Source organism: Rhodanobacter sp. GW835-FHT13D09 (genome assembly GCF_058793995.1).
This window is the reverse complement of sequence record NZ_JBXAGL010000002.1, coordinates 437,080-491,375: the sequence shown is the minus strand read 5'-3', so window position 1 is coordinate 491,375 and position 54,296 is coordinate 437,080. Positions and strand designations below refer to the sequence as shown.

58 protein-coding genes (2 of these 58 only partly in view) are annotated in these 54,296 nt (G+C 65.9%); 32 read left to right on the top strand and 26 right to left on the bottom strand.

Annotated elements, in window-relative coordinates:
* Together AC1Q5A_RS05050 and sufT are read right to left on the bottom strand one after the other, a co-directional pair.
* Positions 1–147 carry the 5' portion of a PPC domain-containing protein gene (locus AC1Q5A_RS05050; protein WP_492698953.1) on the bottom strand. Its footprint begins 39 nt before the window's first position, so 147 of the gene's 186 nt are visible here — the first part of the coding sequence; its start codon is at positions 145–147; the stop codon falls past the left edge of the window.
* 181 nt (positions 148–328) lie between these two features.
* On the bottom strand, positions 329–886 hold the full coding sequence (sufT, locus tag AC1Q5A_RS05045) for a putative Fe-S cluster assembly protein SufT (protein WP_492698951.1): 558 nt from the start codon (positions 884–886) through the stop codon (positions 329–331).
* Between the two features lie 220 nt (positions 887–1,106).
* On the opposite strand from sufT, the gene AC1Q5A_RS05040 reads away from it, so the two are divergent.
* Positions 1,107–1,538: a hypothetical protein gene (locus AC1Q5A_RS05040; protein ID WP_492698949.1), complete on the top strand. Its 432-nt coding sequence runs from the start codon at positions 1,107–1,109 to the stop codon at positions 1,536–1,538.
* 162 nt (positions 1,539–1,700) lie between these two features.
* Here AC1Q5A_RS05040 and AC1Q5A_RS05035 read toward each other — a convergent pair whose 3' ends face one another.
* Positions 1,701–3,158, bottom strand: coding sequence for an NAD(P)(+) transhydrogenase (Re/Si-specific) subunit beta (locus AC1Q5A_RS05035; protein WP_492698947.1), 1,458 nt, complete (start codon positions 3,156–3,158; stop codon positions 1,701–1,703).
* Entirely contained in the window at positions 3,158–3,463 is a 306-nt protein-coding gene (locus AC1Q5A_RS05030; RefSeq protein WP_492698945.1) for an NAD(P) transhydrogenase subunit alpha part 2, read from the bottom strand. Before AC1Q5A_RS05030 ends, AC1Q5A_RS05035 begins: the two co-directional genes overlap by 1 nt.
* Positions 3,464–3,613: 150 nt before the next feature.
* On the opposite strand from AC1Q5A_RS05030, the gene AC1Q5A_RS05025 reads away from it, so the two are divergent.
* Genes AC1Q5A_RS05025 through AC1Q5A_RS05015 form a run of 3 tightly spaced genes read left to right on the top strand, consistent with a single transcriptional unit; the run spans position 3,614 to position 5,163 of the window.
* Positions 3,614–4,198, top strand: coding sequence for an RNA polymerase sigma factor (locus AC1Q5A_RS05025; protein ID WP_492699065.1), 585 nt, complete (start codon positions 3,614–3,616; stop codon positions 4,196–4,198).
* Positions 4,195–4,599, top strand: a complete 405-nt coding sequence (locus tag AC1Q5A_RS05020; protein ID WP_492698943.1) for a hypothetical protein — start codon at positions 4,195–4,197, stop codon at positions 4,597–4,599. The genes AC1Q5A_RS05025 and AC1Q5A_RS05020 overlap by 4 nt, the downstream gene beginning before the upstream one ends.
* A gap of 3 nt (positions 4,600–4,602) precedes the next feature.
* Positions 4,603–5,163 carry a DUF3106 domain-containing protein gene (locus AC1Q5A_RS05015; RefSeq protein WP_492698941.1) on the top strand — a complete coding sequence of 187 codons (561 nt, stop codon included), beginning with the start codon at positions 4,603–4,605 and terminating at the stop codon, positions 5,161–5,163.
* 102 nt (positions 5,164–5,265) lie between these two features.
* Here AC1Q5A_RS05015 and AC1Q5A_RS05010 read toward each other — a convergent pair whose 3' ends face one another.
* Entirely contained in the window at positions 5,266–6,366 is a 1,101-nt protein-coding gene (locus AC1Q5A_RS05010; RefSeq protein WP_492698939.1) for an NAD(P) transhydrogenase subunit alpha, read from the bottom strand.
* Positions 6,367–6,499: 133 nt separating this feature from the next.
* On the opposite strand from AC1Q5A_RS05010, the gene cdd reads away from it, so the two are divergent.
* From cdd to AC1Q5A_RS04995, 3 genes are read left to right on the top strand one after another with little or no spacing between them, the layout of a single operon-like run.
* Entirely contained in the window at positions 6,500–6,916 is a 417-nt protein-coding gene (cdd, locus tag AC1Q5A_RS05005; protein WP_492698937.1) for a cytidine deaminase, read from the top strand.
* 60 nt (positions 6,917–6,976) lie between these two features.
* Positions 6,977–7,546 (top strand): nitroreductase family protein, encoded by a 570-nt coding sequence (locus tag AC1Q5A_RS05000; protein ID WP_492698935.1) that lies wholly within the window; start codon positions 6,977–6,979, stop codon positions 7,544–7,546.
* Complete coding sequence (locus AC1Q5A_RS04995; protein WP_492698933.1) at positions 7,543–8,448, top strand: 5'-3' exonuclease; 906 nt, start codon at positions 7,543–7,545, stop codon at positions 8,446–8,448. The genes AC1Q5A_RS05000 and AC1Q5A_RS04995 overlap by 4 nt, the downstream gene beginning before the upstream one ends.
* A 279-nt stretch (positions 8,449–8,727) precedes the next feature.
* Here AC1Q5A_RS04995 and AC1Q5A_RS04990 read toward each other — a convergent pair whose 3' ends face one another.
* The gene (locus AC1Q5A_RS04990; RefSeq protein ID WP_492698931.1) at positions 8,728–10,857 is read right to left on the bottom strand and encodes a dipeptidyl-peptidase 5; all 2,130 of its coding nucleotides are present in this window, start codon (positions 10,855–10,857) and stop codon (positions 8,728–8,730) included.
* A gap of 225 nt (positions 10,858–11,082) precedes the next feature.
* Between AC1Q5A_RS04990 and mntA the strand changes: the two genes are divergently transcribed.
* The 9 genes from mntA to AC1Q5A_RS04945 all read left to right on the top strand — a co-directional run bounded on the left by mntA (position 11,083) and on the right by AC1Q5A_RS04945 (position 20,759).
* Positions 11,083–11,466, top strand: coding sequence for a type VII toxin-antitoxin system MntA family adenylyltransferase antitoxin (gene mntA / locus AC1Q5A_RS04985; RefSeq protein WP_492698928.1), 384 nt, complete (start codon positions 11,083–11,085; stop codon positions 11,464–11,466).
* The gene (hepT, locus tag AC1Q5A_RS04980) at positions 11,454–11,867 is read left to right on the top strand and encodes a type VII toxin-antitoxin system HepT family RNase toxin (RefSeq protein ID WP_492698926.1); all 414 of its coding nucleotides are present in this window, start codon (positions 11,454–11,456) and stop codon (positions 11,865–11,867) included. Before mntA ends, hepT begins: the two co-directional genes overlap by 13 nt.
* A gap of 198 nt (positions 11,868–12,065) precedes the next feature.
* Positions 12,066–12,362, top strand: coding sequence for a HigA family addiction module antitoxin (locus AC1Q5A_RS04975; RefSeq protein WP_492698924.1), 297 nt, complete (start codon positions 12,066–12,068; stop codon positions 12,360–12,362).
* A gap of 350 nt (positions 12,363–12,712) precedes the next feature.
* Positions 12,713–14,107 carry a glycosyltransferase family 39 protein gene (locus AC1Q5A_RS04970; RefSeq protein ID WP_492698921.1) on the top strand — a complete coding sequence of 465 codons (1,395 nt, stop codon included), beginning with the start codon at positions 12,713–12,715 and terminating at the stop codon, positions 14,105–14,107.
* Positions 14,108–14,222: 115 nt separating this feature from the next.
* Positions 14,223–14,663 carry a pilin gene (locus AC1Q5A_RS04965; RefSeq protein WP_492698919.1) on the top strand — a complete coding sequence of 147 codons (441 nt, stop codon included), beginning with the start codon at positions 14,223–14,225 and terminating at the stop codon, positions 14,661–14,663.
* Between the two features lie 339 nt (positions 14,664–15,002).
* The gene (locus AC1Q5A_RS04960; RefSeq protein ID WP_492698917.1) at positions 15,003–15,443 is read left to right on the top strand and encodes a pilin; all 441 of its coding nucleotides are present in this window, start codon (positions 15,003–15,005) and stop codon (positions 15,441–15,443) included.
* A gap of 65 nt (positions 15,444–15,508) precedes the next feature.
* Positions 15,509–17,527: a tetratricopeptide repeat protein gene (locus tag AC1Q5A_RS04955; RefSeq protein ID WP_492698915.1), complete on the top strand. Its 2,019-nt coding sequence runs from the start codon at positions 15,509–15,511 to the stop codon at positions 17,525–17,527.
* The gene (locus tag AC1Q5A_RS04950; protein ID WP_492698913.1) at positions 17,527–19,512 is read left to right on the top strand and encodes a hypothetical protein; all 1,986 of its coding nucleotides are present in this window, start codon (positions 17,527–17,529) and stop codon (positions 19,510–19,512) included. The genes AC1Q5A_RS04955 and AC1Q5A_RS04950 overlap by 1 nt, the downstream gene beginning before the upstream one ends.
* Before the next feature lie 38 nt (positions 19,513–19,550).
* A complete protein-coding gene (locus AC1Q5A_RS04945) occupies positions 19,551–20,759 on the top strand; it encodes a lipopolysaccharide biosynthesis protein (RefSeq protein ID WP_492699063.1) in 1,209 nt (402 codons plus the stop codon).
* On the opposite strand, the gene AC1Q5A_RS04940 is transcribed toward AC1Q5A_RS04945, so the two are convergent.
* From AC1Q5A_RS04940 to AC1Q5A_RS04915, 6 genes are all read right to left on the bottom strand, one after another.
* The gene (locus tag AC1Q5A_RS04940) at positions 20,756–21,607 is read right to left on the bottom strand and encodes a glycosyltransferase family 2 protein (RefSeq protein WP_492698911.1); all 852 of its coding nucleotides are present in this window, start codon (positions 21,605–21,607) and stop codon (positions 20,756–20,758) included. The genes AC1Q5A_RS04945 and AC1Q5A_RS04940 overlap by 4 nt on opposite strands.
* Positions 21,607–22,608: a class I SAM-dependent methyltransferase gene (locus AC1Q5A_RS04935; protein ID WP_492698909.1), complete on the bottom strand. Its 1,002-nt coding sequence runs from the start codon at positions 22,606–22,608 to the stop codon at positions 21,607–21,609. The genes AC1Q5A_RS04940 and AC1Q5A_RS04935 overlap by 1 nt, the downstream gene beginning before the upstream one ends.
* A 239-nt stretch (positions 22,609–22,847) precedes the next feature.
* Positions 22,848–23,834, bottom strand: a complete 987-nt coding sequence (locus AC1Q5A_RS04930; protein WP_492698907.1) for a glycosyltransferase family 2 protein — start codon at positions 23,832–23,834, stop codon at positions 22,848–22,850.
* The gene (locus tag AC1Q5A_RS04925) at positions 23,831–24,646 is read right to left on the bottom strand and encodes a class I SAM-dependent methyltransferase (protein ID WP_492698905.1); all 816 of its coding nucleotides are present in this window, start codon (positions 24,644–24,646) and stop codon (positions 23,831–23,833) included. Before AC1Q5A_RS04925 ends, AC1Q5A_RS04930 begins: the two co-directional genes overlap by 4 nt.
* Positions 24,639–25,799 carry a glycosyltransferase family 4 protein gene (locus AC1Q5A_RS04920; protein ID WP_492698903.1) on the bottom strand — a complete coding sequence of 387 codons (1,161 nt, stop codon included), beginning with the start codon at positions 25,797–25,799 and terminating at the stop codon, positions 24,639–24,641. The genes AC1Q5A_RS04925 and AC1Q5A_RS04920 overlap by 8 nt, the downstream gene beginning before the upstream one ends.
* On the bottom strand, positions 25,792–26,646 hold the full coding sequence (locus tag AC1Q5A_RS04915; RefSeq protein WP_492698901.1) for a glycosyltransferase family 2 protein: 855 nt from the start codon (positions 26,644–26,646) through the stop codon (positions 25,792–25,794). The genes AC1Q5A_RS04920 and AC1Q5A_RS04915 overlap by 8 nt, the downstream gene beginning before the upstream one ends.
* A gap of 330 nt (positions 26,647–26,976) precedes the next feature.
* On the opposite strand from AC1Q5A_RS04915, the gene AC1Q5A_RS04910 reads away from it, so the two are divergent.
* Together AC1Q5A_RS04910 and AC1Q5A_RS04905 are read left to right on the top strand one after the other, a co-directional pair.
* Positions 26,977–27,267: a nucleotidyltransferase family protein gene (locus AC1Q5A_RS04910; RefSeq protein WP_492698899.1), complete on the top strand. Its 291-nt coding sequence runs from the start codon at positions 26,977–26,979 to the stop codon at positions 27,265–27,267.
* A 38-nt stretch (positions 27,268–27,305) separates the two neighbouring features.
* Positions 27,306–27,632 carry a HepT-like ribonuclease domain-containing protein gene (locus AC1Q5A_RS04905; RefSeq protein WP_492698897.1) on the top strand — a complete coding sequence of 109 codons (327 nt, stop codon included), beginning with the start codon at positions 27,306–27,308 and terminating at the stop codon, positions 27,630–27,632.
* A gap of 58 nt (positions 27,633–27,690) precedes the next feature.
* Here AC1Q5A_RS04905 and AC1Q5A_RS04900 read toward each other — a convergent pair whose 3' ends face one another.
* On the bottom strand, positions 27,691–28,086 hold the full coding sequence (locus AC1Q5A_RS04900; protein WP_492698895.1) for a type II toxin-antitoxin system VapC family toxin: 396 nt from the start codon (positions 28,084–28,086) through the stop codon (positions 27,691–27,693).
* Positions 28,083–28,325, bottom strand: a complete 243-nt coding sequence (locus AC1Q5A_RS04895; RefSeq protein ID WP_492698893.1) for an AbrB/MazE/SpoVT family DNA-binding domain-containing protein — start codon at positions 28,323–28,325, stop codon at positions 28,083–28,085. The genes AC1Q5A_RS04900 and AC1Q5A_RS04895 overlap by 4 nt, the downstream gene beginning before the upstream one ends.
* 539 nt (positions 28,326–28,864) lie before the next feature.
* Between AC1Q5A_RS04895 and pilB the strand changes: the two genes are divergently transcribed.
* The 6 genes from pilB to AC1Q5A_RS04865 all read left to right on the top strand — a co-directional run bounded on the left by pilB (position 28,865) and on the right by AC1Q5A_RS04865 (position 34,801).
* Entirely contained in the window at positions 28,865–30,598 is a 1,734-nt protein-coding gene (gene pilB, locus AC1Q5A_RS04890) for a type IV-A pilus assembly ATPase PilB (protein ID WP_492698891.1), read from the top strand.
* A gap of 143 nt (positions 30,599–30,741) precedes the next feature.
* Entirely contained in the window at positions 30,742–32,016 is a 1,275-nt protein-coding gene (locus tag AC1Q5A_RS04885; RefSeq protein WP_492698889.1) for a type II secretion system F family protein, read from the top strand.
* Positions 32,017–32,074: 58 nt separating this feature from the next.
* Positions 32,075–32,467 carry an endonuclease domain-containing protein gene (locus AC1Q5A_RS04880; RefSeq protein ID WP_492698887.1) on the top strand — a complete coding sequence of 131 codons (393 nt, stop codon included), beginning with the start codon at positions 32,075–32,077 and terminating at the stop codon, positions 32,465–32,467.
* Between the two features lie 10 nt (positions 32,468–32,477).
* Complete coding sequence (locus tag AC1Q5A_RS04875; protein ID WP_492698885.1) at positions 32,478–33,335, top strand: prepilin peptidase; 858 nt, start codon at positions 32,478–32,480, stop codon at positions 33,333–33,335.
* Entirely contained in the window at positions 33,332–33,958 is a 627-nt protein-coding gene (gene coaE / locus AC1Q5A_RS04870; protein WP_492698884.1) for a dephospho-CoA kinase, read from the top strand. The genes AC1Q5A_RS04875 and coaE overlap by 4 nt, the downstream gene beginning before the upstream one ends.
* 315 nt (positions 33,959–34,273) lie before the next feature.
* Complete coding sequence (locus AC1Q5A_RS04865) at positions 34,274–34,801, top strand: REP-associated tyrosine transposase (RefSeq protein WP_492698882.1); 528 nt, start codon at positions 34,274–34,276, stop codon at positions 34,799–34,801.
* Between the two features lie 95 nt (positions 34,802–34,896).
* On the opposite strand, the gene AC1Q5A_RS04860 is transcribed toward AC1Q5A_RS04865, so the two are convergent.
* The 8 genes from AC1Q5A_RS04860 to AC1Q5A_RS04825 all read right to left on the bottom strand — a co-directional run bounded on the left by AC1Q5A_RS04860 (position 34,897) and on the right by AC1Q5A_RS04825 (position 40,803).
* Positions 34,897–35,826, bottom strand: coding sequence for a Nudix family hydrolase (locus AC1Q5A_RS04860; RefSeq protein ID WP_492698880.1), 930 nt, complete (start codon positions 35,824–35,826; stop codon positions 34,897–34,899).
* Between the two features lie 29 nt (positions 35,827–35,855).
* Positions 35,856–36,344 carry a dihydrofolate reductase gene (locus AC1Q5A_RS04855; protein WP_114344526.1) on the bottom strand — a complete coding sequence of 163 codons (489 nt, stop codon included), beginning with the start codon at positions 36,342–36,344 and terminating at the stop codon, positions 35,856–35,858.
* Positions 36,345–36,466: 122 nt separating this feature from the next.
* Positions 36,467–37,261 (bottom strand): thymidylate synthase, encoded by a 795-nt coding sequence (locus AC1Q5A_RS04850; protein ID WP_492698878.1) that lies wholly within the window; start codon positions 37,259–37,261, stop codon positions 36,467–36,469.
* 114 nt (positions 37,262–37,375) lie between these two features.
* A complete protein-coding gene (gene lgt / locus AC1Q5A_RS04845) occupies positions 37,376–38,191 on the bottom strand; it encodes a prolipoprotein diacylglyceryl transferase (protein WP_492698876.1) in 816 nt (271 codons plus the stop codon).
* Positions 38,192–38,351: 160 nt separating this feature from the next.
* On the bottom strand, positions 38,352–38,855 hold the full coding sequence (locus tag AC1Q5A_RS04840; RefSeq protein WP_492698875.1) for a TPM domain-containing protein: 504 nt from the start codon (positions 38,853–38,855) through the stop codon (positions 38,352–38,354).
* Positions 38,855–39,721, bottom strand: a complete 867-nt coding sequence (locus AC1Q5A_RS04835) for a TPM domain-containing protein (RefSeq protein ID WP_492698873.1) — start codon at positions 39,719–39,721, stop codon at positions 38,855–38,857. Before AC1Q5A_RS04835 ends, AC1Q5A_RS04840 begins: the two co-directional genes overlap by 1 nt.
* Positions 39,722–39,723: 2 nt before the next feature.
* Positions 39,724–40,344, bottom strand: coding sequence for a LemA family protein (locus AC1Q5A_RS04830; RefSeq protein WP_492698871.1), 621 nt, complete (start codon positions 40,342–40,344; stop codon positions 39,724–39,726).
* An 84-nt stretch (positions 40,345–40,428) separates the two neighbouring features.
* On the bottom strand, positions 40,429–40,803 hold the full coding sequence (locus AC1Q5A_RS04825) for a diacylglycerol kinase (RefSeq protein ID WP_492698869.1): 375 nt from the start codon (positions 40,801–40,803) through the stop codon (positions 40,429–40,431).
* 271 nt (positions 40,804–41,074) lie between these two features.
* Here AC1Q5A_RS04825 and AC1Q5A_RS04820 point away from each other — a divergent pair, with 271 nt between their 5' ends.
* The 6 genes from AC1Q5A_RS04820 (at position 41,075) to AC1Q5A_RS04795 (ending at position 48,744) form a co-directional block, all read left to right on the top strand.
* A complete protein-coding gene (locus tag AC1Q5A_RS04820) occupies positions 41,075–42,625 on the top strand; it encodes a peptide MFS transporter (protein ID WP_492698867.1) in 1,551 nt (516 codons plus the stop codon).
* Positions 42,626–42,673: 48 nt separating this feature from the next.
* Positions 42,674–43,942, top strand: a complete 1,269-nt coding sequence (locus AC1Q5A_RS04815) for an ATP-binding protein (protein WP_492698864.1) — start codon at positions 42,674–42,676, stop codon at positions 43,940–43,942.
* 58 nt (positions 43,943–44,000) lie between these two features.
* Entirely contained in the window at positions 44,001–44,585 is a 585-nt protein-coding gene (locus AC1Q5A_RS04810; protein ID WP_492698862.1) for a response regulator transcription factor, read from the top strand.
* A 210-nt stretch (positions 44,586–44,795) separates the two neighbouring features.
* Positions 44,796–47,054, top strand: a complete 2,259-nt coding sequence (locus AC1Q5A_RS04805) for a TonB-dependent receptor (RefSeq protein WP_492698860.1) — start codon at positions 44,796–44,798, stop codon at positions 47,052–47,054.
* 68 nt (positions 47,055–47,122) lie between these two features.
* Positions 47,123–48,289, top strand: coding sequence for a sialidase family protein (locus AC1Q5A_RS04800; protein WP_492698858.1), 1,167 nt, complete (start codon positions 47,123–47,125; stop codon positions 48,287–48,289).
* Positions 48,286–48,744 carry a hypothetical protein gene (locus AC1Q5A_RS04795; protein ID WP_492698855.1) on the top strand — a complete coding sequence of 153 codons (459 nt, stop codon included), beginning with the start codon at positions 48,286–48,288 and terminating at the stop codon, positions 48,742–48,744. Before AC1Q5A_RS04800 ends, AC1Q5A_RS04795 begins: the two co-directional genes overlap by 4 nt.
* 109 nt (positions 48,745–48,853) lie before the next feature.
* Here the strand turns inward: AC1Q5A_RS04795 and AC1Q5A_RS04790 are convergent, their stop codons facing one another.
* A complete protein-coding gene (locus tag AC1Q5A_RS04790) occupies positions 48,854–49,849 on the bottom strand; it encodes an isoaspartyl peptidase/L-asparaginase family protein (protein WP_492698854.1) in 996 nt (331 codons plus the stop codon).
* A 222-nt stretch (positions 49,850–50,071) separates the two neighbouring features.
* On the opposite strand from AC1Q5A_RS04790, the gene AC1Q5A_RS04785 reads away from it, so the two are divergent.
* Positions 50,072–51,433, top strand: coding sequence for a 3-oxoacid CoA-transferase (locus AC1Q5A_RS04785; RefSeq protein WP_492698852.1), 1,362 nt, complete (start codon positions 50,072–50,074; stop codon positions 51,431–51,433).
* A 64-nt stretch (positions 51,434–51,497) separates the two neighbouring features.
* Here the strand turns inward: AC1Q5A_RS04785 and AC1Q5A_RS04780 are convergent, their stop codons facing one another.
* The 3 genes from AC1Q5A_RS04780 to AC1Q5A_RS04770 form a co-directional block, all read right to left on the bottom strand.
* Positions 51,498–52,520: a sensor histidine kinase gene (locus AC1Q5A_RS04780; RefSeq protein WP_492698850.1), complete on the bottom strand. Its 1,023-nt coding sequence runs from the start codon at positions 52,518–52,520 to the stop codon at positions 51,498–51,500.
* A gap of 24 nt (positions 52,521–52,544) precedes the next feature.
* Entirely contained in the window at positions 52,545–53,276 is a 732-nt protein-coding gene (locus tag AC1Q5A_RS04775) for a response regulator transcription factor (protein WP_492698848.1), read from the bottom strand.
* Between the two features lie 107 nt (positions 53,277–53,383).
* Positions 53,384–53,995, bottom strand: coding sequence for an arylesterase (locus AC1Q5A_RS04770; RefSeq protein ID WP_492698846.1), 612 nt, complete (start codon positions 53,993–53,995; stop codon positions 53,384–53,386).
* Here AC1Q5A_RS04770 and AC1Q5A_RS04765 point away from each other — a divergent pair.
* On the top strand, positions 53,994–54,296 hold the 5' portion of the coding sequence (locus AC1Q5A_RS04765) for an ABC transporter ATP-binding protein (RefSeq protein ID WP_492698845.1). 396 nt of this gene lie beyond the right edge of the window; the window shows 303 of its 699 coding nt (coding positions 1–303); the start codon lies at positions 53,994–53,996; the stop codon falls past the right edge of the window. The two genes, AC1Q5A_RS04770 and AC1Q5A_RS04765, sit on opposite strands and share 2 nt — an antisense overlap.

Here is a 54,296-nt window from a genome sequence, read left to right as displayed (position 1 = left end):
ATAGCCGCGCAGCTTGATGTAGTACGTACCCGACGCCGCGCTGAACTTGCAGCTCTCGTTGTTGCCGGCCAGGTACGGGCGGCAGTCGTGGCTGGTGGTGGTCGGCGTCAGATCCTTCCTGACGTACAGGTCGGCTACCGGTACCACCGGAGATGCCGACGGTCAGGGTGCTGCCTGACGGCACCGTGACCGTGCAGCTCAGCTCCTGCCCGCTCGATCCGGCCAGCCCGGTGACCGGCACGCGCACAGCGGGACGGTGTGCCTGGAAACGCACGCTCTTGCGCTACGGGGAAATTGCCGGGACGGCAGGCTTGCCTGCGACCACGGTTCAGAGCATGCCGGTTTCGAGCTTCGCCGCGTCGGACATCATCGAATGGCTCCACGGCGGATCGAATACCAGGTCCACGTCCGCCTCGGCCACCGTGGGGATCATTTCCAGCTTGGTGCGCGCGTCGTCGACCAGGATGTCGCCCATGCCGCAGCCGGGAGCGGTCAGGGTGAGCTTCACGTAGACGCGGCGTTCGCCGGATTCGGTCTGCTCCAGGCTGAGATCGTAAACCAGTCCCAGGTCGACCACGTTCACCGGGATTTCCGGATCGAACACGGTGCGCAACTGGTCCCACGCCAGCTTTTCCACGTCGGCGTCGGTGGCGTCCGCGGACACCTCGATCGGGGCCGGCCGCTGCTTGCCCAGTGCGTCGGCGTCGTCGCCGGCGATGCGGAACAGGTTACCTTCCACGTACACCGTGAAACTGCCGCCCAGCGCCTGCGTGATGTAGCCGATCTGGCCCGCCGGCAAGGTCACCGTGTCGCCCTGCGGCACCATCACGGCACTGCAGTCGCGCATCAGGGTGAAGGGTTCGCTGCTCAGACTGAAACCGCTCATGCCTCTGCAAGATCCTGTATCTGCGGGCGCGGCGATGCGTCGGACCCGGAATGCGTATTATGCCGCCCGCCGCGCGGGACTGCTTGTCCCAGATCAGGCCGGCGGCGACACACTTCAAGGCCGGGGTCGTCCCGGCAGGTGCCGGTGGCAGGCTATGATGCCCGCTTTGCCCGATGGACCCGCGCATGCTCCAGGCCACCTCGACGCACCGCTTCCGCCGATGAGCAGCGTGCGTACCGTATCGCTGTCCGTGTTCGCGCTGTTCAGCGCCGCCATGCTGGGGCTGGCCGCCGGTGCCGCGTGGATGGTGGCGACGCTGTACCTGCGCCAGCCGCTGCCGTGGCTGGCGCTGCCGGTCGGCGCGCTGCTGGCCTGGATCGTCCGCGCCTACGTGCGCCCGGCGGGGATCGGTGCGGCGTTGCTGTCGGCGAGCGCCACACTGCTGGCGGCGCTCTACGTCAACATGCTGATCGCCGGCGTGCTGATCGCGGGCAACATGGGCATGGGCCTGATCGCCGCCATGCATACCGCCGGCTTCGGCATGCTGTGGCAGCTGGCGCGGATGGCGCTGTCCCCGGCGGACCTGGCTTGCGCCGTGCTGGGCATGCTGCTGGCCGCGTGGCTGGCCTGGCGCCAGCCACGCCAGGGCTGACGAGAGGGTAAAACGCGACCAGCTCAACCGCGTAGGGCGGGCGCGGCCCGCCAACTCTTGCCGCATCAATGCAAAAACCGGCGGGCACGGCCCGCCCTACACAGCATCCATGCAAAAGGCTGGCGGGCACTGCCGGCCCTACAAAGCGGCGGAAGGCGCGGATCAGGCGTCGATTTCCTTCAGCGACGCCACCAGCTCACCCACCGCCGCCTGGCCGTCGCCGTACAACATGCGCGTATTGTCGGCGTAGAACAGCGCATTCTCGATGCCGGCAAAGCCGGTGCCCCTGCCGCGCTTGATCACGATCACGTGCTTCGCCGCGCTGACGTCGAGGATCGGCATGCCATAGATCGGTGACGCCGGGTCGGTCTTGGCCAGCGGATTGACCACGTCGTTGGCGCCGATCACCAGCGCCACGTCGGTGGCCGGGAACTCCGGGTTGATGTCGTCCATGTCGGCGATCAGGTCGTACGGCACGCCGGCTTCGGCCAGCAGCACGTTCATGTGGCCGGGCATGCGGCCGGCCACCGGGTGGATCGCGAACTTCACCTTCACCCCACGCTTGATCAGCAACTGGGCGAACTCCCACACCTTGTGCTGCGCCTGCGCCACCGCCAGGCCATAGCCGGGCACGATCACCACGCGCTCGGCGTAGGCCATCATCACCGCCGCGTCGCTGGCGTCGACCGGCTTCTGCGCGCCTTCGATCGCCTGCGCCTCGCCGCCGGCCGCACCGAAGCTGCCGAACAGCACGTTGCCGATCGAGCGGTTCATCGCCTTGGCCATCAGCTGGGTCAGCAAGGTGCCGGCCGCGCCGACCACCATGCCGGCGATGATCATCGCCTCGTTGCCCAGCACGAAACCCTCGAACGACACCGCCAGGCCGGTGAACGCGTTGTACAGCGAGATCACCACCGGCATGTCGGCGCCGCCGATCGGCAAGGTCATCATCAGGCCGAACAGCAGCGCCAGCACGAAGAAGACAGCGATCAGCGCCGCGCTGGCATGGCCGATGGCGAGCAGCACGCCCGCGACCACCGCCGCGGCCAGCAGCAACAGGTTCACCGCGCGCTGGCCGGGGAACACGAGGCGCTTGTCCATCCAGCCCTGCAGTTTGGCGAAGGCGACCAGCGAACCGGAGAAGCTCACTGCGCCAATTAGCGCGCCCAGCACGCCCAACGCCAGTTCGGTCGGCGACAGCGCGGGCGGCAGGCCGTTCACCGCCCAGGCTTCCGGCCGCAACGGCGAGGTATCCGGCACCGCGTGCAGCAGACCCAGCCCGCGCGCGTAGCCGATCAGTTCGACCGCGCCGATCGCCGCCGCCGCGCCACCGCCCATGCCGTTGTACAGCGCCACCATCTGCGGCATCGCGGTCATCGCCACGCGGCGGCCGCTCCACCAGGCCGCGGCCACGCCGATCAGCACCGCGGCGACGATCAGCCCGCGGTTGTGCATGTCCGGCAGGAAGAACGTGGCCAGCACCGCCAGCAGCATGCCGAAGCCCGCCCAGAGGATGCCGCCGCGCGCGGTGCGCGGCGAGCTCATGCGTTTCAGGCCGAGGATGAACAGCAGTGCGGCGAGGAAATAACAAGCCTTGATCAGTGTCGGCAGCCAGCTCATCACTTGGCCCCCTTGCCGGCGTCCGGCTTGCTGGACTTGAACATTTCCAGCATGCGCTCGGTCACCACGTAGCCACCGGCGGCGTTGCCGGCGCCCAGCAGCACGCCAACGAAGCCGATCGCGATCTCGAATGGCGTGTTCGCGTGGCCTAGTGCGATCATCGCCCCGACCAGCACGATGCCGTGCACGAAATTCGACCCGGACATCAGCGGCGTATGCAGGATCACCGGCACCCGCGCGATGATTTCATAGCCGGTAAACGCGGCCAGCATGAAGATATACAGTGCCAAGAAACCGTCGATCATGAGCCCATCCCCCGTGAGAGCCGCCCGCCAGGACGTCGAGTTCGCATCATACGGGTGCCGGTCAACCTGTGCGAGCCTGCCGCGTTGAACAACGGGAAACCACCGCTGGAGCCCGAGGATGCTTCACCCGACGCTGCGGCCGACGAGCCCATGAACGGCGTGGCCGGCACGCTCGTCACGGACTTGCTGGCCGACGTCCGCGAAACGCCCGCCACGCTGGATGCGTTCCTGGCGCAGGTCGAGCGGCGCGCGTTCCGCATGGCGGAGTTGCAGCTGCGCCACCGCGAGGACGCCATGGATGCGGTGCAGGACGCTATGCTGCGGCTGGTCAGGCACTACCGCGACAAGCCCGCCACGGAATGGGCACCGCTGTTCTGGGGCATCCTGCGCCGGCGCGTGGTTGACCTGCAGCGCCGCCGCAAGGTGCGCTCGATCGTGGTGGGCTGGCTCGGCGGCAGCCGCGACGACGACGGCGATGAGCTGCCGGTGTGGGAGCCGGCCGACCCCGGCCAGGACCCGCTGGGCCGGCTGCACGACGTGCAGTCGTACGCGGACATGGCCGCCGCGGTCCGGCAATTGCCGCAACGCCAGCGCGAAGCCTTCATGCTGCGCATGCTGGAAGGCCTGGACGTGGCCGAGACCGCCCGCGCCATGGGCTGCTCCGAAGGCAGCGTGAAAACCCATCTGTCGCGCGCAATGCACCACCTGCGCGACCAACTGGAGGACTGGCGATGAACTCGTCCGATAACAGCAGGCCCGACGAACGTCTCGAACAGCACGCCCGCGAGCTCTGGCACGAGGCTGCCCGCCGCATCGACCCGGCCACCGTCGGGCGCCTGCACGCGGCCCGGCGGCAGGCGCTGGCGACGGCGCGCGCACCAGCACATCGCACCGCACGCTGGCTGATCCCGGTCGGCGCCTTCGCCGTGATCGCCCTGGCCACGATGGTGGTGTGGCGACCGTCGCCACAGCGCCATCCCGCTCCGGCGAACACGATGGTCCACGCCGCCGAGACCGGCGTCGAGCTGGACAACGAGTTGCCACCGGACGCCGACAAGACCGATCCGAACCTCTACCAGAACCTCGACTTCTACGACTGGCTGGCCGCGAACAACAGCCCGATGGCGGCGCGCTGAGCCATGGCCAGCTTCTCGCGCACCGTCCTGGCCCTGCTGCTGGCCGCCCTGCTTGGCGGCACCGCCGCGGCGCCACTGCATGCGCAGCAAGCACCGCCCGCCCCGCCACCACAGGGCGACATGCCACCACCGCCGCCGCGTCCCTGGAACAGCCTCGACCCGGCCCAGCGCGACGTGCTGGCGCCGCTGCGCGACAGCTGGGACAGCATGCCGCCACGCAAGCAGGAGCACATGCTGCGCCGTGCCGAGCGGTGGGTCACCCTGCCGCCCGACCGGCGCCAGGAAGTCCGCGAGCGCATCGCCCGCTGGCAGCAGATGACCCCGGCCGAACGCGAGCAGGCGCGCGAGAACATGCGCAAGTTCCACGAGTTGTCGCCGCAGCAGCGCGAACAACTGCACGACACCTTCAGGCGCTTCCAGCAACTGCCGCCCGAGCAACGCGAGAAGCTGATCCGCGAATGGCACGCGCTGCCGCCGGCCGAGCGCCTGCACTGGGACGAACGCCACCGTCGCGACCGCCCGCCAGCTCCGCCCGGCCGCCCCGGCCGCCCCGGCCGACCCTGAGCGACAGGACGCCCCGCCTTGCGCGGGACGTTTTTTTCCAAGCCCGTAGGGCGGGCACCGTCCGCCGCTCTTGCCGTCAAATGCCGGCGGGCGGTGCCCGCCCTACGTGGTGAAGCGCACTTCGCCGGCGTGGGTGAGGCAGCTCTTCGCCACCAGCTCGTCCTCGAAATCCGGCTTCAATGCGCCGTCGTGCACCAGCAGGTCAAGGAAGTTGAACACGTTGCGCGCGTACATCTCCGACGCGTGCAGCGGCGCCCCGGCAGGCAGGTTCAGCGGCCCCAGAACCACCACGCCGCCATGTTCGATCCGCTCGCCCGGCCGGGTCAGCTCGCAGTTGCCGCCGCTTTCGGCGGCCAGGTCGACGACCAGTGCGCCCGGTTTCATCCCCTCGACCATCGCAGCGCTGAGAATCTTCGGCGCCGGCCGCCCCGGCACCGCGGCAGTGCTGACCACCACGTCGAATGCCTTCAGGTGGTCGGCCAATGCCTGCTGCTGCGCGGCGCGCTCTTCCGCCGACAGCTCGCGCGCGTAGCCGCCGCTGCCGGCGGCGCTGACGCCGAGGTCGAGGAACTTCGCACCCAGCGACTCCACCTGCTCGCGCGTCTCCGGGCGCACGTCGTAGCCCTCGGTCTGCGCGCCGAGCCGGCGCGCGGTGGCGATCGCCTGCAGGCCGGCCACGCCGGCGCCGATCACCAGCACCTTCGACGGCCGGATCGTACCGGCGGCGGTGGTCAGCATCGGGAAGAACTTCGGCGAAGCCTCGGCCGCGATCAGCATGGCGCGGTAACCAGCCACCGCCGCCTGCGAGCTCAAGACGTCCATCGCCTGCGCGCGGGTGGTGCGCGGCAGCAGCTCCAGCGAGAACGCGGTGAGCTTGCGCGCGGCCAGCGCGGCGATGCGCCCGGCGGCGCCGTACGGACGCAACTGGCCGACCACCACGCTGCTTTCGCGCAGGCCGGCGAATACCGCATCGTCCGGCGGCAGCACGCAGGCCAGCACGTCGGCCTGGGCCAGCACCTCGGCCGCGTCGGCAAACTCCGCCTCGGCATAGGCGCCATCAGGGAAACCGGCCGCGCGCCCCGCACCGTGTTCCAGCAGCACGCGCAGGCCCTTGCCGCGCAGTTTCTTCGCCATCTCGGGCGTGATCGCCACGCGCCGCTCCCCGGCGGCAGTCTCACGCAAGGCGGCTACGGTGATCGGCATGGTCAATCCCCCTTTGGATGGTCCGCTCATCTTAGCGGCACTCGCGCGTTTTGATGCGGGCCGATGCATAAAGAGTAAGCTGGCCCGCCGGCACAAGCGCCTGGCGCCGCCCGGGCCATCACCGGAGATTCCGATGCCCGCTACTCCCAACGCCTTCGACGACCTGCTGGCCCTGGCGCGCAGCGCGCGCGAACAGGCCTATGCGCCGTATTCGAAGTTCCTGGTGGGCGCCGCCCTGCTCACCCGCGACGGCCGCCGCTTCAGCGGCTGCAACGTGGAAAACGCCTCCTACGGCCTGTGCAACTGCGCCGAGCGCACTGCCCTGTTCGGCGCCATCGCTACCGGCTGCCGCCCTGGCGACTTCGTCGCCATCGCGGTGATCGCCGACAGCGATGCGCCGGTCAGCCCCTGCGGCGCCTGCCGCCAGGTGATGGCCGAACTTTGCGACGACGCCATGCCGGTGCTGCTGGCGAACCTGCGCGGCGACACCGAGCAGACCTGCGTGGCCGCCCTGTTGCCCGGCTCGTTCAAGCTGCCGCTGTCGGCCTGACGGTTCGCACGCAACGGCCCCGCCCGCTAGCATGGGCATTCCCAGCGAAAGAACCCGTCCATGCACGCTGCCCTGTCCCTGCTCCAGCAACGCCACTCCGTACCCTCGCGCCAGCTCGGCGAGCCGGCGCCGGACGAGGCTACCCTGCATGAACTGCTGGAAGCGGCGATCCGCGTGCCCGACCACGGCAAGCTGGTACCGTTCCGGCTGATCCGTCTCGAGGGCGGGGCGAAGCTGGCTTTCGGCGAGCGGCTGGCCGCGATCGCGATCCGCAACCACCCGGAGATGTCCGACGCCAAGCTGGAAAAGGAGCGCACGCGCTATACCTTCGCACCGCTGGTGATCGCCGTGGTCGCGCGCCTGCATACCGACAGCAAGGTGCCGGAGATCGAGCAGAAGCTGTGCGCCGGCAACGTCGCCTACAACATCCTGCTCGGAGCCTACGCACTTGGCTACGGCGCGCAATGGCTGACCGGCTGGGCCGCCTACGACCGCGAGGTGGCCGGCATCCTCGATCTGGCCGACAACGAGCACGTGGTCGCCTTCGTCCACCTCGGCACGCCACAGATCGACGTGCCCGACCGCGAGCGCCCGGCGCTGGGCGGCCTGCTCTCCACATGGACGCCATGAGCACGACGGCGAACGGACGTCCAGCCGTCCATCTTGTTGACGGCAGCCTGTACGTGTTCCGCGCCTGGCATTCGATACCGGACGAGCTCCACGACGCCGACGGGCACCCGGTCAACGCGGTGCACGGCTACACCCGCTTCCTGTGTGAACTGCTGGAACGCGTGCAGCCCGAACACGTCGCCGTGGCCTTCGACGCCTCGTTGACCAGCTCGTTCCGCAACGCGATCTACCCGCCGTACAAAGCCAACCGCGAACTGCCGCCGCCCGACCTGGAGCGGCAGTTCGTGCAGTGCCGCGCGGTCACCGAAGCGCTCGGCGTGCACCTGATGATCGACCACAGTTTCGAGGCCGACGACCTGATCGGCAGCACCGTGTGGAACCTGCGCGCGCAAGGCTGGCGCAGCGTGATCGTCTCCGCCGACAAGGACTTCGGCCAGCTGCTGGGGGAGCACGACGAACAGTGGGACTACGCCCGCGGCCTGCGCTGGGGGCCGACCGGCGTGCAGGAGAAACTCGGCGTACACCCGCACCAGGTGGCCGACTACCTGGCCCTGTGCGGCGACAGCGTGGATAACATCCCCGGTGTACCCGGCATCGGTGCCAAGACCGCCGCCGCTCTGCTCACCCACTTCGGCAGCCTCGACACCCTGCTCGATCGCGTCGACGAAGTCGCCTTCCTGCGCCTGCGCGGCGCCGCCGCCTGCGCCGCCAGATTGCGCGAACACGCCGAACAGGCGCGCATGTACCGCCGCCTCACCCGCATCGCGCTGGACGCTCCCGGCGCCAGCAGCATCGACACCTTGCAACGCAAGCCCCGCCAGCCCGACCAGCTCGAAGCCCTGTGCGAACAGCTGCGCCTCGGCGCCTTCACCCGCAGCCGCCTGCGCGCGCTGCTGCGCTGACCACAAGACCAAAAGAGCACCCCCACCCTGCCTCCCCCTGCGTTACAGGGGGAGGAGCCAAACCCTTACGTCACCGCAGCCTTGCACCCTCCCCCTGCAAAGCGGGGGGAGACGCCAAAGGCCTGCGCCGCCGCGGCCCTGCTCCCTCCCCTGCATCGCAGGGGAGGGTTGGAGTGGGGTCAGCCCGGAGCTACCCCCTCCTCACCTCCCCCTGCCTTGCAGGGGGAGGAACAAAAGCGGCGGTCCAAGGTCCGCCGCTTGTCATTGCTGACAATCAGCTCAGTGCGAGGTGGCTTTCGGAGCGTCCTTCGCAGTCCACTGCTTCAGCCACGCGTTCACCGCATCGTGCCACTGCACGCTGTTGTGCGGCTTCAGCACCCAGTGGTTCTCGTCGGGGAAATGCAACAGCTGGCTGGGGATGCCACGGCGCTGCAGGGCGGTGAACGCGCCCAGGCCCTGGGTGTCGGGGATGCGGAAATCCTTCGCCGAGTGGATCACCATCATCGGCACGCGCCAGTCCTTGACGTGGTTGAGCGGGTTGAACTTCTCGTAGTTCTCCGGGTGCTCGTACTGGGTGCCGCCGTTCTCGCGCTCCTCGAACCACAGCTCCTCGGTGTCGTAGTACATGGCGCGGGTGTCGAATACGCCATCGTGGTCGATCAGGCATTTCCACGGCTGGTTCCACACGCCGGCGATCCAGTAGGTCATGTAGCCGCCGTAGCTGGCGCCGAGCGCGCAGGCGCGGTCGCCATCGAGGAACTTGTACTTGTCCAGCGCAGCTTTCCAGCCCAGCTTCAGGTCCTCCAGCGGCTTGCCGCCCCAGTCGCCGGAGATCGAGTCGGTGAACGCCTGACCGTAGCCGGTGGAGCCGTGAAAGTTCACCGTCACCACCGCGAAGCCCTGGCCGGCGTAGGTCTGCGGATTCCAGCGATAGCTCCAGCCGTTGCTCATCGCGCCCTGTGGGCCGCCGTGGATGATGAAGGCGACCGGGTAGGTCTGCCCCGCCTTGTAGTCGGCCGGCTTCACCACGTAGCCCTGCACGGTCTCGTTGTTCCAGCCCTTGAAGGTGAAGAACTCGGCGTCGCCCATCTTCGTATTCTTCAGGTCGGCCGCATTGAAACGGGTGACCTGCTTCAGGCCGCTGCCGTCGGCGGCGGCAAGGTAGACATCGGCCGGCCGCTTCAGGTCGTCGCGGGTCAACAGCAGCTTGCCGGCGGCCAGTGAGAAGCCGCCCACCGTGCCCTCACCGACCAGCTGGCTGACCTTGCCGCTGGCCGCGTCGATCGCGAATAACGGATGCTGGCCATTGTCGTCGGCGGTGGCGTACAGGGTCTTGCCGTCGGCGGAGATCGTGAGGCCGCCCGGCGAACGATCCCACTGCGGGTCCACCTCGTGCCGGGCACCGCTGGCCAGGTCCAGCGCGACGATCGCGAAACGGTCGGCCTCGAAGCCCGGAGTCTTCATCGCCAGGTAGTACAGCGTCTTGCCATCCGGCGAGGCCACCGGGTAGGCGTCCCACGCCTTGTTGTCGGCGGTGAGGTTCTTCGGTGCGGCCGAACCATCCACCGGCACGCTGTACACGTCGAAGTTGGTCGACCACGGCTCGCTGCGGCCGGCGATGCGGGCATCGAAGTACACGGTCTTGCTATCCGGCGCGAAGCTGAATTCGCCGTCGTCGCCGAACGGCTTGCTCGGCACGTCGCCGTCGATGCCGCGGCTCAGCAGCTTCGGCTCACCCGCCAGCTGGCCCTTGCCGTCGAAGCGGGCCACGAACAGCTGGTTGCGCCGGCCATCGGCCCAGGTATCCCAGTGCCGCACGAACAACTTGTCGTACAGCGTGCCGCTGGCCTTGTCCTTCGCGCGCGCATCGAGGCGCTGCCGGGTGCAGGCCAGCGTGGCGCAATCGGTGAACACCTCATACGACATCAGCACCTGCTTGCCGTCCGGCGACAGCTTGTAGCCGCCCAGGTCCAGCACGCCGTGACTGACCTGTACCGGCGCCGCCGGCTTGGCCAGGCTCAGCCCATCCTTGCCGCCCAGATCCACCCGCCACAACTGCGCCACGCCCTTCGCCGGCGCCACGAAATACAGGCTGCGCCCATCCGCCGACCAGCGCGCCGAGCCGCCCTTCTCCACCACCTTCACCGGCTGGCCGCCCCTGGCGAGGTCCAGCACATAGACCGCACTGACGCCCTTGTTCGCATCGTAGTCGGTGCTGCGCACGCCGAACGCCGCGTAACGCCCATCCGGCGACAGCTGCGGGTCGCTGACCCGATCCATCATCACCAGGTCGCGCACATTGAAGGCGTGCGGCCCTTGCGCCTTCACGAACATGGTGTCCACGGCGCTCTGCGCCACCGCGGGCGACGCCACCAGGGCCAGGAGCAGCGCGGCAATCAGGGGTTTCATGGGAGGTTCCTTGCGCGTGGGCAAAAAGATGACGGTAAGCGGACCGGGCAGCACAGGCAAGGCCCCCACAGTGCGTGACACCGCCATTCCACGTCTTCGACGCCACGTAAAGATCAAAAAGATCAACAAGCGGCAGGCGATGCCCAACCTGTGCCGTCTTGCTGGCCCGTTGCATCCTTCTGGTGGACAATGCGGCCTATAGCTTCAGGCCGCAGAGGTTCCATAATGTCCATCGAACAAACGATTGCCGTCTTGGCACGCTACCCCGACATCGAACTGGCCATCGTGTTCGGTTCGGTGGCCCGTGGCGAGGCGCGTCGCGACAGCGACCTGGACATCGCCATACAGAAACGCGCTCCGTTGAACGCCTCCGAGAAAATGCAGTTGGCTGCCGACCTCGCCGTCGCCACTGGTCGCCCGGTGGACCTGATCGACCTGCATACCGTAGGCGAGCCGCTGCTCGGGCAGATACTCAAGCACGGCAGAATGATCCGCGGCGACGCGGCCGGAATGACCGGACTCATGCAGCGGCACGTGTACGCCATGGAAGATTTCATCCCCTACGTCGAACGGACGCTGGCCGAGCGCCGACACGCATGGATCGGCTGATCGTCACACGCAAACTCGATTCGCTCCGCCGCTGCCTGGTCCGGGTGCGCGAACGGTGCCCCGCCGATGTGGCTACCCTGGCCGGCAATCCCGATCTGCAGGACATTGTCGTGCTCAACTTGAGCCGCGCCGTACAGATCAGCGTAGATCTTGCCATGCACGCGTTGTCGAGCATGGAACAGCCCATCCCCGACACCATGGGCCAGGCTTTCGACCAATTGGCACAAGCCGGCTTCATTCCCGCCGACCTGGCACTGCGACTGCGCAAAGCAGTCGGTTTCCGCAACATCGCCGTACACAGCTACAGCAATATCGACTGGGCGATCGTGCACGCCATCGCCACCCGTCATCTCGACGACTTCGAGGATTTTGCCCGCCGGATGGATCAGGGCAAAGGCTGAACAGGGCACCGAAGCAACATTGCCGTGACCAGTGAAGCGTGAGCATGCTACCGACGCAGCGGCGGTCTCCGCAGCAGCCTGTTCCGTGTCGCGTACCGATATACGATACGGACCCATGATCAAGACCTTCGCCGACAAGGATGTGGTGACGCATACGATGTCGAAATCACCGACTATCATTAATGAAAGACAACGACAATGGCCTCCACCTTGCTGCCTCCCGTCCACCCCGGCGAAATCCTCCGTGAGGAATTCATGCTGCCACTGGCGCTTTCCAGCAACGCGCTCGCCCGTGCCATCGGCGTCACGCCGGCGCGCGTCAACGACATCGCCAATGAGAAGCGCGGCATCACCGCAGACACCGCCCTGCGCCTCGCTCGCTACTTCGGCACGACAGCGGACGTATGGATCAACCTGCAAAAGCGGTTCGAGCTGGAAACTGCACGCCGCGAACTCGGCGACGCACTGGCCCGCATCCACCCGCGCGCAGCGTGATCTCCACTGAAAAGCTTCAGCCGTGATGCTTTTCAGTCCGAAGGAAAGCCAGCGGCCCGTGCCCATCCGGCACGACCAACGCACCCGACCTGGGCGCCGGCATCATTGCCACGCTCGATGCGCATCGCCCGCAACCCTCCCTGGGCGACGCATTGCCACCGACGACAAGTCCCTCTCATTAAGAGGTGACAACCTTAGTCTGTACCTTGCTGCCTGCCTGGATTGCCGAGCTCACAAAGCGAACACAACCCTCGCCGAGGCAGCCTGACTCGCAACAAACAGCCCCCGGAGAACCCAGCGCGATTCAAAGCCATGCATACTAGGACTCGGCCAACCGCAGATAGCGACGCATGGACATTCCTGCCCCAACCCCCGAAAAACATTGGCCCTGGTTGTTGGTGCTATCAGCCATCACAGTCTTTGCCCTTGCGCTGCGCTGGCACTACGTAAGCACAGCATTGGTGCTGAACCCGGTACGAGGAGATGCTACGCAATATTTCGCATATGCATGGAACCTCGTACACCACGGCGTATTCGCCAAGGATGCCCCGGACGCAGCGGTACTCCACCCTGACAACTATCGCGATCCGGCCTACCCCTTCTTTCTCGCGCTCTGGATGAAGGTGCTTGGCGCGGGAGATATGTGGTACGCCGCCGTCCTGTTGTGCCAGGCACTACTGGGTGCATTGACAGTCACCTTGGCCACCCAGTTGGGGAAATACTGGCTGCCAACACGTTGGGCCATCGCCAGTGGCCTGCTGATGGCGGTTTGGCCGCACAGCATCACCATCAATGGCTATCTGCTCACCGAAACGCTGTTCGGGTTCTTGTGCGCGCTCGGGCTACTGCTGCTTGCCCAAGCATGCGCGCGCAGAAGCACATGGCTGGCGGCGGTTGCGGGCCTGGCACTGGGTGCGGCGGCGTTGACCAATGCTGTGCTGCTTCCGTTCGGCTTGCTGTTGGCGTGTTTCCTGGCTTGGCGCAAACTGGCGCCACGAAAAATTTGCGTGGCGCTGGCAGTAGGAGCACTGCTGCTGCCAGGGGCTTGGGCCGCCCGCAATATGCAGCTTCCCACTCCACCTGCCGGCGACTCGTCGAAGGGTCGCGCATTGCAGAACTTCGTACAAGGCGCGTGGCCGAGCTACCACGACGCGTACCGGAAATCGATATTTGGCGATGCCATCACGCGAGCAAGTACGCGTGACACACTGCGCGCGGTCGATGAAGAGTACGCAGCACTACTGGCCTCACCTGGGGATGGCGCCAAAACAATCGTGCGGCGTTTCGGCGAGCATCCTTGGCGCTATATCTCTTGGTACCTCTTTGAAAAGCCGCAAGAGCTATGGGGCTGGGGTGTCGTCATCGGGCAGGGCGACCTTTATGTATACCCAACTGCAAACGCACCGTTCCAGGTCAGCTCTCCCTGGATCGCGCTGGCCGCCATTTGCCACACCCTCAACTTGCCCCTGCTGCTGTTGGCGCTGGCAGGTTTACCAGTAGCGTGGCTGTGTCGACCTGGGTCGCACGGACAGAACACACCAGCTGGCTACACCTCGCTGATTTCGGTGATCTGCATGCTGACGTTTGCAACATTGGTCTACACCACATTGCAAGCCGAACCGCGCTACTCCATACCCTTCCGATCGTTTGAGATGCTGCTGGTCGTCACTACATGTTGGTGGATTACCGCCCGGCTGAAGCACATGCGCGCCAACAAGCAAGGCACCCTCGACGCTGCCATGTAGAGAGCTCTCGGAGAAAGATTGCCCTCGCTCGCCGCAAGCGTGATGAAGCGCACATTGTCAAATTACTATTGGTACAAAACGTGCGTGTCCCGGTGTACTCACAGGGGAGTCCACCATGCTGCGCCAGCGCATTTCCGCCGGTTTCACCTTGATCGAACTGATGATCGTCGTGGCGATCATCGCGATCCTCGCTGCCATCGCCATACCGGCTTATCAGGACTACCTGATTCGTACCCAGGTCACCGAGGGCATGAGCCTGGCCAGCGGGGCCAAAGCCGCGGTGTGGGATTTCGTCTCCAACACCGGGCGATTCCCTACATTCAATGCATCCGCGGGCCTCGCAAAAAACACGTCGATCACCGGCGACTACGTTTCCAGCGTGGATCTGGCCCCCGCAGGCAAAATAACAGTCGCATTCAACGCACCCAACGCAAACAGCAGCATCAGGGCCAGTACGCTGGTGATTTCCGCCATCACCCATGCCGGTAGCATCACCTGGAGCTGCAACGGCGGAACGGTGCCTGACAAGTATCTGCCTGCAACCTGTCGCAAGTAACCTTGCCACGCCTACATTGTCGTTGCACAAACTGACGATAAACGTCACTAAGTGCCCCCGGATGAACAGTACAAATCCATGCATCCAGGATCACACTTCCAAGACTCCGAGTGAGTTTCCACCTAGGGTTGCGGGCTTTCGTGACCGCGGGCACAATCCAAAGGCCTACAGTTGTGAGGGAATACATCTGCGGCAAACGTGGCATACATGCTGCTTGACTTTGCCGCGAGCTTCCTGGTCGTTCCGACCATGCGAATAGGGTTCGATCCCGCCTAGGGGGATACGGGACTGGGCTCAGGGGGCATCACACGGTTAGCTAACCAAAACAGAGGAACCACCATGAAGAATATGCAGAAGGGCTTCACCCTGATCGAACTGATGATCGTGGTCGCGATCATCGCGATCCTCGCCGCCATCGCCATCCCTGCGTACCAGGATTACATCATCCGCTCGCAGGTATCAGAAGGTAGCACGCTGGCCGACGGCGCTAAGACTGCAGTTGCAGAGTTCTACAGCAACAAGGGCATTATGCCGAGTAACAATGGCTCAGCTGGCCTAGCCTCTGCCGCAAGCATCACCGGCAGTTATGTGAAGTCGGTTGCCGTTGCTAGCGGTAAGATTACGGCCACGTTTTCGAAAGCTTCGCCTCAGAAGGCCAATACAGCAATTGACGGCGCGACCTTGGTTCTGTCGCCTGTAACCTCTACCGGCAGCACGTCCTGGACCTGCACCGGTGGTACGGTGAGCCAAAAGTACCTGCCGTCTTCCTGCCGCAAGTAATTCTAAACGCCATCGACACGAAGAAGGGCCGCCGAGTGCGGCCCTTCTTTATTAGGAAGGCTCGGATGTACAACCGTATTACGGCAATACCGCTATTACTTGCGCTGTCATTACTTCTGATATTGGCTTGGCTGGCTTATGCTCCTGCGTTACATGGCGGTTTTCTGTTTGACGACTTCGCCAACCTACCGACCATCGGTGCCACCGGTCCGGTCGACAACTGGCCGGCCTTTTGGCGCTTCATCACCTCCGGCACTGCTGACCCCACGGGCCGACCGCTGACGCTGCTGACGTTCCTGCTCGACGCACACGACTGGCCTGCGGACCCGTTTCCGTTCAAGCGCACCAACCTGATCCTGCATCTGGTCAACGGGGTACTGCTCTGCGCCTTGCTGGCACGACTGGGGCACCTGCTGGGCCACGACGATCGACGCAGCCGGACCGCCGCCCTGCTGGGAACCACCGTCTGGCTGCTGCATCCATTGTTGGTCTCTACCACGCTATACATCGTGCAGCGCGAGGCCATGCTGCCTGCCACCTGCACCATCGTCGGCCTGCTGCTCTGGCTGCATGGCCGCCAGCTGTTGACCCAGGGCAGAACCGCGGCGGGCCTGAGCTGGAGCGCGCTGGGCTTGGTGGGATTCACCGCGCTGGGGGCGCTGGCCAAGGCCAACGGCGCCTTGCTACCGCTGTTCGCATTGCTGATCGAGACGATCGTGTTCGCGCCGCGGCATCCCATACCTGACGACAGGCCGCGACAAGCACATCGTTTCGCGCTGTTTGCATTCGGCATCATTCCCGCCGTCGCCATCCTTGGCTATCTGTTCCGCAGCGGGCTCCTAGGGGTGCTTGACGGCGGCCCGGTGGGCTTTCGCCCTTGGAGCATCGGCCAGCGCCTGCTCACCGAGCCGCGCGTGCTGCTGGACTACCTGCAATTGCTATGGCTGCCGCGCCCGTTCTCCAGCGGCCTGTTCAACGACCAGTACGTCGCCTCGACCTCGTGGCTGCAGCCAATCACGACTCTACCCGCCATGTTGGCCATATTCGGCCTGATCGGGCTGGCCTGGTGGCAGCGCCGTCGGCACCCCGCACTGGCACTGGCGATCCTGTTCTACTTCACCGGCCAGTTGCTGGAATCCACCTCGATACCGCTGGAGCTCTATTTCGAGCATCGCAACTACCTGCCTGCGCTGCTGATGTTCTGGCCGCTCGGCCTGTGGCTGGCCGATGTGCGCAGCTTACGCCTGCTCAAGTACACGCTGATGCTGGTGCTGCCTCTGGGCCTGGCTTGGATGACCCACGCCCGTGCTGAGCTGTGGGGTAATGTCCACAGCCAGGCATTGCTGTGGGCCAAGATCAATCCCGATTCGGCACGTGCTCAGACCAACGCCGCGCAGATCGAGATGCAAGCCGGACAACCACAAACGGCCATCTGGCGCTTGGAAAAACTGCTCGCGCACCAACCGGACCAGGTGCAGCTTGCCTTCAACCTGATCGGCGCACGCTGCATGACTGGCGGGATCACGGTTGCCGATCTCGCTGCGGCGAAGCTCGCCATGCGGGGCACGCCGAATACCGGCACCCTGTTCGCCAGCTGGTTCGAGCGCATGCTGCCCATGGCGGTTTCCGGCGGATGCCCCGGGTTGACCGCGCAAGGCCTGCAGGAGCTGATCGACACCGGGCTGAAGAATCCCAAATTGTCTGCCGCCGGGCCACAGCAGGACCTGACCTACCTGCGCGGCAAGATCGCCCTCGCACAGGGCCACCCGGATGCAGCCCTGGCCGATTTCACCCGCGCGCTCGACCTGCAGGTACGACCCGGCATGGCCCTCGAAGCTGCCGCGACCCTGGGCCGCGCCAGCTACCCATCGCACGGCCTGCGTCTGCTCGCCCACTACGAGACAGTTCGAGGGAACGTCATGAAGCCCGGCTTCGGCATGCCGTGGCTGCACGCCTGGGTGCTCGAGCGCCAGCGCTACTGGCCGCATGAGCTGGATCATCTGCACCGCCAGCTCACGCTCGACGCCATGGCTGGCTCCGGGAATACTTCCAGCCACACCTCCCAACCGGGTTCCCCAGATTGATGGACTTTCTTCGCCGCCCGCCGTGGCGTCTGCTGACACTGCTGGCCGCCTTCACCATCACCCTGGCCGTCTACTGGCCTGGGTTGTCCGGCGGATTCCTGTTCGACGATTACCCCAACATCGTCGACAACAAAGGGGTGCAACCTCACGATGCCACGCTTCCCTCGCTGGTCGGCGCCGCGCTTTCCTCGCCGGCCAGCGATTTCAAGCGCCCGCTGGCCTCGCTGAGCTTCGCCGCCAACTACCTTGCGACCGGACTCGACCCGTACTGGATGAAGCTGACCAACCTGCTGCTCCATCTGATGAATGGCTGGCTGGTGTATCTGCTCTCGCTGGCGCTGCTGCGGTCCGATCCGACCGGCGGGCATCGGCGCGCTTCCCTCGTTGCAGCGCTGATCGCTGCCGGCTGGATGCTGCTGCCGATCAACCTCACCGCCGTGCTGTACGTGGTGCAACGCATGGAAAGCATGGCCAACCTGTTCGTGCTGGTGGGATTGCTCGGCTACGTGGCGGGCCGATGCCGCATGCTTGGCCACCACACGGGGCGCACAGACGGGGCGGGTTGGGGAGGCCTCGTCCTGTGCGCGGCCAGCATCGCGGCGCCGACGGCCCTTGGCATCCTGGCCAAGGAAACCGCAGTGATGCTTCCCCTGTATGCGCTCCTGGTCGAATGGGCGCTGTTCCGTTTCGGCGGGCCGGTGCAGGCGCCGCACGACGCGACGCTGTCGCCGCGAGCTGACCTGCGCGTGGTCGGCCTGTTCCTGCTGGTGCTCGTCCTGCCCATGGTCGCGGGACTGGCCTGGTTGCTGCCGGGCCTGCTGAAGCCCGAAATCTGGGCCGCGCGCGACTTCATCATGGGTACCCGCCTGCTCAGCGAAGCACGCATCGTCCTCGACTACATCGCATGGACCCTGCTGCCCACGCCGAGCGCACTGTCGTTCTATCACGACGACTTCCGGGTCTCGTCCGGGCTGCTGGCGCCCTGGAGTACATTGGCCAGCATCGTCCTGCTCTCCGCGCTGGTCGCACTGACGCTGTGGCTGCGTCGGCGCAAGCCGTTGGCGGCGCTCGGCATCGCGCTCTTCCTCGGTTGCCAGTTGCTCACCGGCACCATCCTGCCGCTGGAGCTGATCTACGAACACCGCAACTACTTCGCGAGCTTCGGTTTGCTGCTGGCGATCGTGCCACTGCTCGCCGTACCGCAGGCCTCCCTGCTGCCGTTGCCGCGATATGCGCTGCTGGGCGGGCTGATGCTCTGCTGGACCACCCTGACTGCACTCACTGCCTACGCCTGGGGCAACCCACTACGCCTGGCGGAAGATCTCGCCACACGCGCCACGCGGTCGCCGCGCGCCCAATACGAATTGGGTCGCACCTACATCATTTACTCGCACTATGATCCCGCCTCGCCGTTCACCCGCCTGGCCTATGCTCCGCTGGAGAGGGCAGCCGCACTGCCAAATTCCTCGATCCTTCCGGAGCAGGCGCTGATCTTCATGAATGCACGCATGCACCTACCGATAAAGGATGCGTGGTGGGACAGCATGATCGCCAAACTCAAAGCGCGCAAACCGGGTGTTCAGGATGAAAGCTCGCTGGGCGCATTGACTCAGTGCACACGGGAGCACCGTTGCGACTTGCCAAAGAATCGCATGATAGAAGCCTTCATCGCAGCACTTGCACATCCCGCACCCAATGCCCGCCTGCTTGCCACGTATGGTGACTATGCATGGAATGTACTGGAAGATCACGATCTAGGTGAGCGCATGACCGAGGATGCCGTAAAAGTCAGCCCGGCTGAGCCGGCCTACCAGATCACCTTGATTCGTATGCTGGCCGTGCGAGGCCGCAAGGTCGAAGCCAAAAAAACATTGGAACGATTGGATCGGTTGAATACCGGCGGCCGCCTGAACAACACTCTGGACGAATTGCGTACGCAACTGTCCGACTCGCCACCACCCGTCCCATCAATGAGTACCCATTGAAAGGCCCACTTGCACGCAGCAGTCTGCAGACCAGCGTCATGCTCGGGTTGCGGGTAATGACCCAGGCGGCGGTCCTGGTCCTGCTTACGCGACTGCTCGGACCGCGCGCCTACGGAAGCTTCGCCGCCGCTGCTTCGCTGGCCGTGGTGCTGAGCCTGCTACCCAATTTCGGTGCCGGTTTCGTGATGCTGGCCCGGAACGCGCGCGAAGCAAACGGCACGGCCGACGTCTGGCGCTATGCGTGGCCGATGACGGCGCTGCTCGGACTGTTGCTGTTAGCCGTCTATATCGTCGTTGGCGGCTTTGTTACCAGACCGACGCTGCCACTGCACATCCTGCTTGCGATGGGAGCAGCCGAATTGCTGTTGACGCCGTTTACCATGTTGCTGAGTTTCGTGCTTCAGGCGCGAGAGCGGGTGCCGCTGAGCCAATGCGTGCAATGGCTTCCACTCGGTCTAAGGGTGCTTGCGGTATTGCCCTGCTTCCTCTTTCCGGATGTACAAAGGCTTTCAGCATATGTCTCGTTCCAGTTGCTCGCGTCGCTGCTCGGCTTGCTGCTGGGCTTGTGGATCACCAGCCGTCTCGTGACACTGGATTGGCGCCCACGCCGTGCCACACGAGAGGAGCTGGGCGACGGCGCCTCGTATGCGGCAATGAATCTGGTTGCGGCGAACCCCTCCGAACTGGACAAGATCATTGCTGTTCGCCTGGTTGGTGCACACGACGCGGGCATCTACGCGGCCACGGCACGCGTTATGGCGGCCACGGTGATGCCAGTGACCGCCATGCTACTGGCATCGTTGCCCCGATTGTTTCGACACGCGCACGCGCCCACCCGGGAAGGGCAACGGCTGATCGGCCTGATCGCCTTGTTGGCACTGGCCTGGGGCCTCGCTAGCGGACTGTTGTTGGCACTATGCAGTCCATTGTTGCCGTGGCTGTTCGGCACGTCGTTCGTGGCCATGGCCGAGTTGATGCCGTGGCTGGCCTCGGTTGCACCTTTGCTCTCGCTGCGACTGGCTGCAGGCGCCGTGCTGGTGGCATTGGGCAAGCCGTTGGAGCGCATGGCGTTCGAACTCTGCGGCATTCTTCTTCTGATCAGCGGCATGCTGGCGCTGGCGCCGCATCACGGCATCCTCGGACTGGCCATGGCTCTCATCATTGCCGAAACAAGCATGGCGCTGATCGGCTGGTGGCTGGTGTACCGTCGCCTGGCAAGTCGCTTGGCAATGGGCGGAATTCTCTAGCGTCGCCCTGACGCGATCCGTACGCCATGCCACAAGGCCTTGCACGGCACCAGCGAACGGAAGCGGATCGAGCGAATCATTCCACGCGCCACCAGCATGCATGCACGCGATGCCAGCAAAACGCATGCATCCATCCGATTCCGCGCAAGCTTGCGCGCCAGGATCAGGTGCGCGGCGACCATGTGCGACTCGTAGAACGCGGAGCCCAGTCCGCTACTCGCAGAGCCGTCGTGTTCGACCAGCGTCTCGTGCACATGCGCCATCGCACCCGGCAACTGAGCGAGCCGCCAACCCAGCTCCCAATCCTCGCCGTACATGAAGAAGTCCTCATCGAGCAGCGGCAAGGCGATACGGTCGGTGGCAACCAATATGCAACAGCCGCTTGCATAGGGAAAATAGTTGCGGCGTGGCCGCCACGACAGCAAGCCGGTCAACCGATGGCAGTAGACCCGGCCCAGAACATGCCCGGCATGGTCGATATCGGGATAGGCGATCCTTGCGTTGCTATTCGCATCAAGCGCATCGACAAGCTTGGCCAGCGCCCCCGTCAATAGGCGCGCATCGTTGTTGATCAACAACACCCAAGCACCCGGATACCGTTGGCGACAATGCTCCAGTCCGCGGTTGACCCCTGCCGCGAACCCGAGGTTGGCCACACTCACATGCAGATCGACACGCGCATCGTGAACAAACGCGGCAGCGATCGCCACTGCAGAGGCGCCGCCATCGGCCGAGTTGTCCCATACGACAACATGCTGGATGCCCTGTTCGAGCAACGACCGGATGCAGCTGATGCTCCGCACAGCATCGCGGTAGTTGAGCAAAAGCCCGGCAATCCGCCTGTCCATCAGCATGGCTTGCGGGCAGTAACGACCAATTCTTCGCCGGCAGTCGCTGAAAAGGACGCCTTCAGATCCACCAAGCCAGGCGGCAACCCTCGGACCTCGCTCCTTTTTCGCCGGGCCAGTTCGCGGGATGAACGGATGATATAGGCGGCACCACGTCCGCGACGATGGAGGCGAATATCCGTGAAACCGACTTCCGTCAACAAGCCACGCAACGCCTGCGCGGAAAATACGACAAGGTGCCTGGGCGGTTCCAAGCCACGCCAGGCACGACCGAACCACCGGTGTCCCATGCTTTGTACATTGGGCGTGGCGAGCCAGATGGTTCCGTCGGTGCGCAACAAATCAAACTTACGCTTCAGAAACGCTCGCGGTTCGTGCACATGTTCGATCACGTGAGATGAGGTGACCACATCGAATTGTTGGGTATCACAAAAGGAATCCAGTGTTCCCTCGAAAACATCCAGACCATCTTGACGTGCAGTCGCAATAGCAAGCGGATCCGGCTCGACCCCAACGACATTCCAGCCCGCCGCTTTGGCGCGCAGCAGGAACACGCCGTTGCCACACCCCACATCAAGTAGGCGCCCCTTGATGCGTGGCAAGCTCCGGTAGAAGAAATCGAGCTGCTGTCGCAGCGATGGCATCAGTGGAAGCACAAAACGACCCGCAGCCATCGCTGGTAAGCGCTGCGCCCCGTAACGCGCATTCATGTAACCATTGGCAAGCTTCCAGAGCAGCGAATGTCCATTGTCGTTCACATACGCCATCGCAGCCGAACGATGCGTGTAATACGACGCGTATGCCTTGCCTATGGCTTGCGGAGTGGGCCTGGGATCGAGGAATAGACTTCCGCAGCTGCGGCAATCCCGTAGAGACCACTCACCAGGCACGCTTTCGAGATGATCATGCAATTGCTGGTATCGATATTCACCCGGCACAGCGCCGCATGCAGGGCATGCGGCCACTGCCTGCAGCTCGTCGGTACGCCATTCACTCACCATGGATCGATCCTTCACGAGACAGGCTCTTTATCAAGCACAGATCGACTAAAACTCGGGTAGCTCGCATCACTTGCGCCTCACTGAAGCACTTAACCGCACGTTGACGCCTGTCGCGCCCAATCCCGCGCGCAGCGATAAATCTTGGGCCATTTGCCTGATGCGACCAAACTTCTGCAACAAATCATCTATCAGTGCAAACGCGGCCGTCCTTATACGCCGACAGATTTAACGCCGTCCTGTCAGCTGCGCACGCCATTTGTCGCCCTCTCTCCATGAGCGGCCGCACGCAGACCTTTCAGCATTGCCCGCACCTGCTGCATGCGGGCGGGATCAACTAATACGTGTACTGATATCGTTACTGCCAGCTTTGCAACAGCCCAGACTTTCCACACGATCGGCACATAACTGCGACGCAGCAGTCGCGCAGCATTCCGAAACAGGTAGAAATGCCTCAGCGGGGTGCGATATGGCCAAACCCGCCAGCCAAACCACCAGAACCGTAGACTCTTGTGCCCCATCCGATGCTGGAAGCTGACATCACTCACACCATATAGGCCATAGCCCGCCGCTAGCACGCGGAACGCCCATTCAGTGTCGACGTGATCGATAAAGAAGTCTTCTTCCAACCCTCCGAGCTGCTCGAACAGGGCATACGGCATCAACGTACCGCTGCCATTAAGGTTCGCAACGGGGATCAGTGCGTGAGTGTCTTTGGCCGGGTAGTGTCGTAGCCAGCGCCATCCACGGATCTGGTGAAACCCGTGCTGAAGTCCCGTGCCGGCATCAACCAGCCTCGGGCCTATACAACAGAGCCCTCCATGCTGGGTCGCAGCATCTGAATAACGTTGAAGGAGTCGCTCGACGCCACCCGGCTCTGGTTCGCTGTCCTGATCCAGCAGCAGCAGATAACGACAGGCAGGATTTGTATCATGGGCATATCTGCAACCTCGATTCTGGGCCGCAGGCAGACCGTCATTGCTCGGATTCTGCAAGAGAAACGCATCGCATGCTTCAACAACACCTCGCAAGCCGTCGTTCATCACCGGATCGGATGCGTTGTCCACCACCACTTTCATCGTGGTCGGGGGCAGTCCTCTGAGTTGGCGCTCCAGTACCGCCAGATCCGGATTGTAGGTGACCGTCACGCTGGCCAACACGGATGGATCAAGCAGCACTTCCGCCTTGGCATCCACCGCCGCCGGCTCCAACTCGTGAGCAGAAATCATGAAGCCGCACCATCTACCTTGTAGCTGATGTTATTTCCACCGTCGCGACTGACTTCATATATCAAAGTCGGAATGATGTCACTGAACAGCTGCAGCAGCTTGCAAGGCATCGCATGCAGAGCACGAGCAAGCAGAGAACCAGGACGCTCAATGTCCAAAGTTACGAGCAACGCATCAACACACATATTGCGGTTGCCCAGTCCGGCGTCCCGCAGCAACCCCTCCAGCCGACCAGGCTCCAAAGGCTCGCAATCGTAGACATGCCCCTTCTTCCTGGCTTGCAGGTAAGAGGTTCGCCACCGGCGTGGCAACCAGCTCAGGAATGCCAACCCATAATGCGGCTCCACCAGCATCCAGCGGTTCGGCACGGCAAGGTAACCCACACCGCCGGGACGCAGCACGCGTCGCAATTCGGCCAGATGCGTGCGCTGTGCCCGCACGTCACCCACATGCTCAATCACATGGTTACTCAGCACCACATCGAAGGTTTCGTCGACAAAGGGTAAGAAGGTGTCGGTTACTTGATAATAACGATAGCCCTCGGTTACCAATCGGTTGTCATGCACATCGACAGCATCGACCTCGCAGCGCAGTACGGGGTGAGTACCGAAGTAATGTGCAATGCCGCCCGAGCCAGTCCCGATTTCGAGCATGCGAATAGGTTGAGGACGGCTGGCAAGGTCCAATAGGCGTTCGATCTTCAGGCCCTTCAAGCGCCGCGATGGAAGGTCGAGCACGGCGTGGGGCTGGCGCACCGCGGGTGTGCTGTGACCAGCGTCATGGGTTCGGTGACTGGATGAAGCCTCAGACATGCGGTGTACCCAGCAGGCCACGCATGCACTCGCCGAAAACCGACCATGCCTTGCCGGCAGCGAACTCACGACAGGCAGCAATAGTCGCACTTTCGCGCGTCTGGGCAAGTTGCCATATCACCGCTTCACCCAGCGCAGCATAATTGCCAGGTTCGACCAGGATACCGGTCTGCCCGTCATGCACGGCATCGGGCACTCCACCGACCGCAAAGGCAACGGTAGGCAAGCCGTGTGCTGCCGATTCCAGCGCTACCATGCCAAAGCCCTCCACATCGCCAGGCAGGTCACGCACGGGAAAGATATGCATATCGGCGGCCTGATACGCCGCGCCGAGGGTTGCCTCATCGCAGCGACCGAGGAAATGCAGGTTTTGCTCGACGCCAGCGATCCGGGCCGCAGCAAGAATGCGTTCGCGCTCCGAGCCCGCCCGTGCATGCAGCGCATCGCTGGCTTCGTCGCCGATCACTGCCAGCAACGCATCGGGATACCTGGCAACAATCGCGGGCAAGGCTTTCGCCACGAATTCCACCAACCCCTTGCGCTCGGTCAGCCGGCCAACAGAAAGCAGCAGAGGGCGCTGTGCGAAACCGTAGCGCTGACGGAAATCGCTGGCCGCGGCGGCATCCAGCGTCGGCAAATCGGTGCCCGGGTGCAGCACTCGCAATTTACCAGCTACCACGCCGCGACCTGTCGCCAGCCGCGCCGTGTTGGCGCTGTTGACCAGGACGAGGTCGCAACGCCGAATAAAGGGTAGCCAAAGCTGCTGGTACGCCCGGCTCGGCGCCACGATGTCGAGCCCATGCAGGTAGACGATCGCCCCGCCGCCGACACACTTCGCCGCCAACCAGGCGATTGGTGCGGTGAGGCCACTTCCCGCAATGACCCATTCCGGCTTGCAGCGCCATGCCAACCGGACCGCGCGCCATAAAGTCGCCGCCAGAAATATCGGCAGCGGTTTGACCCTGCTTTCCATCACTTCGGTCTGTGATGGGGCATACCCGGTGCATCCAGCCGGTCCGCACAGTGCCATGCGCCAAACCGGCTGCAGTGCAGTGAGCAGATGCTGATTCACCTTCTCCATCCCACCGAGCAGCGGTGGAAAGTTTCGCGTCACCAGCAACGCCACTCGGCGCGGATCGCTGCCGTCATGCATCACGGCGGTACGTCAGCGCCGTGATCTGCTCCGACACCAGCCCGATCAGGAACACGATCACCGCCGCACTCCACATCAGCGTACTGCCATTGGTGAGGCGGCCTTCGTGTACGAAGGTCCAGGCGTAGTTGGCGCAGCCAAGCAGGAAGAACAGCACGCTTGCCGGCACGAACAGCTTCAGCGGCGAGTACAGCGTGGCGATCTTGAAGATGATCAGCAAAAAGCGCAGGCCGTCGCGCAGGGGCTTGATATGGCTTTTCCCCACGCGCTGAGCGGCCTTGATCGGCAGGTAGGCGACCGGGTAGGCGCTGCGGAAGAAGGCCATGGTGCTGGTGGTGGGATAGCTGAAGCCGTTCGGCAGCAGGTGCAGGAATTCGCGGAACTTGTCCGCGCGCACGGCGCGGAAGCCGGAGGTGAGGTCCAGTACCGGATGGCCGGTCATGCGGGTGGCCAGCCAGTTGTACAGGGTGTTGGCGAGGCCGCGGCCCACCCCGGCCTGGCTGCCCCAGTCGCGGGCGCCAACCACCATGTCGTAGCCCTGCTCGAGTTTCGCCAGCAGGCGGGCGATGTCGGCCGGGTCGTGCTGGCCGTCGCCGTCCATGAATACCAGGATGTCGCCGGCGGCGGCACGGGCACCGCGCTTGATCGCCGCGCCGTTGCCCATCGAGTACGGCGAGGACAGACACCGGATGCCGCTGGCCTCGCAGAGGTCGCGGGTGTCGTCGGTGGAGCCGTCGTCGGCCACGATGATCTCGGCCCCTGGGTGTGCAGCACGCAGGCGCGGCAGCAGTACGGCCAACGCGGGCGCCTCGTTCTTGGCGGGCAGGATGATGCTCAGGCGGTTCAACAGGTAGTTCCCCCGGATGGAGAGGGGATCATAGCGTGAAGGCCGGGCGTGGGTTGCGGACGGGGTTGGGGTTTCGGAGCTTCATTCGGGGTGCGGCTTGGTGGCGGGCGGTGCCCGCCCACACCCGCGATTCGTAGGGCGGACACTGTCCGCCGCTCTTGCCGCAGGCTTGCCATGAAACCGGAGCCGGCGGGCGGTGCCCGTCCTGCTGTGCTGGTGCCGTAGTGGGCGACAAGGGACGCCATTTCAGGAGACGCCATCATACCTGAACGATGCATCGTCTTTTTTGACGTATGCTTTTGACCGCAGATTCAATCTGGAAGCTGACTGATGAAACCCTCCGATATTGCACGACTCCGACGCGACGAGATTCGAAGCGTGGTTGCCGCACACCGGGCGGCCAACCCGCGGCTGTTCGGTTCGGCCATGCGCGGTGAGGATACGGAGGGCAGCGATCTGGATCTGCTGATCGACCCGACACCGGAAACCACACTGCTGGATATGGGCGCTATCCAGTTTGTGCTGCAATCATCCTTGGGGGTTGCCGTGGACGTGGTGACGCCTGGTGATCTTCCACCGCGCTTCCGCGACAAGGTGGTGAGCGAAGCGGTTCCGCTGTGACTGCTGCGAGTTTTCGGCAACATGACTATATAAGCCACATGATCGAGGCTATTGCACTCGCGCGCAGTTACATCGAAGGCATGGACAAGGCAACCTTTCTTGCCGATCGACGTACGCAGCAAGCCGTGATCATGAACATCCTGGTCATTGGTGAAGCGGCAACGAAGCTTGCTGATAGATATCCGGAATTCACGCTGGCGCACCCGCAGATCGCGTGGAACAGCATGCGTGGCATGCGCAACCGACTGGCACACGGCTATTTCGACATCAATATGGATGTCGTGTGGGAAACGCTGGAACGCGACCTCCCCGGATTGCAGAAATCGCTGACTGAGCTGAGCCAGCAGGTCTTGCGCGACAACTGACGGCTAGAGCGGCGGGCGGTGCCCGCCCTACACCCGCAGCCGGCAATCCGGCCGGATCTCAGGTGATCAGGCGCATGCCCGCATGTTTCGCGGCACCGCGGTCGAAGGTCATGGTGTGTTCGCAGCCGGCAGACGTGGCGGCGCATGCGATCAGGCAATCGGCGAAATCGGCCCTGGAATCGCGGTAGATGCGCACCGCTCTCCAGACGACCTCGGCACGCTCCACGATCAACTCCTTGGTGCGCAGCAGGGCTTCCAGTGCTTCGATGAGCTGGGCGCGATCCAGACCATACGCCACACCCAGCACCCAGACCAATTCGATCACGGACACCATCGAAATCCAGCCCGGCGCCTCGACGGTCAGCGCGTCGAGCAGGGCCGAGGCTTTGGCCGACTGCGCTGCATCGTCCTGCATGATGTAACGCACCAGGACATTGGTATCCAGGCCGATCATTTCGCCGCTGCACCCGCTGCAGCGATCACGGCGTTCATCTGCTCGATCGATACCGGCTTGGACGCCTTGCCGAACATGCCCTTGAGTGCGGTTATGGGGCGCGTGGCGGCGACGAACTCATACCGGCCCGGTTCGATTTCCACAAACTCCACCCGATCCCCCGCACGCACGTGCATGGCCTCACGCACGGCAACCGGGATCGTGATCTGGCCCTTGCTGGTAACGCTGGCGGTGGTCATGGTCTTCTCCTGCAAACTCCTTACTTCATTGTAAGGAATGCTCGAAACGCGAGCAAGGCGGCTTGGCCGGGCGTATCGTTCGGCTCCGCCGCACGGCGCGAAATGTACGGATTCCGGAAATCAGCTGATAGCACGATGACTGCTCTCCATGAATGTCACTGGGGGAGATCTGCGGGGCCTTGAGGCGGGAGATCAAGAGCTTTACCCCCTCCTGACCTCCCCCTGCGCGCAGGGGGAGGAACCGAGCGTGGAGTCCCTGCGCGCAGGGGGAGGAACCGAGCGTGGAGTCTCTGCGTGCAGGGGGGAGGAACCGAGCGTGGAGCCTCTGTGCGCTGAGGGAGGAATCGAGCGTGGAGTGCTTGCGTGCAGGGGAAGGAACCGAGTCTGGCGGCCCCACGCAAACCGGGAGAGGAACCGGGCTTGCGGGAGCTGGCTTGTGCGCTGCATCACCATGCCGGACCGAGCCCGCAGCGAATGGATGACCTGTGCGCCGGACTGCGCTAGATTCAACAACATACAGGGGCAAGATCGAGTCGTTTATGTCATCTCAATTGCAACCGTCGCTCACGGGTTTGTCGGGCATGGCACGCCGGCTGGTGTCCGAGGGGGTGATGCCCGAGGACGTCGTGCGCAAGGCGATGGCCGACAGCAACCAGAGCAAGTCGACCCTGACGACATGGTTGCTGGAGCACAACCTGGTGGACGGCGCCGAGCTGGCGCGCATCGCCTCGGCCGAATTCGGCATGCCGATGATGGATGTGGCGGCGCTGAACCCGGCCACGATGCCGCTGGATCTGATCAGCGAGGCGCTGATCACCAAGCACCAGGCGCTGCCGCTGTTCCGCCGCGGCAAGTGGTTGTTCGTGGGCATCGCCGACCCGATGCAGTCGCATGCGCTGGACGAGATCAAGTTCCACTCCAACTGCATGGTGGAGCCGATCCTGGTGGAGCGCGGCTCGCTGCAGCGAGTGATCGAGATCCTGCTCAACAACATGCGCAACACCATGCCCGACATGGGTGGCGGCGAACTGGACGAGCTGAACGAGCTGGATACCGAAGGCGGTGACGCCGACGGCGAATCGAGCAGCGGCGTCGACGCGAACGCGAACGACGACGCGCCGATCGTGAAGTTCATCAACAAGATCCTGGTCGACGCGATCCGCCGCGGCGCCTCGGACATCCACTTCGAACCGTTCGAGACGCAGTACCGGGTGCGCCTGCGCATGGACGGCATCCTCAAGGCGGTGGCCAACCCACCGATGAAGATGGCCAACCGCATCTCCTCACGCATCAAGGTGATGGCGCAGCTGGACATCGCCGAGAAGCGCGTACCGCAGGACGGCCGCATCAAGCTCAACCTGTCCAAGACCCGCGCCGTCGACTTCCGCGTGAGCACGCTGCCCACGCTGTTCGGCGAAAAGATCGTGCTGCGTATCCTGGATGGCTCCTCGGCCCGGATCGGCATCGAGAAGCTCGGCTACGAGCCCGACCAGCAGAAGCTCTATGTCGACGCCATCCACAAGCCGTACGGCATGGTGCTGGTCACCGGCCCCACCGGCTCGGGCAAGACGGTATCGCTGTACACCGGCCTGAACATGCTCAACACCGCCGAGCGCAACATCTCCACGGTGGAGGATCCGGTGGAAATCCGCGTCGAGGGCATCAACCAGGTGCAGCAGAACGTGAAGCGCGGCATGACCTTCGCCAGCGCGCTGCGCTCGTTCCTGCGCCAGGACCCGGACGTGATCATGGTCGGCGAGATCCGCGACCTGGAAACCGCCGAGATCGCGATCAAGGCGGCGCAGACCGGCCACATGGTGCTGTCCACCCTGCATACCAACGATGCGGCGCAAACCATTTCGCGTCTGATGAACATGGGCATCGCGCCGTACAACATCACCTCGTCGGTGAGCCTGATCATCGCCCAGCGCCTGGCACGGCGCCTGCACGACTGCAAGAAGCCGATCGAGCTGCCCCCGCAGGTGCTGCTGGCCGCCGGCTTCACCCAGGCCGACATCGACGCGGGGCTGACCATCTACGAGGCCGTCGGCTGCGACGGCTGCAACGAGGGCTACAAGGGCCGCGTGGGCATCTACCAGGTGATGCCGATGCTGGAGGAGATCCAGAAGATCATCCTGCAGGGCGGCAACACCCTGCAGATCGCCGAGGCAGCCAGGGCCGCGGGGGTGAACGACCTGCGCGCGTCGGCCCTGCTGAAGGTGAAACACGGGTTGACCAGCCTGACCGAGATCGACCGCGTAACCAAGGAATGAGCGGCGGATCCAGGACCGCCGTTGCACCGAACTTGCGTCCGACGCCACGGTTTGGCGCCGCAGAAATGGCATAAGCTGCACAAATACTGTCTGCCGCCCGCATCAGGACGGCTCCGGGACTGGACCACTGGGGGAAGATGCGCATGGCCACGGCTACCGCAACCACGAACATCGACAAGGCGCGCTCGCTGGGTGCCCAGCGCGCCGAGGTCAGCAAGCTGACCACCTACGAGTGGGTCGCGCTGGACAAGCGTGGCAAGCGCATGAAGGGCGACATGCCGGCGAAGAACGCCACGCTGGTCAAGGCCGAGCTGCGCCGCCAGGGCATGAACCCGCAGACCGTGCGCGAACGGGCCAAGCCGCTGTTCGGCTCCACCGGCAGCACGATCAAGCCGGGCGACGTAGCCATCTTCAGCCGCCAGATCGCCACCATGATGGCCTCCGGCGTACCGATGATCCAGGCCTTCGACATCATCGCCGACGGCCAGAAGAACATCCGCTTCAAGAACGTCCTCATCGACGTCAAGCAGAACATCGAGGGCGGTTCGTCGCTGAACGAGGCGCTGGGCCGCTACCCGGTGCAGTTCGACGAGCTGTACTGCAACCTGGTGAAGGCCGGCGAGGCCTCCGGCGTGCTGGATACGGTGCTGGACACCGTCGCCACCTACAAGGAGCGCACCGAGGCGATCAAGAAGAAGATCAAGAAGGCGCTGTTCTACCCGATGATGGTGCTCGCGGTGGTGTTCCTGGTCTGCCTGATCATGCTGCTGTTCGTGGTGCCGGTGTTCGCCAAGACCTTCCAGGATGCCGGCGCACAGCTGCCCGCACCCACCCAGTTGCTGGTGACCGCCTCGAAGTTCATGCAGAGCTACTGGTTCGTCGTCATCGGCATCATCGGCGGCAGCATCGCCGCGATCGTGATCGCCAAGAAGCGCTCGGTGAAATTCGCCCACTTCCTCGACCGCATGTCGCTGAAGATGCCGGTGATGGGCGGCATCGTGCGCAACTCGGCGATCGCCCGCTTCGCCCGCACGCTGGGTGTGACCTTCCGCGCCGGCGTGCCGCTGGTCGAGGCGCTGGACGCGGTGGCCGGCGCCACCGGCAGCGTGGTCTACGGCGACGCGGTCAAGCAGATGCGCGAGGACATCGCGGTTGGCCACCAGCTGCAGCTGGCGATGAGGCAGACCAACCTGTTCCCCAACATGGTGGTGCAGATGACCGCGATCGGCGAGGAGTCCGGCTCGCTGGACAACATGCTGTTCAAGGTCGCCGAGTTCTACGAGGAAGAAGTCAGCAACGCGGTCGACACCCTGTCCACCCTGCTCGAACCGATCATCATGGTCGTGCTGGGCACCCTGGTCGGCGGCATGGTGGTGGCCCTGTACCTGCCGATCTTCAAGCTCGCCGGCACATTCTAGGTCTAGAAAGCCCCTCCCCCGTTGGGGGAGGGGTTGGGGAGAGGGTCCGCCCGAAGCGATGACTCACAAGCCGCCCCTCCCTACTCGCACACTGGCCACCGCCAGGACGTTGCGCGCTACAGGCACCGACGCCGAACACAAGCTCTGGTACTACTTGCGTGCACGACGCCTGGATGGTTTCAAATTCCGACGCCAACACCCTGTTCCGCCTTACATCATAGATTCCTATTGCGACGAACTTCGGCTGGTCATCGAACTCGATGGCTCGCAACACAGCGAAGAAATCGACAGGACGCGCACGCAGGCCCTCGAACGCCAGGGTTTGCTTGTCTTGAGATTCTGGGACAATCAGGTGTTGCAGGATACCGATGCGGTGCTTGAGGCGATTTTGACGGTCGCGCGGGACCGCACCCTCTCCCCAACCCCTCCCCCAACGGGGGAGGGGCTTTAAAGGCCGACGCATGCCCGAACTCCCCTTTGCCCTGTGGATCGCCTTGGCCGGCGTGCTCGGCCTGCTGGTGGGCAGCTTCCTCAACGTGGTGATCCTGCGGCTGCCCGAGCGCATCGCGGCGGGCTGGCGGCAGGAGGCGCGGGACGTGCTGGAACTCGAGCCGGACGCGGCGCCACTGCCGCCGGGTATCGTGCGCGAGCCGTCGCATTGCCCGCACTGCAAGCACCCGCTGTCGGCGCTGGACAACATCCCCCTGTTCGGCTGGCTGCTGTTGCGCGGGCGCTGCCGCTACTGCCAGGCGAGGATCTCGATCCAGTACCCGCTGGTGGAGCTGCTCAGCGGCGTGCTGAGCGCGGTGATCGTGTGGAGGTTCGGCCCGTCGTGGGCCGCGCTGGCCGGGCTGGCGCTGACCTGGACGCTGATCGCGCTGTCCGGCATCGACTTCCGCACCCAGTTGCTGCCGGACCAGCTCACCTATCCGCTGCTCTGGCTGGGCCTGCTGCTGTCGCTGCTGCCGATGTTCGTCGCCGCGCCGGCGGCCATCCTCGCGGCGGCGATCGGCTACCTGAGCCTGTGGAGCGTGTACTGGGCGTTCAAGCTGCTTACCGGCAAGGAAGGCATGGGCTACGGCGATTTCAAGCTGCTTGCGGCGCTGGGCGCATGGATGGGGCCACTGTCGCTGCTGCCAATCGTTCTGCTGTCGTCGCTGATCGGCGCACTGGTCGGCGGCACCCTGATCGCGCTGCGCAAGCATCAACGCGAGATCCCCATGCCGTTCGGCCCGTTCATCGCCGCCGCCGGCTGGGTCTGGTTCGTCGCCGGGTCCGACCTGCTGCAGGGCTACATGCGACTCACCGGCCTGCGATGAGCGTGCGGCCGCATGCCCTGGTGATCGCGCTGACCGGCGGCGTCGCCGCGGGCAAGACCGCAGTGGCGCGGCGCTTCGAGGCGCTGGGCGTGCATGTCCACGACGCCGATGTGGCCGCCCGCGAGGTGATCGAGCCGGGTACCGCGGGGCTGGCCGCGGTGGTCGATGCGTTCGGGGTCGGGGTGCTGGACGGCAGCGGCCGGCTGGATCGCGCCGCGATGCGCCGGCGCGTGTTTGCCGATCCGGCGGCGCGAAAAACGCTGGAGGCGATCATCCATCCGCTGGTGCGCCAGTGGCTGCACCGGCGCGCGCTGGCCGAACGCGGCCCGTACTGCCTGCTGGCGATCCCGCTGCTGGCCGAGAACATCGAACACTACCGCTGGGTCGATCGCGTGCTGCTGGTCGACGCCCCTGAATCACTGCAGCTGGCGCGGCTGATCCTCCGCGACGGCATCGACGAGGCCTTGGCCCGCCGCATGCTCGCCCACCAGGCCAGCCGCGCCGAGCGCCTGGCGCTGGCCGACGACGTGATCGAGAACGGCGGCGACGAATCCGCCCTGGACCACGCCGTCGCCGAGTTGCATCGACGGTACCTGAACCTCGCCTCCCACCGCCCCGCGTAAAGCGGACAGCACCCGCCGCTCTTCCCGTGGGGCGGACACTGTCCGCCATGCCCTTGATTTTCGCGAGAGCGGCGGGCGCTGCCCGCCCTACAAAACGCAACGCGAATACCCTGCCGTAGGGCGGACACCGTCCGCCATGCCCTTGATTCGCGCAAGAGCGGCGGGCGCTGCCCGCCCTACAAAACGCAACGCGAATACCCCGACCGTAGGGCGGACACTGTCCGCCATACCTCGCGGCTACATCGTCCACGGACCCGGCATCGACGGGGCCATGCCTGACAGACGATTCGCGACACTGCTTGCCAGCATCGACACATGCCCGACTGTCGCCGCGCAAGGGTTGCGGGAGCGACCGACTTCTTCACCGTCGTGACGGCACGACGACGCCCTCTGCTGGCCACCGCCGCGAACGTGGCGGTTCTGCGCCAAAGTGTCGCCGAGGTACGGCGGCAACTGCCGTTTTCGATCGTTGCCTGGGTGGTCCTGCCCGAACACATGCATGCGATCTGGACACTGCCGGTGGACGATTCCGATTTCTCCACGCGCTGGGGGAGAATCAAGGCCGGATTTACCCGGCACTGCGGCAAGACACACACGTCCGCACCGGGACACGATGCCGGCCTCTGGCAGCCTCGCTTCTGGGAGCACATGGTTCGCGACGAGGCCGACTTCGCCGCGCACATGGATTACACGCATTACAACCCGGTGAAACACGGACACGTGAAGCGCGTGATCGATTGGCCGTATTCGAGCTTTCATCGTTGCGTACGGCAGGGCATCTACCCTGCCAGTTGGGGTGGCAATGAGCCCCATGGTCCGCCGGGCAGAACGTTCGGCGAGTGATCGGAAAGAGCTGGCGGGCGGTGCCCGCCCGACGACTTCACCGGCGTTACCTCGCGTCGTCCGCCAGTCACTGGTGCGTGGCGCAGGCGGATCCGCTATGGCCAGAAACCGCGGATGCCGGCAACACCCTGGGCACGGTGGCCGCGGGCCTGGGCGACGTCCGCTGGAGCCATCCCGCCGAGGGCGTAGACCGGCAGCGCGGCGGCTTCGGCCAGGGTGGCAAACGCGGCCCAGCCCAGCGGCGGGGTCTGCGGGTGGCTGCGGGTGGTGGCCACCGGCGAGAGCGTGGCGAAATCGGCGATCTGCCCGGCGCGGGCCAGCGAAGCCGCGCCATGGCAGCTGGCGCCCACCAGCTGGGTCGACGGCAGCGGGCGTTCGGACAAGGCCGCCAGCTGGGTTTCCTTGAGATGCACGCCGACGCCCAGCAGGCGCGCGCCGTCGATGTCGCCATTGAGCAGCAGGGAAACGCCCTGCCGGCGGGCCAGCGGCAACAGGCCGGCGGCCAACTCGCGTACGCGCTCGCGCGGCCACAGCGGCAGGCGCAACTGCACCAGTCGTCCGCCACGCCCGATCGCTTCGCCGATGCGTTCGAACCATGCATCAGCCTGCTTGGGCGGCACAGCGGCCGGGGTGATCGCGTAGCGCGCCGGCAACCGCACCGCGTGCAGGATCGCACGATCGGCCGGAGCCAGGATCGCCGGGTCGACCTGCTCCGGCGGCAGCCACTGCAGTGCCTGCCCTTCCAGCGACCGCGGCTCGCCGTCCCACTGGCCGGCCTGCCAGGCGTCCAGCAGCAGCTCGCGTCCGGGGCCATGGCATGGCACGCGGATCAGCGGCTCGGCGCGCAGCAGCGCGATGCCGAGCTCTTCCTTCAGCTCGCGCGCCAACGCCGCCGCCGGTGTTTCACCGGGTTCGAGCTTGCCGCCGGGGAACTCCCACATGCCTGCCAGGTGCTTGCCGGGCGGTCGCTGCGCCAGCAGCACGCGCCCCGAGGCGTCGCGCATCACGGCGGCCATCACGTGCATGGCCGGCCTCGGCACCGCCGGCACCGGCATCAGCTGTTGCGCAGGTATTCGACCATGTCGAAGTCGTAGGCGTGTTCGGCATCGGCCTTATGGTGCACGCGGGAGACTTCGGTCCAGTCGCTGAAATGCACGCCGGGGAAGAACGCATCGGCGCCGTCGATCGCGGCACCCACCCAGGTGAGGTACATGCGGCGCGCGCGCGGCAGCGCTTCGGCGAACACCATGCCGCCGCCGATCACGATCAGGCCGGTATTGTCGCAGCGCGCCTGCGCCTCCTCGATCGAGCGCACGGTGATCTGTCCCGGGAACGGCGCCTCGTGGCGGCGCGTCAGCACCATGTTGACCCGGTCCGGCAAGGCACGGCCGATCGACAGCGCGGTGTGGTAGCCCATCAACACGTTCTTGCCGGTGGTCAGCTGCTTGAACCAGCGCAGGTCGTCGGGCAGGTGCCAGGGCAACTGGCCCTTGCGGCCGATCGCGAAATTTTCGTCGAGTGCGGCAATCAGCGAAATGGCCATGGCGAATCCTTGGAAGGGCTTAGGTCTGCATGACGGTCCGCGCCTGCGGAGGGCCGCCAGTTGGGTCGGATCTTAACAGGCCGCGGCGACGGCGCACCGCTTGCGCATGTTTCTGCGCCACGTTACACGGCGACGGCGGCCTTGATCGCCGGATGCGACTGGTAGCCCTCGATCACGATGTCCTGGTAGCGGAAATCGAATACCGAGCGCACCGCGGGAGCGAGCTGCAGCCGCGGCAGCGGCAGCGGTTCGCGGCTCAGCTGCAACCGCGCCTGTTCCCGATGGTTGTTGTACAGGTGGGCGTCGCCCAGCGTGTGCACGAAGTCGCCCACGCCCAGGCCGCAGACCTGCGCGACCATATGGGTCAGCAGCGCGTAGCTGGCGATGTTGAACGGCACGCCGAGGAAGATGTCGCCGGAGCGCTGGTACAACTGGCAGCTGAGTTTTCCGTCCGCCACGTAGAACTGGAACATCGTGTGGCAGGGCATCAACGCCATCTTCGGCAGCTCGCCCACGTTCCAGGCGCTGACGATCAGCCGGCGCGAGTCCGGGTTGCGCCGGATCTCGTCGACCACCCAGGCGATCTGGTCGACCGCGCCGCGGTCGGCGGTGGGCCAGGCGCGCCACTGCCGGCCGTAGACCGGGCCGAGGTCGCCGTTCGCGTCGGCCCACTCGTCCCAGATGTGCACGCCGTGTTCCTTCAGGTAGGCGATGTTGGTGTCGCCACGCAGGAACCAGATCAGCTCGTGCACGATCGACTTGATGTGCAGCTTCTTGGTGGTGACCAGCGGAAAGCCTTCGTTGAGGTCGAAGCGCATCTGCCAGCCGAACACGCTGCGCGTGCCGGTGCCGGTGCGGTCGGTCTTTTCGGTGCCGTGGTCGAGGACGTGGCGGAGCAGGTCGAGGTAGGCGCGCATCGCCCAAGTATAGGTAGGAGCGCACCCTGTGCACGAGGGCCCTTCGTTACAGAACGGAAAGCGTTCGCGCACAGAGCCTGCCCCGGACCCGATCCGGGGGTGCGCCCCTACAGGTCATTCGTGCGCCATGAGCAGCGTGGGCGCGCGCCGCGACATGGTAATCAGCACCAGCCCGACCGCGATCAGCGGCAGCGACTGCATCTGTCCCATCGTCACCCATGAGGTGCCGAACAGGTAGCCGAGCTGCGGATCGGGCACGCGCACGAACTCCACCATGAAGCGGAAGCAGCCATACATCAGCGCGAACAGGCCGGAAACCAGGTAACGCGGCCGCGGCTTCAGCGAAACCAGCCACAGCACCACGAACATCACCACGCCCTCCAGCAGCAGTTCGTACAGCTGCGAGGGGTGCCGCGGCAGGCGGTCGGGCGCGTTCGGGAAGATCATCGCCCAGGGCACGTCGCCGGGTTTGCCCCACAGCTCGCCGTTGATGAAATTGCCGAGGCGGCCCAGGCCCAGCCCGATCGGCACCAGCGGCGCCACGAAGTCGATGGTGTCGAAGAAGTGCAGCTTTTGCCGGCGCGACCACCACCAGCCCGCCGCCAGCACGCCGAGCAGGCCGCCGTGGAAGCTCATGCCGCCGTCCCACACCTTGAACAGGGCCTGCGGCGCGGTCCAGATCCAGCTGATGTCGGCGTAGAACAGCATGTACCACACGCGTCCGCCCACGATCACGCCGAGCATGCCGTAGAACAGCAGGTCGCCGAGCGCATCGCGGCTGACTGGCAGGCGCCCCCGCCTCCGCCGGTATTCGCCCAGCACGGCGACGAAGAAGAAGCCGAGCAGGTACATCAGGCCATACCAGTGCACCTGGATCGGGCCGAGGTGGAAGGCGACGGGGTCGATGTCGACGATGTAGGGCTGGTGCATGGCAACCGGATCGGAGGGCAAAGCCCAAGTGTAGCGGGCCGGCGGGCATCCGCGGCCGCCACTTCCGCCTTCTGCCGCGCGGTGGCTGGAATCCACGGCAGACAGCCCTCGCCATGCCCTCGCCATGGCCGGGCTTCGAGGTTGAAAAACTCACAACCTCTCAGAGCAGTACCGGCCGGTCCGGCAGTTCGTCGGGGTTGGCCTCGCCGTCGTCGGGGAAGTGGCGTTCCAGCAAGGCGTGCGCCGCGGCGATGCCGGCAAGGCTGCCGTCGCGCCACTGCCCGCGTGCATAGAAGTCGCGCATGCTGGCGCAGATCGCCTCCCACTCGCCGGTCGCCACTTTCGCGGCGATGCCGCGGTCGGCGACGATCTCGATGCGGCGTTCGGCCATCAGCACGTAGAACAGCACGCCGCTGTTGTGCTCGGTGTCCCACACGCGCAGCTGGGCGAAGACCTGTCGTGCACGCGTCGCGGCATCGAGACCCTCCAGCACGGCCAGCGGCGCCAGCCGCGATTCGACCGCGAAGCGGATCTCGCCGAGGTGGGTGCGTTCGCCCGCGGCGATCGCCGCGGCCATCTCGTCCAGCACGCCGGCCGGAAAGCGCCGCGACAGCTGGAACCAGCCACCGCAGAGATTCGCCCACAATCGCCGCATGCGCGCCATCACCAGTTCCCCGAAGAACCGCCGCCGCCGAAGCTGCCGCCACCGCCGCTGAAGCCGCCACCGCCACCGCCACCACCGCCCCAACCACCGCCGCCGAAGCCGCCCCAGCCGCCACCGCCGATCGAGCGGCCGGCACCACCGGGCAGCAGCATCAGCACGCCGCCGACCAGCGCACCGAGGATGGCGGCGCCCGTCGAGATCAGCAGCCACAGCAGGCCGCCGACCAGCACGGCACCCAGCAGCCCCCTGACCAGGGCCGGAGTGCGCCCGAAGATGCCGCGCAGGAACAGCGCCACGAACACGGCGATCATCAGCCCGCTCTGCAGATCGAGGCCGGAGTGCCCACGCTCGGGCGAGCCACGCACCGGCGGCGGCAGGGACTCGCCGTTGATCAGCCGGGTCAGCGCACCGACCGCGTCGCTGATGCCGCCGAAGTAGTCGTTGCCGCGGAATTTCGGCGCGATGTATTCGCGGATGATCCGCGCGGTGGCGGCGTCGGGAATCGCTCCCTCCAGGCCATAGCCCACTTCGATGCGCACGCGGCGGTCGTCCTTCGCCACCAGCAGCAGCACGCCGTCATCGGTGCCCTTGCGGCCGATCCTGTTCGCCTCGGCCACCGCCAGCGAATAGCTTTCGATGTCCTGGCCGCCGGTGCTGCCGACCATCAGCACAACTAATTGCGCTCCCTTGGCCTTTTCCAGCGCCACCAGTTGCGCGTCCAGCTGGTCGACCTGCGGCGCGCTCAGCGTGCCGGTGAGGTCGGTGACGTGCCGCGCCAGCTTCGGCGCGGCATCGGCGGCATGCAGCACCGGCAGCAGCAACGCCAGTGCCAGCGGCAGCCACCAGCGCGGATGGCGCCGCGACATGATCAATGCGACGAGGCCGCCGGAGCCGGCGCAGCGGTGCCGAAGTCCACCTTCGGCGCGGTGGAGATCGCCTGCTCGTTCTCGACCGAGAAGTTCGGCTTGACCTGGTAGCCGAAGATCTTCGCGGTCATGTTGTTCGGGAAGGTACGGATCATCCCGTTGTATGTCTGCACCGCCTGCACGTAGCGGTTGCGCGCCACGGTGACCCGGTTCTCGGTGCCTTCCAGCTGTGCCTGCAGGTTCTGGAACAGGCCGTCGGCCTTCAGCTGCGGGTAGTTCTCGCTGACCACCATCAGCCGCGACAGCGCGTTGCCCAGTTCGCCCTGTGCGGCCTGGAACTGCTTGAGCTTCTGCGGATCGTTCAGCGAGTCGGCGTTGACCTGCAGGCTGCCCACCTTGGCACGGGCCTCGGTGACCTCGGTGAACACCTTCTCCTCGTGCTGGGCGTAGCCCTTGACCGTGTTGACCAGGTTCGGCACCAGGTCGGCGCGGCGCTGGTACTGGTTCAGCACCTCGGACCAGGCTGCCTTGACCGCCTCGTCCTGCTTCTGGATGGCGTTGTAGCCGCAGCCGCTCAGGCCGAAAACAAGCAGCAACAGCACAAGATTGCGCAGAAGTTTCATGGAGTCGCTCCGATCCGGTGGAAGGCCATTCCATCATCCCATGCCGTTCACCGCAATCGTGTCGGCGCGGAGTGAACGCATACCTCAGCTGAACAGGCGCGGCCCGAGGATCAGTGCCCAGCTTGCCATCACCAGCAGCAGCAGCAGGAATACCGCAGCGGAGCCCATGTCCTTGGCGCGGCCGGCCAGTTCGTGGAATTCGGGGCTGACCTTGTCGACCACCGCCTCGATCGCCGAATTGAGCAGCTCGGCCGACAGCACCAGCGCCGGCGCCAGGATCAGCGCGAATTTCTCCAGCCCGCCCTGGCCCAGCCACAGGCCGAGCGGGATCAGCACCACCGCCAGGCAGGCCTCCAGCCGGAACGAAGCCTCGTGTCGCCAGCCGGCCCTGAGGCCCTTCATCGACCACAGGAACGCGTTCCAGAGCTGCTTCGGGCCGCGAAAACCTTCGGCGGCCATCAGCGATGTCGCCCGCCCGGCCGCGGGCGCGCCGACAATATCAATGCGTTGGACATGGACGGCAAACTCCCTGGAATCAGGCCGGCTCTGGCGGCCGATGATGCCACAAGCGCCAGCGCCGGGCGCCCGCTGCGGACTCCCGGCTTGCCGCAGTGCAGCTACACCCTGATGGCGAATGGGTTACGCTTCGCCGGTTGTGGCCATCCAGCGGCTGCATGGCACTGGCGCGTGCCGGCACGTCGCCACGGTTTGGATCACGCACGGAAAACATATGGCAACCCAGAACCCGCCCGTCTCGCAGACGCGGTCCTTCAGCACCGTCTTCCTGATCGAAATGTGGGAACGCTTCGGCTTCTACGGCATGCAGGTGCTGATGGTCACCTACATGGTGAAGAAGCTCGGCTTCGTCGACAGCAAGGCCAACCTGATCTGGGGCGCCGCGGCGGCGCTGATCTACGCCACGCCGGCGATCGGCGGCTGGGTCGGCGACAAGCTGATCGGTACCCGCCGCACCATGCTGCTCGGCGCGGTGGTGCTGACGCTGGGCTACGTGATGTTGTGGATTCCGACCAACAACGCCTATTTCCTGTACGTCGCGCTCGGCGTGATCATCGTCGGCAACGGCTTCTTCAAGCCGAACGCCGGCAACCTGGTGCGCAAGATCTACGAGGGCGACGACACCAAGATCGACAGCGCGTTCACCATCTACTACATGGCGGTGAACATCGGCTCGACCATCTCGATGCTGCTGACCCCGTGGATCCGCGACTACGTGGGCGCGAAGTACGGCGACGCCTGGGGCTGGCATACCGCGTTCGGTATCTGCGCGATCGGCCTGGTGCTCGGCCTGGTCAACTACACGCTGATGCACCGCACGCTGGCGCACATCGGCTCGCCGGCCGACGACAAGCCGGTGGACGTCAAGCGCCTCGGCACGGTACTGCTGGCCGCGATCGGCATGGTGTTCGTCTCCGCCTTCATCCTGCAGGACCAGACCGTCGCCAAGTGGTGCGTGTACGCCGCCGGCATGGTGATCCTCGGCATCTTCGTGCACCTTATCCGCAGCAGCGAGCAGCACGAGCGGGCCGGCCTGGTCGCCGCGCTGGTGCTGACTGTGCAGACGATCTTCTTCTTCATCTTCTACCAGCAGATGTCGACCTCGCTGAACCTGTTCGCGCAGCGCAACGTCGACCTCTCGTTCGACCTGTTCGGCCTGCATCTGTTCAACTGGATTCCCGAGCAGTTCCAATCGCTCAACGCGATCTGGATCGTGCTGTTGAGCCCGGTGCTGGTGTTCGTCTACAACACCATGGGCAAGGTCGGCAGGAATCCGTCGGTGGCGGCCAAGTTCGCCTGGGGCTTCGCGGCGGTGGCGATCGGCTTCTTCATCTACGGCGTCGGCGCCCGCTTCACGGTGAACGGCCAGGTTTCGTCGTGGATCATGGTGTGGGGCTACGGCCTGTATTCGCTGGGCGAGCTGCTGGTATCGGGCCTCGGCCTGGCGATGATCGCCCGCTACGTGCCGGCACGCATGGGCGGCTTCATGATGGGCGCCTACTACGTGGCCTCGGGCATCTCGCAGTACCTGGGCAGCGTGGTGGCGAACTTCGCCAGCATCCCGACCGACATCAAGGATCCGCTGGTGTCGCTGCCGGTCTATACCGCGCTGTTCAACAAGCTGGGTTTCGCCGGCGTCGCCTGCACGGCGATCGCGCTGGCGATGCTGCCGCTGATGAAGAAACTGTCGAGCAGCCATTCCGACTCCGCCGCCAACAACCCGCTGCCGGCCGTGCGCAGCGAGGAATTCAACACGCCATCGTGACCCGACCGGGCCCGCCGCGCGGCGGCCCGGCAAGCCTGGATGACCGCCATGCCGCACCGGCACTCCCAACGCATCGGTCCGTTCGCGCTGACGCGCTCGCTCGCCTGGCTGCGGATCTGCGCCATCGCGGGCCAGAGTACCGCCGTGCTGGTGTGCGCCTGGGGAATGCACCTGGGCATTCCACTGCTGCCGCTGCTGCTCGGCATCGGCCTGCTCGGGGTGTTCTCGGTGTTCGCCGCATGGCGGCTGACCCAGCCGTGGCCGCTGCGCGAGTGGGAGGCGGTCGGCCACATCGCGTTCGATACGCTGGTGCTCGGCTACCTGCTGTACTTCACCGACGGTGCCAGCAACCCGTTCATCACCCTGCTGCTGGTCCCGATCGCGCTAAGCGCGGCGGCGCTGTCGGGCCGGGCGGTGCTGGCCGTGGCCGCGCTGGCCGGTGTCGCCTATGTGATCCTGCTTTATTCGTACGTGCCGTTGCCGATGCCCGCCGGCTCGCCCAGCCGCTTTACCCTGCACGTGGTCGGCATGGGCGTGAACTTCGTGATCATGGCCCTGCTGCTGAGCTTCTTCATCAGCCGGCTGGCCCGTGTGCTGCGACTGCAGCAGCTCGAGGTGCAGCGGGTGCGCGAGCGCGCGCTGCGCGACGAGGGCATCCTGGCGATCGCCACCCAGGCCGCCGGCGCCGCGCACGAACTCAACACGCCGCTGTCGACCATGCGCACCCTGCTGCCCGAACTGCGCCGCGAGCACGCCGGCGATGCGACGCTGGCCGAGGACCTGGCACTGCTGGAAGGCCAGGTCGACCGCTGCCGCACGATCCTTCGCGAGATGGTCGCGTTCGGCAAGGCCCAGCTGTCGCAGGAGCCGGAACGGCTCACGGTGGCCGCGTTCATCCACGGCTGCCTGGAACGCTTCCAGCTGCTGCGGCCCGAGGCCGAGCTGGATCTCACCCTGGACCAGGAGATCACCCGCGTCGTGCTGCGTACGCCGCCGGGCCTGCGCCATGCGCTGCTCAACCTGCTCAACAACGCCGCCGACGCCTCCGCCATCAACCAGTCGCACGCGGTGGCGCTGCAGGTCGCGCGCGATGGCGACTGGCTGCAGCTGAGCGTGCGCGACCACGGCCCCGGCTTCGACGCCACCGGCGAGCTCACCCTCATCGGTCACTCGCAGAAGCAGACCGGACTGGGCATCGGCCTGGCCCTCGCCGAGGCGACCGCCGAACGGCTCAACGGCGAACTGCTCGCCAGCAACACCGGACACGGCGCCGAAGTCTGCCTGCGCCTGCCGCTGGCGGTGATCGCCGAAAAATGACCCGTCGGGCGCGCTTCCGGCAGAATGAGCCACCGATCCGCCTCCAGGAAACACCACCATGACCGAGTTGCCCCACGCCGCCACGGCCCGCCCGCTGCTGCTGGTCGACGACGATGCCACCTTCCTGCGTGTGCTGGCGCGGGCATTGGCCTCGCGCGGCTTCGAGGTCATCACGGCCGGCAACTTCGACGAGGCCCGCGCGTTGACGCGGCGGCATCATCCGCGCTACTGCGTGCTCGACCTGAAGCTGGGCGAGGAGAACGGCCTGCGCCTGATTCCCGAACTGCACACCCTGGTGCCTGACCTGCGCGTGCTGCTGCTGACCGGCTACGCCTCGATCGCCACCGCAGTGGAGGCGATCAAGCGCGGCGCCCACGACTACCTGGCCAAGCCGGTCGACGCCGACGCCGTGGTACGCGCCCTGCTCGACGGCGACAGCGACGTCGAGGACAGCGATCTGCCGGACACCCCCGAACAGCCGCTGGCGCTGCGCCGGCTGGAATGGGAGCACATCCAGCGCGTACTGACCGAATGCGACGGCAACATCTCCGAAACCGCCCGCCGCCTGGGCATGCACCGCCGCACCCTGCAGCGCAAATTGAGCAAGCATCCGGTGCGCGAACGCCCCGACCGCGAAGAGTGACAGCGCAGTCGTAGGGCGGGCACTGCCCGCCGGCTCTTCATCGCGCCACGACCAGGAGCGGCGGGCGGTGCCCGCCCTACGTTCGCTGCGGGCACCTTTCGCCGTGCCCGCGCATCCCATCGCCGAACCACCGCTGCGACAACGCGCCATCTGTGGTGCGTGCGACCGCGGACTATCCTTGCAACCCTAGACCACCATCCAGAGTGTCGCTTGAACACCCTACCGCTCGGCCTTTGCGCAGTCGCACTCGCCGTGGGCGCCGGCCCGCTGCTGGCCGCCGATGGGCCCGCCCCCGCCACCACCACCCTTGCGCCGGTCTCGGTGCACGCCAGCGACACCATGGTGATGGAGACGCCCAGCGTGCGGGTGCGCGTCGACCGGCAGCAGCTGCAGCAGCAAAACGTCACCGAAAGCGCCGACGCGCTGAAGTACGCGCCGAACATGATGGTGCGCAAGCGCTACATCGGCGACCCGAACGCGGTGATCAGCGGCCGCAACGCCGGCACCCTGCAGAGCGCGCGCAGCCTGGTCTACGCCGACGGCCTGCTGCTCTCCAACCTGATGACCAACGGCTGGGACGGCGCGCCGCGCTGGGGCATGGTGGCACCCGGGGAAATCGGCGCGGTCGACATCCTGTACGGGCCCTACTCCGCGCTGTATCCGGGCAACTCGCTGGGCACCACGGTGCTGATCCACACCGTGCTGCCGCAGCAGTTCACGGCCAGCGCGAGCACCCAGTTCTTCAGCCAGGACTACCGCGACGCGTATGGCGCCGGCGGCCACTACAACGGCCACCAGGCCGCCGCCACCATCGGCGACAAGCAGGGCCGCTGGAGCTGGCTGCTGGAACTCAGCCGGCTCGACAACCACGGCCAGCCGATGCAGTACGCCACCGCGAAGGCCGGCGGCAATGCGGCCTCGGCAGTGCCGGTGAGCGGCGCCACCCTGGACCGCAACCCGAACGGCTCGCCGCGGCTGGTCTACGGCGCCAACAGCATCGAGCACACCGTACAGGACCAGGCCAAGCTGAAAGTCGGCGTCGACCTCACCGACCGCGTCGCCGCGCTGTTCACCGTGGGCTGGTGGCACAACCGCGCCGAAGACCGCACCCGCAGCCTGATCAGCGACGCCGCCGGCCACCCGGTCGCCGGCGGCGTGATCAGCGCAGCCGGGCGGACCTGGACCCTGCCGGCCAGCGGCCTGGCACCCTCCTCGGCCCACGACACCCATATGTTGTACGGCGTCGAATTGAACGGCCGCCTCGACAACGGCTGGCGCTGGACCGCCGTGGCCAGCCACTACGATTTCCTGCGCTCGCAGGCGGCCACGGCCAACCTGGCTGAACCCGGCGTTCCCGGCGGCGGCCCCGGCACGATCGCCGACAAGGCCGGTTCCGGCTGGGACACGTTCGACCTGCGCAGTTCCGGCCCGCTCGGCGAGCGCCACATGCTGTACGCCGGCGCACACGGCGACCGCTACGTGCTGGACAGCCGCGTGCGCCACGCCAGCGACTGGCGTGGCGACGCCGACGGCGCACGGGTCAGCGCGTTCGCCGGCCGCACGCAGACCCGCGCGCTGTACCTGCAGGACGTGTGGAGCTTCGCCGATGCCTGGACGCTGACCCTGGGCGGGCGACTGGAACAATGGCGTGCGTATGGCGGCCTGCGCGCGAATGCGGTCAGCACGCTGCACTACGCCGACCGCCGGCGCACCGACTTCTCGCCCAAGGCGGCGCTGAGCTGGGACCTCGCCGGCGGCTGGGAGCTGCGCCTGGCCCATGGCAAGGCGGTGCGCTACCCGACGGTGACCGAGCTGTTCCAGGGCAGCCTGTCGGCCAACGCGATCGTCAACAACAATCCCGACCTGAAGCCCGAGACCGACGAATCCACCGACCTCACCCTGAGCCGCCACCTGGAGCACGGCCACTGGCGCGTCTCGCTGTACCAGGACCGCATCGCGGATTCGCTGTACTCGCAGAGCGACATCACCGTCACCCCCACCGTCACCAGCGTGCAGAACATCGACAGGATGCGCAGCCGCGGCATCGAGGGCGAACTCGGCCTCACCGACTTCTGGCTCGACGGCCTCGACCTTTCGGCCAGCCTCGCCTTCAGCGACGCGAAGACGCGGGCGGACCGCCAGTACCCGCTGGCCAACGGCAAGACTTTCCCGCGCATCCCGAAGATCCGCGCCAGCGTGTTCGCCGACTACCGCTTCGCGCCGCAGTGGGACGCCTCGCTCGGCATCCGCCACTCCGGCCGCCAGTACGACACGCTGGACAACAGCGACTACGTGGACAGCTACGGCGCGGTGAGCCGCTTCACCGTGGCCGACGCGAAGCTGCGCTGGAAGTTCGCGCCGGGCTGGACCGGCGCACTCGGCGTCGACAACCTCACCAACGAACGTTACTGGGTCTACCATCCCTACGCCGGCCGCACCTGGTTCGGCGAGCTGCGCTGGGAGCTGTGACACCCCCTCCCCAACCCTCCCCTGCCAGCAGGGGAGGGAGCAGGGCCGAAAACCCGAGGAACATTTAGATGCGTCGCCTGCTGTTTATCCTGCTCTGCCTGCTGCCATTGGCGGCGTTCGCGCACGACGGCATGCGCATGGAGATGCCGAAAGGCGCCGAGCTGGGCGCCAGCGCGGCGTTCGACAGCCACGGCCGGCTGTGGCTGGTGGACGCGGCGGACGGCCACGTGCGGCTGCGCCATTCCGACGATGACGGCCGCACGCTGAGCGCGCCGGTCGAGGTGAACGCCGCGGCCGAACGCATCTACGCCGAAGGCGAGAACCGCCCGAAGATCGCGTTCGGGCCGCACGACGAAATCTACGTGAGCTGGTCGCAGCCGCGCGCCGAACCGTGGACCGGCTTCGTGCGCTTCGCCCGCTCGCTGGACCGGGGCGAGCACTTCAGCGAGCCGCTGACCGTGCATCACGACCGCGCCGAGATCACCCACCGCTTCGACGCACTGGCGGTGGACGGCAAGGGCCGCGTCGTGATCGCCTGGATCGACAAGCGCGACGTGATCGCCGCCACCGCCGCCGGCAAGCCGTACCTGGGCGCCGCGGTCTACTACAGCTGGTCGGACGACGGCGGCGCCAGCTTCGTGCCCGAACGCAAGCTCATCGACCAGAGCTGCGAATGCTGCCGCATCGCCCTGGCACGCATGCCCGATGGCGAAGTCGCCGCGTTCTTCCGCAGCATCTACGGCGACAATATCCGCGACCACGCCTATGCGGTGTTGCGTACGGACGGCCAGGCGAGCCGTGCCGAACGCGCCACCTTCAGCGACTGGCAGATCGCCGGCTGCCCGCACCACGGCCCCGGCCTGGCGATCGGCCGCGACGGGGTTCCCCATGCCGTGTGGTACGAGGCCAAGGGCCAGCCCACGATCTGGTACGGCCAGCTCGATCCCGGTCATGCGCCGAGACATCCGCTGGCGATCGCCAGCGTCGGCGCCAGCCATGCCGACGTGGCCGTGCACGAGCGCACCGTGTGGGTCGCCTGGAACCAGGCAAGCGCGGACAGCTACGCGCTGATGCTGCGCCGCTCGACCGATGGCGGCGCGCACTTCGACGCGCCCCGCGACATCGCCCGCAGCAGCGGCGCGGTGGGTTCGCCGCAGCTGCTGCTGAAACAGGGTCGTGCGTTCGTGGCCTGGAACACGGCAGCCGGCTTCCGGCTGGTCGAGGTACCGCGATGAAGCGCCTGCTGCTCGCCCTCGTCCTGTGGCTGCCGGCGCTGGCCAGCGCCGGCACGCTGCAGCCACTGGCCGCCGCCGACGTGCCCGCCCTGCTGCAGCCGCCGGCGCACGGCGCACGCATCCTCGCGCTGTGGTCGCTCGACTGCGCCTACTGCGAACCGAACCTCGAAGCGCTGGCCGCATTGCAACGTGCCCATCCGCACGAGATCGAACTGGTCACCGTGACGACCGACAGCATCGCGCTGAGCACGGCGATCGAGGCGCGCCTGCACAGCATGAAGATGGACGGCTGGCCCGCGCGCGCCTACGCCGAAGCCTCGCCGGAACGCATCAACTTCCTGCTCGACCCGAACTGGGGCGGCGAGACCCCGCGCGTATTGGTGATCCACGCCGATGGCAGCCGACACGGCATCAGCGGCGCGCTGACCCCGGCGCAGCTGCAGAAAATCCGGTAGGGCGGCCACTTCGCCGCCGAAGAGCGGGCGGACAATGTCCGCCCTACAAAAGCTGCCGGGGCCGTGCAGGGCGGGCACCGCCCGCCGCCTTGCCCCGCGGCCGAAGCGGTCAGGGCTGCGCGACGCTGTCGGCCGGCGCCGGCAGTTCGGCGGTGCCGTCGTCCTCGTCGCCGTAGAGCGCCACGTGCGGCACACCGTCGGCGCCGATCCAGCCGCGGTACATGCCGTCGGTGTTGAACGGGATCGAGATATGCCCTTCCGCATCCAGCGCGATCGCGCCGCCGTTGCCGCCCATCGACGGAATCTCCTGGTTGATCACCTCGGCGGCGGCACGCTTCAGCGGCACGCGCATCTGGGTCACCTTCATGCATATCTGGTGCGCGGCCACGGTGCGGATGTAGAACTCGCCCCAGCCAGTGCCCGACACCGCGCAGCCGGAGTTCGCGTAGGTGCCGGCGCCGATGATCGGCGAATCGCCGATGCGGCCCCAGCGCTTGTCGGTCATGCCGCCGGTGGAGGTGCCGGCGGCGAGCCGGCCCTGCGCATCCAGCGCCACTGCGCCGACCGTGCCGAAGTGTTTGGCCGTCTCGACGTCCGCATGCGGCCGCTTCGCGGCATCCTCCTTCAACGCCTGCTGCAGCTGCTGCCAGCGCGCATCGGTGCGGAAGTACGATGGATCCACCAGGGTGATGCCCTGCTCCTTCGCGAAGGCCTCGGCACCCGCGCCGGACAACATCACGTACGGCGAATGCTCCATCACCGCACGCGCCAGCAGGATCGGGTTCTTCACCCGCTGCACCCCGGCCACCGCGCCGGCGCGCAGCGTGTTGCCGTCCATGATCGCCGCGTCCAGCTCGTTCTTCCCGTCATGGGTGAACACCGCGCCCTTGCCGGCGTTGAAGTTCGGATCGTCCTCCAGCACGGTGATCGCGGCGGCCACCGCATCCAGCGCGCTATTTCCCGCCTTGAGCCGGGCGTAGCCGTCGCGGAGCGCCCGGGTCATCGCCGCGCGCACTGCCTGCTCCATCGCCGGCGTCATCTCCCGCCTGACCACGCCGGCGCCGCCGTGGATCACCAGCACGGGCGAGACGGCGGCGTGGCTCATGGCGGCAACCCCGAAGGTGGCGAGGGCAAGGAGCAGATGACGCGGTCTCACGTGGCGTTCTCCCGGACAACGGCACGAGTATACCGGGACGCGGTCTGTGACTTGGGCGCGAAGCTGGAGAGGAAAATGCGCGTTGCCTCCGCCTGCGACCTTGGTACAAGGCCGCGCCGGGCCAAACCGTCGTATCCTTGGCAGCTGACTCTCCCCGAGGAAGGCACAGCGATGGACAAGGTTTATCCGAGCGCGGCGAAAGCCCTTGACGGCCTGTTGTTCGATGGCATGACGATCGCCGCCGGCGGTTTCGGCCTGTGCGGCATCCCCGAGAACCTCATTGGCGCGTTGCTGGAGGCCGGCACCAGGGACCTGACTATCGTCGGCAACAACGCCGGCGTGGACGACTTCGGCATGGGCCCGCTGCTGAAGACGCACCAGGTCAAGCGTGTCTACGCCTCCTACGTGGGCGAGAACAAGGAGTTCGAGCGGCAGACCCTGGCCGGCGAGCTGGAGCTGCACCTGACCCCGCAGGGCACGCTGGCCGAGAAGCTGCGCGCCGGTGGCGCCGGCATCCCCGGTTTCTACACGCGCACCGCGTTCGGCACCAAGCTGGCCGAGGGCAAGGAAACCAAGGTGTTCGGCGGCAAGGAATACGTGCTGGAGGAATCCATCACCGCCGACCTGTCGATCGTGAAGGCGTGGAAGGGCGACGCCCACGGCAACCTGGTGTTCCGCGAGACCGCACGCAATTTCAATCCGATGATCGCCACCTGCGGCAAGGTCTGCGTGGCCGAAGTGGAGCACCTGGTGCCGGTCGGCGAGCTGGACCCGAACAACATCCACGTGCCGGGCATTTACGTCGACCGCATCGTGCAGGGCGCGAAGTACGAGAAACGCATCGAGTTCCGCACCATCGCCGGCGTGGCCGGCGGCAAGGAAAGCCCGCTGCGCGTGGCGATGGCCAGGCGCGCGGCGAAGGAGCTGCGCGACGGTTTCTACGTGAACCTGGGGATAGGCATCCCGACCATGGTGGCGAACTACATCCCCGACGGGGTCAACGTCACCCTGCAATCGGAAAACGGCCTGCTCGGCATCGGCCCGTTCCCGACCGAGGAGCAGATCGACCCCGACCTGATCAACGCCGGCAAGCAGACCATCACCACCCTGCCCGGCTCCAGCTTCTTCTCCAGCGCCGAGTCGTTCGCGATGATCCGCGGCGGCCATATCGACCTGTCGATCCTGGGCGGCCTGGAAGTATCCGCGCACGGCGACCTCGCGAACTGGATGGTGCCGGGCAAGATGGTCAAGGGCCCGGGCGGCGCGATGGACCTGGTCAGCGGCGTCAAGCGCGTGGTGGTGCTGATGGAGCACACCGCGAAGGACGGTTCGCCGAAGATCAAGAACCAGTGCGACCTGCCGCTGACCGGCAAGCAGGTGGTGGATCTGATCATCACCGACCTGTGCGTGTTCGAGGTAGCCAAGGGCAAGGGCCTGACCCTGATCGAACTCAACGAAGGCGTCAGCCTGGACGAGGTGAAGGCGAAGACCGGCTGCGCATTCGCGGTGGTCCCGGCGCTGCAAGCCGGCTGATACGTGGGGCGGGCACCGCCCGCCGCTTTGCTCCGGAACCGAAAAGCCGGCGGCCGTGCCCGCCCTACAAGGCGGATTCCGCCGCTTCGCCTACCGGCAACGGGTGCGGAAAGCGGATGCGGGCGATGTTTTCCTGACCCTGGCCCGCCTGCAACTCCAGCGGCCAGGCAAAGCGATCGCTGATCCGCTGGGCGATGGCCAGTTCAAAACCATGCCGATCGACGCCACGAACGCGCAGCGGGCGACCATCGCTGCCACCGGGTACCTGGGATGCTATCCGGTTGCGCACGCTGACCGCGCCAGGCAGCACGCAGATCACCACGCTGCCCTGCTCGGTCTGCTCGCAGGCGTTGCGGATCAGCTGCCAGCACAGCACCGATAACGCCTGCCGCGAGCCCCGCAGCGCAAAACGGGCCGGCTCGTCCAGCAGCAGTTCGATCGGACGGCCGGCGATCAACTCGCGGGCGGACTCCAGTTCCTTGCGCAGGACGTCGTTGACCACGAAGTACTCATCGTCGGTGACGCTGTCCGTCTCGCGCGCCAGGATCAGCAAGGCCTCGACCAGCACCTCCATCTCGCGGGTGGCGCGCTTGATCCGGCGCACCGAGCGCATGCCGAAGTCGGTGAGGCCCTCTTCCTCGGCCAGCATGTCGATCGACATCTTGATCACCGTGAGGGGGCTGCGCAGCTCGTGGCTGGCGTCGCGGGTGAAGTTGCGCTCGCGCTGGTTGTAGCCGGCCAGGCGGGTGGCGAAACCGTGCAGGCCGCGCGCCAGCGAAGCCACGTCGGCATCGGTGTCGGCGGACAGCTGGTCCAGGTGCAAGGCCGCCGGATCGAATGGCTGGCCCTCCCACCGGCTCACCAGCCGGGCCAACGCACGCACCGGCCGCCACTCGCGCCGGGCAGCCAGCCACGCGAATGCCGTGGCGAGCACGATGACCGCAATCACCATGGCCGTCGGCGCCACGTCGTAGAGGCCGAGCACGCAGACGGCCACCACCGTCAGCGACTGCAGCCCGAAGACCCACCCGATGCGCCGACGGAAGGCCCCCACGCGGCAGTGGACTGCGTTGACCCGGCTATCCATTACATGCAAGCACCATGTGCGTTGTCAGACTGTCTGGGGCGCGGACGCCACTTCCGATTCGATATCCGCGAGACGGTACCCTGCAGAATGGATGGTATGTAGCAGGGGTCGCGCGAAGGGCTTGTCGATGACCCGACGCAGGTTGTAGAGATGCGAGCGCAGAGTGTCCGAGTCCGGCAGCGTATCGCCCCAGATCTCGCGCTCGATATCGCGCCGGCTGACCACCCGCGGCGACTCGCGCATCAGGATCGCCAGCAACTTCAGGCCGATCGGCGACACGGTGAGTTCCTGGCCCTCGCGGGTCAGCCGCAGCGTGGCGGTGTCCAGGGTCATGTCGCCGACGCTGAGCACCTCGGTGGAGACCTGGCGGCGGTCCCGGCGGATCAGCGCACGCAGCCGCGCCTCCAACTCGCGCACCTCGAATGGCTTCACCAGGTAATCGTCGGCGCCGGCCTCGAGCCCGGCCAGCTTGTCCTCCAGCGTGTCGCGGGCGGTGAGCATCAGCACCGGGGTGGATTTCTTCGCCTCCCGGCGCAGCTTGCGGCAGACCTCCAGGCCGTCCAGCCCCGGCAGCATCAGGTCCAGCACCAGCACGTCGTAGCTGTTGGACACTGCCAGGTGCAGTCCGCTCACGCCGTCGGCAGCGTAATCCACCGAGTAGCCGCGGCGCTCCAGGAACTCGCCGACCATCTCGGCTATCTGGCGGTTGTCTTCGACCAGCAGGATCAACCCTGCCTGTTCATCATGTACGGTCATCGTCCTTACCTCCGCGTCCTCACATCTTCACACACGTGAAGAGATAACCGGCGCACAAGTGACGGCCGTGTGAAAGCCGGCGATAACGGTTCAGAGCCGGTTCGGTTTCAATGAAGCAACGGCCGCAACGGCTCCCACACGGTATCCAGTACCCGCGGCTGGGCGGCAGCCACCGGATGCAGGCCGTCAGCCTGCATCAGCGCGGGGTCGAGCGCGACGCCTTCGAGCAGGAACGGCACCAGCGCGACGTGGCGGCTTTGTGCCAGTTCCGCATAGACCGCGCGCAACCCGTCGCGGTAGCGCTGACCATAGTTCACCGGCAGTTCGATGCCGACCAGCAGCACCCGCAGCTTCGCCTGCTGCGCGGTGCGGATCATCGCGTCAAGGTTGTTGCGCAGGGCCGGCAGCGGCAGGCCGCGCAGGCCGTCGTTGGCGCCCAGTTCCAGCACCAGCACCGCCGGACGGTACTTCGCCAGCAATGCCGGCAGGCGGTTGCGCCCGCTCAGCGAGGTCTCGCCGCTGATGCTGGCATTGATCGCGCGCCACTTCGGCACCATCTGGTCCAGACGCGCATCCAGCAGGTGCACCCAGCCGGACTCGAGCGGGATGTTGTGCGCGGCGGACAGCGAGTCACCCAGCACCAGCACGGTTTTCGGCGCGGCCGCCTGGGCGCTGCCGATGCCGCAGAGAAAAACCAGCCACCACAGGCATCGACGCATGAGCGATTCTTCCCGGCCTCTTCTTGAAGCCTGCGATGTTAGCAAGTCGGTCAACGGCCCCGAGGGGAGACTGGAGATCCTCAGCCAGGTCAGCCTGCAGGTGCGGTCGGGCGAAAGCTTCGCCATCGTCGGCGCCTCCGGTTCCGGCAAGACCACCCTGCTCGGCCTGCTGGCCGGGCTGGACACGCCGGACGACGGCCGCATCGCGCTGGACGGCCACGCGCTGCAACAGCTGGACGAGGAAGCCCGCGCCGACCTGCGCCGGCGGCTGGTCGGCTTCGTGTTCCAGTCATTCCAGCTG

Excerpts from the sequence above, each read along its gene's own strand:
- AC1Q5A_RS04940 (WP_492698911.1), bottom strand. The coding sequence starts at position 21,607 with ATGGACAGGCGGATTGCCGGGCTTTTGCTCAACTACCGCGATGCTGTG.
- AC1Q5A_RS04935 (WP_492698909.1), bottom strand. The coding sequence starts at position 22,608 with ATGGTGAGTGAATGGCGTACCGACGAGCTGCAGGCAGTGGCCGCATGC.
- AC1Q5A_RS04850 (WP_492698878.1), bottom strand. The coding sequence starts at position 37,261 with ATGCGCGCCTACCTCGACCTGCTCCGCCACGTCCTCGACCACGGCACC.
- AC1Q5A_RS04825 (WP_492698869.1), bottom strand. The coding sequence starts at position 40,803 with ATGGCCGCCGAAGGTTTTCGCGGCCCGAAGCAGCTCTGGAACGCGTTC.
- AC1Q5A_RS04995 (WP_492698933.1), top strand. The coding sequence starts at position 7,543 with ATGAGCACGACGGCGAACGGACGTCCAGCCGTCCATCTTGTTGACGGC.
- AC1Q5A_RS05030 (WP_492698945.1), bottom strand. The coding sequence starts at position 3,463 with ATGATCGACGGTTTCTTGGCACTGTATATCTTCATGCTGGCCGCGTTT.
- AC1Q5A_RS05025 (WP_492699065.1), top strand. The coding sequence starts at position 3,614 with ATGAACGGCGTGGCCGGCACGCTCGTCACGGACTTGCTGGCCGACGTC.
- sufT (WP_492698951.1), bottom strand. The coding sequence starts at position 886 with ATGAGCGGTTTCAGTCTGAGCAGCGAACCCTTCACCCTGATGCGCGAC.
- AC1Q5A_RS04965 (WP_492698919.1), top strand. The coding sequence starts at position 14,223 with ATGCTGCGCCAGCGCATTTCCGCCGGTTTCACCTTGATCGAACTGATG.
- AC1Q5A_RS04950 (WP_492698913.1), top strand. The coding sequence starts at position 17,527 with ATGGACTTTCTTCGCCGCCCGCCGTGGCGTCTGCTGACACTGCTGGCC.
- AC1Q5A_RS04975 (WP_492698924.1), top strand. The coding sequence starts at position 12,066 with ATGGCCTCCACCTTGCTGCCTCCCGTCCACCCCGGCGAAATCCTCCGT.
- AC1Q5A_RS04820 (WP_492698867.1), top strand. The coding sequence starts at position 41,075 with ATGGCAACCCAGAACCCGCCCGTCTCGCAGACGCGGTCCTTCAGCACC.
- AC1Q5A_RS04835 (WP_492698873.1), bottom strand. The coding sequence starts at position 39,721 with ATGTCGCGGCGCCATCCGCGCTGGTGGCTGCCGCTGGCACTGGCGTTG.
- AC1Q5A_RS04875 (WP_492698885.1), top strand. The coding sequence starts at position 32,478 with ATGCCCGAACTCCCCTTTGCCCTGTGGATCGCCTTGGCCGGCGTGCTC.
- AC1Q5A_RS04790 (WP_492698854.1), bottom strand. The coding sequence starts at position 49,849 with ATGAGCCACGCCGCCGTCTCGCCCGTGCTGGTGATCCACGGCGGCGCC.
- AC1Q5A_RS04770 (WP_492698846.1), bottom strand. The coding sequence starts at position 53,995 with ATGCGTCGATGCCTGTGGTGGCTGGTTTTTCTCTGCGGCATCGGCAGC.
- AC1Q5A_RS04910 (WP_492698899.1), top strand. The coding sequence starts at position 26,977 with ATGAAACCCTCCGATATTGCACGACTCCGACGCGACGAGATTCGAAGC.
- AC1Q5A_RS04900 (WP_492698895.1), bottom strand. The coding sequence starts at position 28,086 with ATGATCGGCCTGGATACCAATGTCCTGGTGCGTTACATCATGCAGGAC.
- hepT (WP_492698926.1), top strand. The coding sequence starts at position 11,454 with ATGGATCGGCTGATCGTCACACGCAAACTCGATTCGCTCCGCCGCTGC.
- AC1Q5A_RS04925 (WP_492698905.1), bottom strand. The coding sequence starts at position 24,646 with ATGTCTGAGGCTTCATCCAGTCACCGAACCCATGACGCTGGTCACAGC.
- AC1Q5A_RS04795 (WP_492698855.1), top strand. The coding sequence starts at position 48,286 with ATGAAGCGCCTGCTGCTCGCCCTCGTCCTGTGGCTGCCGGCGCTGGCC.
- AC1Q5A_RS04865 (WP_492698882.1), top strand. The coding sequence starts at position 34,274 with ATGCCCGACTGTCGCCGCGCAAGGGTTGCGGGAGCGACCGACTTCTTC.
- cdd (WP_492698937.1), top strand. The coding sequence starts at position 6,500 with ATGCCCGCTACTCCCAACGCCTTCGACGACCTGCTGGCCCTGGCGCGC.
- AC1Q5A_RS04810 (WP_492698862.1), top strand. The coding sequence starts at position 44,001 with ATGACCGAGTTGCCCCACGCCGCCACGGCCCGCCCGCTGCTGCTGGTC.
- AC1Q5A_RS05035 (WP_492698947.1), bottom strand. The coding sequence starts at position 3,158 with ATGAGCTGGCTGCCGACACTGATCAAGGCTTGTTATTTCCTCGCCGCA.
- lgt (WP_492698876.1), bottom strand. The coding sequence starts at position 38,191 with ATGCACCAGCCCTACATCGTCGACATCGACCCCGTCGCCTTCCACCTC.
- AC1Q5A_RS04860 (WP_492698880.1), bottom strand. The coding sequence starts at position 35,826 with ATGCACGTGATGGCCGCCGTGATGCGCGACGCCTCGGGGCGCGTGCTG.
- mntA (WP_492698928.1), top strand. The coding sequence starts at position 11,083 with ATGTCCATCGAACAAACGATTGCCGTCTTGGCACGCTACCCCGACATC.
- coaE (WP_492698884.1), top strand. The coding sequence starts at position 33,332 with ATGAGCGTGCGGCCGCATGCCCTGGTGATCGCGCTGACCGGCGGCGTC.
- AC1Q5A_RS04830 (WP_492698871.1), bottom strand. The coding sequence starts at position 40,344 with ATGAAACTTCTGCGCAATCTTGTGCTGTTGCTGCTTGTTTTCGGCCTG.
- AC1Q5A_RS05000 (WP_492698935.1), top strand. The coding sequence starts at position 6,977 with ATGCACGCTGCCCTGTCCCTGCTCCAGCAACGCCACTCCGTACCCTCG.
- AC1Q5A_RS04780 (WP_492698850.1), bottom strand. The coding sequence starts at position 52,520 with ATGGATAGCCGGGTCAACGCAGTCCACTGCCGCGTGGGGGCCTTCCGT.
- AC1Q5A_RS04905 (WP_492698897.1), top strand. The coding sequence starts at position 27,306 with ATGATCGAGGCTATTGCACTCGCGCGCAGTTACATCGAAGGCATGGAC.
- AC1Q5A_RS04895 (WP_492698893.1), bottom strand. The coding sequence starts at position 28,325 with ATGACCACCGCCAGCGTTACCAGCAAGGGCCAGATCACGATCCCGGTT.
- AC1Q5A_RS04955 (WP_492698915.1), top strand. The coding sequence starts at position 15,509 with ATGTACAACCGTATTACGGCAATACCGCTATTACTTGCGCTGTCATTA.
- AC1Q5A_RS05040 (WP_492698949.1), top strand. The coding sequence starts at position 1,107 with ATGAGCAGCGTGCGTACCGTATCGCTGTCCGTGTTCGCGCTGTTCAGC.
- AC1Q5A_RS04970 (WP_492698921.1), top strand. The coding sequence starts at position 12,713 with ATGGACATTCCTGCCCCAACCCCCGAAAAACATTGGCCCTGGTTGTTG.
- AC1Q5A_RS05010 (WP_492698939.1), bottom strand. The coding sequence starts at position 6,366 with ATGCCGATCACCGTAGCCGCCTTGCGTGAGACTGCCGCCGGGGAGCGG.
- AC1Q5A_RS04775 (WP_492698848.1), bottom strand. The coding sequence starts at position 53,276 with ATGACCGTACATGATGAACAGGCAGGGTTGATCCTGCTGGTCGAAGAC.
- AC1Q5A_RS04945 (WP_492699063.1), top strand. The coding sequence starts at position 19,551 with ATGCTCGGGTTGCGGGTAATGACCCAGGCGGCGGTCCTGGTCCTGCTT.
- AC1Q5A_RS04840 (WP_492698875.1), bottom strand. The coding sequence starts at position 38,855 with ATGGCGCGCATGCGGCGATTGTGGGCGAATCTCTGCGGTGGCTGGTTC.
- AC1Q5A_RS04815 (WP_492698864.1), top strand. The coding sequence starts at position 42,674 with ATGCCGCACCGGCACTCCCAACGCATCGGTCCGTTCGCGCTGACGCGC.
- AC1Q5A_RS04880 (WP_492698887.1), top strand. The coding sequence starts at position 32,075 with ATGACTCACAAGCCGCCCCTCCCTACTCGCACACTGGCCACCGCCAGG.
- AC1Q5A_RS05020 (WP_492698943.1), top strand. The coding sequence starts at position 4,195 with ATGAACTCGTCCGATAACAGCAGGCCCGACGAACGTCTCGAACAGCAC.
- pilB (WP_492698891.1), top strand. The coding sequence starts at position 28,865 with ATGTCATCTCAATTGCAACCGTCGCTCACGGGTTTGTCGGGCATGGCA.
- AC1Q5A_RS04855 (WP_114344526.1), bottom strand. The coding sequence starts at position 36,344 with ATGGCCATTTCGCTGATTGCCGCACTCGACGAAAATTTCGCGATCGGC.
- AC1Q5A_RS04990 (WP_492698931.1), bottom strand. The coding sequence starts at position 10,857 with ATGAAACCCCTGATTGCCGCGCTGCTCCTGGCCCTGGTGGCGTCGCCC.
- AC1Q5A_RS04920 (WP_492698903.1), bottom strand. The coding sequence starts at position 25,799 with ATGCATGACGGCAGCGATCCGCGCCGAGTGGCGTTGCTGGTGACGCGA.
- AC1Q5A_RS04785 (WP_492698852.1), top strand. The coding sequence starts at position 50,072 with ATGGACAAGGTTTATCCGAGCGCGGCGAAAGCCCTTGACGGCCTGTTG.
- AC1Q5A_RS04800 (WP_492698858.1), top strand. The coding sequence starts at position 47,123 with ATGCGTCGCCTGCTGTTTATCCTGCTCTGCCTGCTGCCATTGGCGGCG.
- AC1Q5A_RS04960 (WP_492698917.1), top strand. The coding sequence starts at position 15,003 with ATGAAGAATATGCAGAAGGGCTTCACCCTGATCGAACTGATGATCGTG.
- AC1Q5A_RS04885 (WP_492698889.1), top strand. The coding sequence starts at position 30,742 with ATGGCCACGGCTACCGCAACCACGAACATCGACAAGGCGCGCTCGCTG.
- AC1Q5A_RS05015 (WP_492698941.1), top strand. The coding sequence starts at position 4,603 with ATGGCCAGCTTCTCGCGCACCGTCCTGGCCCTGCTGCTGGCCGCCCTG.
- AC1Q5A_RS04930 (WP_492698907.1), bottom strand. The coding sequence starts at position 23,834 with ATGATTTCTGCTCACGAGTTGGAGCCGGCGGCGGTGGATGCCAAGGCG.